Here is a 57671-nt window from a genome sequence, read left to right as displayed (position 1 = left end):
CACGGCCACCGGTCCCACCGTCATCACCGCCGTGGCCGCCCCGACGGGTGAGACCAACATCGGCTCCAAGTGCGCGAACATCGCGATCAACGACAACCCCTGAGTCGCTGACCCTTTCATGGTGTTCCCGCCCGCGGTAACGCCATGAGGCATCCCCCCGTTGGGAATCGCGGCCCTGGAAGTCTCCCTTCCAGGGCCGCTGCCGTGAAAGTGGCTTTCGGTGACGGTGATGAACCGCGCCGCACCCTAAGCCCGAATTGGAGGCTCTTTATGCACATGCGCAAAAGGACGGCGCTTCTTGCGGCGACCGTGGGCGCGCTGCTCATCGGCGGTGCGGGCGGAGCCGACGCCACCGGACCCGGTCCCAGCCGCTCGGCCGGCGCCAACGGCGGGACACAGAGCAATCACTGCACCACCAGCTCCGTCATCGGCACCATCACCGTGGCGGCCGGCCCGACCGAGATCAGCAATCAGACCGACTGTGTCAACACCGCCGAATCGGGTGTGTCGACTCAGGAGAACCGCTGCCGTACCCACTCCGTCATCGGTCCGATCACCGTCGCACTGGCCCCCGGATCCGAAATCAAGAACGGGACCAACTGCGTCAACGTCAGCGAGTCGGGTGGCGTGACGAGACAGACGAACGACTGCCAGACCACCTCCGTGACCGGCCCGATCACGATCGGCCCCGGCTCCGAGGTCACCAACGAGACCACGTGCGTCAATGCGGCCGGCGCCGACCCCCAGAACGGAAGTCGGGGGAAGAGCGCGAACGGCACGAAGAGCGGTAAGAGCGGTGGGCAGGGAAACCGTCAGCGGTCCTGAAACGCCGAAACCCGGAACTCGCCACCGAGCTCCGGAAACATCCGCTCATCATGAACGCGGCCTTGGGACGTTTCCCCGGGCCGCGTTCATTTTTTTCGTTCCCACGGATATCACATGACTCGACACACATAAATCCACCGACTTCCGCACCGACTGAATATACCTTTACTGTGGCGGATGGGTGATGCTTCCGATACTCCCGGATCCCGGATTGCGGAAAACTCGTTCAAGAGATGTCTGCGGATTATTCGCGGAGAACCCAATATGGAGGCACCAGAACAATGCAGATCGGCAAGAAGGCAGCTCTCATGGCCGCGGCGGCCGCGGGCACAATGGTGGTCGGCGGCGCCGCTAGCGCGAGTGCCCATGGCCTCTTCCCGCAGTCCAGCGGGGCTCAGCGAAACCTCTGTGACACGGCCACCGGCGCGACCACCAACACCGCCACCGCCGCGCCCACCGGCGAACTCAACATCGGCTCGGACTGCCTCAACTTCGCCAGCGGTTACAACGCCACGCCGATCCAGGCCAACGACTGCGACACGGCCACCGGCGCCACCGTTATCACCGCCGTGGCCGCCCCGACGGGCGAGACCAACATCGGGTCCAACTGTGCGAACGTCGCCCTCCAGCCGGAACCGGTCGTGGTCGTGCACAAGGAGGAGCCGAAGAAGCAGCACAAGTCCAAGGACCCGCACAAGGCCAAGAAGCACCACAAGGCCAAGTCGGAGCACAAGGCCAAGGACCCGCACAAGGCGAAGAAGCACCACAAGGCCAAGACCAAGGCCAAGAAGAAGGACTGCAAGCACTGACGGTCGAGCAGGCGGTCAGGCAGGCGGCGCCCCCGGAAGCACATCCTCCGGGGGCGCCGCGGCGTTCAGCCAGTTCGTTGCGGCGTCGTCATGCCTCTTTCAGAAGCGGTCGTCCAGAAGCGGTCGTCGCGCTTCGTTCAGCATCCCGCGAGGGCCGGCACGCACTGGTTCGGGTTGTTTCCGAAGACCGTGGTCGCGGTGAGGGACGCCGTACCGCCGTCGGTGAAGATGCCGCCGCCCTGACCGCCATTGGCCGTATTACCGGTGATGGTGTCGCCGATCAATTGTGTGGTGCCCGCGTGCTGGAAAAGACCGCCACCGTTCAGCGTGGCGGTATTCCCGGACACGGTGGTGGACTGCACGCGCAGCGCACTGCCCGTATTGGCGATACCGCCACCGAAATTTCCAGCGGTGTTCTCGAGGACCCGGCTGCCGTTGAGGGTAAAATCTCCGATCCCGGTGGTAATACCGCCGCCCTCGAAGTTGGTGGACGTGTTACGCGCGACCGTGACGGCGCTGAGCAACGTCGTTCCGTAGTTACCGACGCCGCCGCCCGAGCTGTTCGCGGTATTGTCGGAGATGTTGCCGCCCGAGACGCTGAGGGTGGCCGATGTGCTGATGTGAATGCCGCCGCCGTCTCCCGCGGAATTATGTGTCACATCCGTGGCCGAAAGCACCGCGGAGCCGCCCGAAGCGATCTCGATGCCACCGCCGGTGTTGCTCGCCGTGTTGCCCGTGACCGTGGACTGGATCAGGTTCAGCGAGCCCTGGTCGAGGATGCCACCGCCGTCGATGCCCGCCCCCGAGGTCGCCCGGCCGCCCGAGAAGGTCACGCCGTTGACCGTGAGGTTTCCGCCGGGCGCGATCTCCGCGATCCGGAAGTCCGCCGCGGAGGCGCTGCGTCTGATGGTCGCCAGAGTCCCGGTGATGGTCACATCACGGGTGATGAGCGGCAGTCCGTCAGCGCCGTTGGGTCCGGTGTACGCCGCGGAGCCCAGCGTGTACACACACCCCGTGGTCAGGGTGACGGACCCGCCGAACGGCGAGCTGTTGGCCTCGCTCACCGCGGTGATCAGCGCCGCCGTGTCCCCGCAGGGCACCGGGACCGCCTTCTCGCCCTCCCCTTCCCCTCCTCCCTTTCCTTCGGCGGACGCCGGAGCGGAGACCGCCCATGCCGATACCGCCAGCGCCATGACGGGGATCAAACCCCTGATCGTTGTCGCGAGTCGCACGAGGAGTCTCCTTACGCGTTACCGAGCAGCGGGCCAGACGCAGCAGGTTCAGGCTCTGCGCTCGAGTACCGTTCGGCATCCGCTCAAGCGCCGGTCGAGTGAGACTCGATCTTCTGTACGACGGGGTGAGAACCCCCCGGCCCCGGGCCTCGGAAGGGTGCGCGGCGGGAACCTCAGGAACGAGGAAACCGCAGGTCGCCGGTGGCGCCTGCGGTTTCCGAGGTGGGTCATCAGGGGCTCGAACCCTGAACCAATGGATTAAAAGTCCACTGCTCTGCCAATTGAGCTAATGACCCGCACCCCCGCAGCATAGCTCGGCGAGGGGCCAACACCCGAGCCAATACCCTCCGGGAGCGAAAGGCCGTGCAACAGCGTGGTGTTGCACGGCCTCCGGCACGGCCCGATCAGCCGTTGCGCTTCCAGCGCGGCTTGTCGGCGCGGCGGTCGAAGGACCGGTCGTGCGAGCTGCTGTGGGAGCGCTCGTACGAACGGCCGCCGGTGGCACCGCTCCGGTGGTCGTCACGGCGGCCCGGGCGGTCGTCGCGACGGTCGCGGTTGAACGGACGGTCCCCGCCACGGTGGTTGTGGTCGCGGCGCTCGAAGGAACGGCCACCGCGGTCGTTGTCCCTGCGGTCCCGGCCGAAGCCACGGTCGTCGCGGCGCTCGTACGGACGGCTGCCGCCACGGTCGTCCCGGCGGTTGAAGCCGCCACGGTCGTCCCGGCGGTTGAAGCCGCCACGGTCATCCCGGCGGTCGCGGCCGAACGAGCGGTCGTCGCGGCGGTCCCGGCCGAAGCCACGGTCGTTGTCCCGGCGGTCCCGGTCGCGGTCCCGGCCGAAGCGGTCGTCACGGCGGTCGTCCCGGCGGTCGTCCCGCCGGTCGCGGTTGAAGCCACGGTCCCGGTCACCGTCCCGGCGGTCGTACGAACGNCGCGGTTGAAGCCACGGTCCCGGTCACCGTCCCGGCGGTCGTACGAACGGCCGCCACGGTCGTCCCGGCGGTTGAAGCCGCCACGGTCGTCACGGCGGTCGTCCCGCCGGTCGCGGTTGAAACCGCGGTCCCGGTCGCCGTCCCGGCGGTCGAAGGAACGGCCACCACGGTCGTCACGGCCCCGGTCGTTGTCCCGGCGGTCGTACGAGGAGCGGCGCGGCGCCTCGCCGTCACCCGCGCCCTCGGCGGCCTCCGCGGCCCCCGCGCCCTTCACTGCGGGCACGGTCGCGGGCTCCGCCGTGCGCTGCGCGGGCAGCGTCACAGCGGCGGCCTCGGCCACCGTCTCCGCCCCGGCCCCGACCCCGGCCTCGGCACCGGCCGAGGTCACGGACTCCGCCGACGCCACGGTCTCGCCGCGCTCGCGCGCCACCCGCGCGGACAGCCGGTCGGCCTCCTCGCGGAGCTCGGCCGCGCGCCGCTGCACCCGCTCCAGCTCCCGGCTGAGGTCCTGCGCCTCGCGCTCGGCCTGCTTGGCCGCGTTCGAGGCCGCCTCGGCCTGCACCTCGGTGAGCGAACGCGCGCCCGTGATCCGGGCCACGTCCTCGTCGAAGGCTCCGCCGCCACCGACGATGTGGCGCGAGGCGTCGACGCCCGCGTCCTCCATCAGCCGGAAGATCTGGCGGCGCTGGTGCGGCAGGGCCAGCGAGACGACGGTGCCGCTCTGGCCCGCCCGGGCCGTACGGCCGGAGCGGTGCAGGTAGTCCTTGTGGTCACCGGCCGGGTCCACGTTCAGCACCAGGTCGATGCCGTCGACGTGGATACCGCGCGCGGCGACGTCCGTGGCGACGAGCACATTGACGTACCCGTCCTTGAAGTCGGCCAGGGTGCGGGTGCGCGCGCCCTGCGTCATGCCGCCGTGCAGCGCGTCGGCGCGTACGCCCGCGTCGCACAGCTGCTCGGCGACGCGGTCGGCGCCCAGCTGCGTCCGTACGAAGATGATGGTGCGGCCCTTGCGCGCCGCGATGGCGGCGGTGACCGGCGCCTTGTCCTTCGGCTTCACGACCAGCACATGGTGGGTCATGGTCGAGACGGCGCCCGCCGACGGGTCCACCTCGTGGGTGACCGGGTCGACCAGGTAGCGCTTGACCAGGGTGTCGATCTCGTTCTCGAGCGTGGCGGAGAACAGCAGCCGCTGCCCGCCCCGCGGCACCAGGTCGAGGATCTCGGTGACCTCGGGCAGGAAGCCCATGTCGGCCATCTGGTCGGCCTCGTCGAGGACCGCGATCTGCACCTTGTCCAGGGACGCGGCACCGCGCTCGATGATGTCGCGCAGCCGGCCCGGGGTGGCGACGAGGATGTCCACGCCCCGCTCCAGCGCGTAGATCTGATTGCCCATCGAGGTGCCGCCGCAGACGACCTTGAGCTTGAGGCCGAGAACGTCGCCGTAAGGCTGGAGCGCGTCGCTCACCTGCATCGCGAGCTCGCGGGTCGGGGTGAGGATCAGCCCACGGGGGCGCTTCTTCTCGGTGTGGCCGCCGGCCAGCGTGGTCAGCAGCGGAAGGCCGAACGAGAGCGTCTTGCCGGAGCCGGTACGGCCGCGGCCGAGGATGTCGCGTCCGGCGAGGGCGTCGGGGATCGTCGCGGCCTGGATCGGGAAGGGCGTGGTGACGCCGTTCTGCGCCAGCTTGCGGACGATCTGCTCGGGGAGGCCGAGGTCGGCGAATGTGATGTCGGGCACCTTAGGGCTGTCGGTGTCGGGGGCTTCCGTGGCGGCTTGCTCGGATGACGCTGCTGACGCCGTTGACGCCGTCTGACCGGTCTGGCCGGTCTGCTCTGCCTGCGCGTCCTGCGCGAACGGCTCGGCCGGGGAGGCCAGGGAGGCCGGGGCGGTCAGCTCGCTCGACTGGCTCGACTCGCTCGTCTCGTCGAGGGCGGGCATGACGGCGTGATCAGTGGAAACGGACATGCGAAATGCGAAACCTTCCGGAGTCTCGGCACGCGCCCAAACTCCGTGTGTTGTCGCAAACGACCGCCTCTATGCGGTCAGCCACGGGATGGCAAGGAACGCGCCTCGCGGCGCACTTCTACGAGGCGCCGGGCAAATGGGATCAAACGATCTACCACCATACGCACCCTCACCCCCCAAGAGCAAATTCGCTCTATCGGCGCTGGCCAGCGGCAGCCGGGGCACGGGCCGGTGGCTGTGTCGGGTCGGCCGGGTCTGATGACCACGGACCCTACTACGGGCCCCTATGAGCACCGGCCCCATCCCGCGAGCACAGGCCCTATCCGGCAAGCACGGGCCCTATCCCGCGGGCTGGTCCGACGGGGAGGCGGGCGCGGTCGGGGGCTCGGGGTCGGTCGGCTTCGGGTCCGGCGCGCTCGGCGGTGGGCTCGACGGCCGGGGCGCGGGCGGCGCGTCGGACGGGGTGGCGCCGCCCGGCTGCGGCGGGGCGGAGGGGGCCGGGCGGTGGTGCGGGGCGCCCTTCTTGCCGGGCGGGGCCGAGGGCTCGGCCTCGGGGTCGGTCGCGGAAGCCGAGGCCGACCGGTCCTCGCCGTCCTTCTTCTTCCCCTTCTCGCCCTTCGCCCCCTTCCCGTCCTTCTCGTCCCGGTCGGAGTCGGCGTACGCCCGCCCCCTGCCGTCCGACCGCACCACGGCGCCGCCCGTGTCCGCCGCCTCGCCCTTCTGGTGGGAGCCGCGGTGTTTGTCCGGCCGTTCGGGGTCGTCGGAGATGCTCATGCAGCCGCCCAGCGCCATGGCGACGGCCACGAGCGCCGCGACCGCCGCCCCGCGCACGGCGGCACGGGGCGCGTGCGGGGAGGTCCGGGGGGCACCGGCGGAACGGGCGGTGCGAGGAGCGGGGGATCCGGGCACGGGAGATCCGGGCATGCGCGGGACACCTCCAGACGGCAGGGATGTGACGCCCTGCCCAACTGGCCCCGCCCCGCCCAGGACACGCATGCGGTACGGACCCGGCCCGTCGCGTAGACCGCGCGTCCGGCGTCGGGCGTAGCCGGGGGTGGCCGGAGGCGGTGTGGGCAGCGGAATCTGCTGGAGTCCGCGATCAGGCCGTAGCCGGGGATCAGGCTCAGCCGTAGCCGGGTCGGGCTCAGCCGTAGCCGGGTCGGGCTCAGCCGTAGCCGGGGATCAGCCGTAGCCGAGCGCGTGCAGCCGCGCGTCGTCGATCCCGAAGTGGTGCGCGATCTCGTGGACCACGGTCACCTCGGTCTCCTGGACGACGTCCTCCCGCGTCTCGCTCATCCGCAGCGTGGGACCCCGGTAGACGGTGATCCGGTCCGGCAGGACGCCCGCGTACCACTCACCCCGGTCGGTGAGCGGCGTCCCCTCGTAGAGCCCGAGCAGCTCGGGATCGTCCGCCGGTGGCTCGTCCTCCACGAACACGGCGACGTTGTCCATGAGCCGCGTCAGCTCCGGCGGGATCCGGTCCAGCGCCTCGGCGACCAGTTCCTCGAACTCCTCGCGCGTCATCTCCAGCACGAGGCCATTGTCGGGCAGTCGGGCCCGGAAAGAAGCCGTCGGCGCCAAGCTATCCGCGCCGGACGCGTCCGGCCGCCGTGGCGCACCACAGCCGGCGCGGACCGCGGCCCGCCCCCGCGCCCGCAGGCATACGCCCCCGCGCGGCCGGGCATACGGGATCAATGGCCCGCGAACCGCTCCGGCTGCTCCGTGCCACCGCTCAGCGCGCGGGCACCCTGGCCGTCTCCCCTCTTCGCCGCTTCCGCCGCCCTTCGCAGACCGCGTCCGCCGCTGCTTCCCCCGATCGCACGGCGGTCGCCTCCACGCCGTTCGACCCCACGGCGCTCGATCCCACGCCGTTCGACCCCACGGCGCTCGATCCCGCCGCGCGCCCCCGCCCCCTCGTCCGCGCCGCCGGGCTGGCCGCCGTGACCGTCCTCGGCGCCTGGATCGGACTGCTGGTGGTCGGCAGCGTCCACATCTCCGTGGGCCCGATGGACACGCGGATGGCGCTGCGGCCGTCCTTCACCGGCGGCACCAAGATCAACGTGGCCCCCCTGGGCGCGCTCGAGCTGAACAGCCACCACGCCCCGCTCCGCCTGGACGTGGACGTGGACCGGCTCGACCCCATACGGTCCCAGGCCCTCGTCGACCACCCCGAGCGGCTCTCCGGGCTCCAGGACGAGGTCGCGAGCGATGTCACCCGCGGCACCCTCGGCCTCGCGGTCCGCTCCTGCGTCGCCGTGGTCTTCGGCGCCACCGCGCTGGGCCTGGCGGTCTACCGCCGCCCGCGCCGGGCGCTGGCCGCCGGAGGGCTCGCGCTCACGCTGCTGACCGCCTCCGGCGGCGCCGTCTACGCCACGTGGAACCCGAATTCCGTCCTGGAGCCGCGCTACTCCGGGCTGCTCTCCAGCGCCCCCTCGGTGGTGGGCAACGCGCGCAGCATCGTGACCGACTTCGACGTCTATCAGCGGGAGTTGGCCCGGCTGGTGACCAATGTCACCCAGCTCTACGAGGCGACCTCGACGCTCCCCGCGTACCAGCCCGACCCGACCACCATGCGAGTGCTGCACATCTCGGACGTCCATCTCAATCCGGCCGCGTGGCACATCGTTCAGTCGCTGGTGCGGCAGTACAAGGTCAACGTGATCATCGACACGGGCGACACGATGGACCACGGCACCTCCGCCGAGAACGGCTTCCTCGACCCCGTCTCCGACCTCGGCGCCCCCTATGTCTGGGTGCGCGGCAACCACGACTCGGCGTCGACCCAGCGCTACCTCGCCAAGCGCAGGGGGGCGCATGTCGTGGACAACGGCGAGGCGATCAGCGTCGCCGGGCTGCGGATCGCGGGCATCGGCGATCCGCAGTTCACCCCCGACCGCTCCGCGGCGGCCGCCGGCGACGCGGCCGAGCACAGCGCCGGACGGCGGCTGGCCGAGGCGATCCGGGACCGCAGGGCCGCCGGCGCCCCGGTCGACATCGCCCTCGCCCACAACCCGATCGCCGCCCGCGAGACCGACGGCACCGTGCCGCTCGCCCTCACCGGCCATGTCCATCACCGCCGTACGGAGGTGCTCCCCGGCGGCACCCGGCTGATGACCGAGGGGTCGACGGGCGGCAGCGGGCTGCGCGCGGTGGACGACGGCACACCGGACACGGTGCAGGCGTCGGTCCTCTACCTGGACCGGGACACGCGGCGGCTCCAGGCGTGGGACGAGATCGACCTGGGCGGTCTGGGCCTGGCGAAGGCCGAGGTCAGCCGTCATCTGCCGGCCGAGAACCGCCCGGGGGCGACACCGACGCCCACCACTCCGTAAACCGTTTTGGCGAACCTCACCGGCATCCCATATGCTTCTCGCGTCCCCGAAAGCGCCGCGAGGCGCCCAGGTGGGCCATCGGCCCTCATCGTCTAGTGGCCCAGGACGCCGCCCTTTCAAGGCGGTAGCACGGGTTCGAATCCCGTTGGGGGCACCACCTTCTTTGAGTCACCGCAGGTCGGAACGTACCTGCCGGTGACTTTTTTCATGCGCGCCGCACGGCGGCCCCGCGCCTCGCGCGCCTCCGGCGGCTCCCGCGCATCCCGCACCTCCCGGAATCTCTCCCTCCCCGACGCGGTTGTACGTACGCGTACGCAACGGCACCGGACCCGCCGCAGACCCCACGCGAGGGAGCGCAGATGACCGTCCAGGACGTCGACCAGGTGAGCTTCGCCGAGGAGTGGGAGCGCTGGCACCGCGCCCATGAGCAGGCGCTCGCCGACCCCCATGGATTTCTCGCGATCACCAGCCTGCGCTGGCTGAGCCCGGAGCCGACCCGCTTCGAGGACGCCCCCGGGGCCTGGTCCAGCGGCCCGGAGGGCGTGGTGGTCGAACTCGCCGAGGGCGAGGAGCTGACGATCGACGGCACGGCGGTGCACGGGCGGTACGTCTTCGGGACGATCGCCGAGCGGGCCAGCGTGTACGCGGGGTACGGCGACGCGGTGATCGAGGTCGCCAAGCGCGGCGGCCACGACATCGTCCGCCCCCGCCACCCCGGCAACCCCCTCCGCACCGACTTCACCCGCACCCCCGCCTACGCCCCCGACCCCCGCTGGGTCCGCACCGGCCGCTACCTCCCCTTCGACGAGCCGCGCGCGATCACCGTGGGCGCCGTGGCGGAGGGTCTTGAGCACGTCTACGACGCGCCCGGGCAGGTCGAGTTCGAGCTGGACGGCGAGACGTTCCGGCTCACCGCCTTCAACGGCAAGCGGCCCGGCAGCCTGATGGTGCTCCTCACCGACGCGACCTCGGGCGTGACCACGTACGCCGCCAACCGCTCCCTCCAGATCGACGCCCCCGACGAGGCCGGCCGCGTCACCCTCGACTTCAACCGCGCCACCAACCTCCCCTGCGCCTACACCGACCTCGCGACCTGCCCCCTGCCACCCACCGAGAACCGCCTGCCGGTCGCGATCGAGGCGGGCGAGAAGATCCCCCTGGAGCGCGGCGGCCGCCCCTGACCCGGGCCGAGACCGACGGAACCCGGGCGGACCCGGCCAGGGCCGGGCCCGCCCGGTGAGCGGTCAGAACACGGCCGGAGGTCTGATACGCTGATCCAGCGACATCGACGCGGCGGAGAAAAATCAAGGCCCCGATTCGAAGATCGCAAGGAGTGCGAATCCACCAGGGAAATCCCGTTGGGAGCGCACCCCACATGTGCGAGACTCGTGCTCGTACGCGCAAGGTCCTGTGGAGCAGTTTGGAGTGCTCGCCACCCTGTCAAGGTGGAGGCCGCGGGTTCAAATCCCGTCAGGACCGCTGCGGCTGGGTAGCTCAGTTGGTACGAGCGTCCGCCTGAAAAGCGGAAGGTCGCCGGTTCGACCCCGGCCCCAGCCACCGCAGCCCTCACCAGGGCAGAGCCCCCTCCCGGGTCATCCGGAGGGGGCTTCTTCGTTAACCGTGACGTCCACAGCACGCACCGTAAGAGCACAGGCCCAGGGAGTGACATGCTGGGCACCGCGTCAACGGAGGGGAGTGGGTTCATGCGGTGGACCGTCCATGGCGAACGGCAGATCTACAGCAACCCTTGGGTCAACCTGTGGCTGGTCGACGTACAGCAGCCCGACGGGCGCCGCTGGGAACACCACGTCGTACGCATGCGACACCTCGCCGTCGCCGCGGTGGTCGATGACCACAAACGCGTCCTGATGATGTGGCGCCACCGGTTCATCACGGACGCCTGGGGCTGGGAACTGCCCATGGGACTCATCGAGCCCGGCGAGACCCCGGAACAGGCCGCCGCCCGCGAGGTCGAAGAAGAGACCGGCTGGCGGGTCGAGGCGATGAAGCCCCTGGTGTACGCGCAGCCCGCGAACGGGATCACCGACTCCGAGCACCATGTCTTCCGCGCCGATGGGGCCACCTACACCGGGCCGCCGACAGAGCTGAACGAATCGGACCGGATCGAGTGGATCCCCCTATCAGAGATAAGGGGGATGATCGACCGCCGCGAGATCGTCAGCAGCGGCAGTCTGGTCGGCCTGCTGTATCTGCTGCTAGACGAGGCCACCAAGAGCGCCGGCTAGCCAAGTGACTCTCGCAGCCGCTGCTCGAACCTGATCACCGGTGCCTCACGGGCGTACGGGGCCAGACGGCGGTGGAATTCATGGAGATGCCCAGCGACTCGGGGAGAGTCGATCACGCTGCTGAGCTCGAGTGCGAGTCCGGCGCTGTGACATGCGTCGCCGAGCTTGCCCTGCTCGAGCTGGGTGCTGGCGAGCCAGAAGGCGTGCAGGGCCCGTCCGCGCTGCTGTCCGGACGTTTCCCGGCGCAGTCCCTCGGCGATGAGGGGTTCGGCCCGTGGGGCCTCGCCAAGCCGGGCCAGGGCGATTCCCGTGTCGACGATGAGCTTGGTCTCGTCGAAATAGCGCACCCAGGAGGGCGCCTCGTCCGTCCGGCCGCGTGCGCATTCGAAGGAGTCGCGGGAACGGTCGATGGCCTGATGGCAGGCGGAGGCGTCGCGAAGGGTGGCGTGGGCGAACGCTTCGCGCAGGTGCAGCATGGACATCACCAGGGGCTGGTCACCCACTGCCCGGGTGACGTCCTGAGCCTTGCAGGCGAGAGTGATGGCCTCTGCCGGATTGCCGTCATAGGTGGCATGCAGGCTCATACAGGACAGCACATTGGCCACGAAGAGACGATCTTCGTGCTCCCGCGAGAGGCTGAGGGCCTGGCCGAAGTAGATACGTGCCGTGCTGTACTGACAGGCGTCGAAATACGCCCAGCCCGCAAGGCGGGCCAGCTCTGCGGCGAGGGACCGCAGGTCCCGGCCCAGTGCATCCCCGGCATGCCGCATTACCTGCGTTACGTAGGTGAGGCTTCCGACGACCGCAGGCCGCAGTGGCGCACCACCGTGCTGGTCGTCCCGACGCCAGTAGTCCTCCACCGAGGAGCGCAGCGCGGCGAGCGTGGAGCGGGTGACCTGTGAGTCGGCCAGTGGCAGTAGGTCATCCAGGCTTTCCCCAGCAGCAGGAGCGGAAGCCGCTGCCCCCTGTGCAAGCCGTGGCCCGGATACCTGGCTCCGCTCGCTCTCCGGAGCCAATGCGGCGACTTCCCAGGGCCGATGCGCCAGGCCCAGCATCGCACCGGGGATGCGCAGCCCATCGGCGACTCTCTCGATCACATCGATATGGGCAAGACCACGACATCCAGCCATGATCTCGCCGACCCTGCTGGGCGTCATGCCGCAAAGGGCGGCGATGCGCGAGGGATAGATCCCTGCCTTGAGCTTGACCAGCTGGAAGATGCGGGTGAAGTCGCGTTTCTGGCATGCGTCCTGCCACTCAGGGCTGGCCAACAAGGCTGCTGGCAGCAGTCGATGAGGCTGCGACGCGGACACTCGTGCCCCTCTCCCTCGTCCTGCGGCAGCAGGCTGTCCGGGTGGTCAAGCGCCGATGATTTTACCCACGTTGGGTAATCACCATGACCTGTTTCAGTGACGACCGTTGCGATGAGCTAGCCCCCCTGGAACCACCCGCGACGAGGGGACGCAATGCTCCCGATGACCAACGACAACCAGCAGCACACCATCGCCCAACACTGGGCGATGCAATTCACCTCCACGCCCAGGTGTGTCCGCCTCGTCCGGAGCCTGGTCGACAAAACCCTGCTGAGCTGGGCCTACGGACGAGAGGACATTGACCGTACGGTCCTGGTCTGCAGCGAGTTGGCGACCAATGCCGTACGGCACGGCCACAGGCGCGGTCACCGCTTCGAAGTCCGCCTGAGCGACGAAGGCGCCACGTGCCTGGTTGAGGTCTCCGACGCCCTCAGCCGTCGGTTGCCCCGCCTCATGGAGACCAGCGATGAGGACGAGCACGGTCGAGGTCTCCAACTCGTCTCCGCGCTTGCCGAGGAGATGGGGCACCGCGCCCGCAATCCCATCGGCAAAACCGTCTGGGCCCGCATGGCTCTCGTCACGCCGAAGGAGGAAACCCGTGCATGAGCTGATCGCCGCTCCATTCCTCGGCCATCATCTCCTCGTACGTCCCGGCAGTACCGGAGCCGCCCGGCTCCCAGCCACCGCGTACCGGGAGTTGAAGACGGCCGTAGCCTCCACACCGCCCTCAAATGACCGCATCTTTCCCAAGCTCAGAGCGCGGGTTCGATTCCCGTCACCCGCTCCAGCACAAAGCCCCGGGCCCCCCGGCCCGGGGCTTGTTTGTTGCTTAGACCTCTCTAGGCGTCCCGTGCCTGACGGGCTCTGGGCTGCCTCCCAGTGTGTGTGCGTACGCGAGCATCCAGGGTGGCGGCGATCTCCTTCTCGCGGTCGAGGTTGGACTGCATGCCCGACCCAGACCGGGTAGGCCATCGCCCAACCCGCTCCACCGACGCGGTGAAAGTGCACCTATATGCGACGAAAAGCGTTCACATCCCCACCTCTAAATTAAATCGATAGACGTCAAATCTGTTATCGTCCGTCGAGGGTCGACCGACGCACCCCAAAGTGTCGATTAATCGCCTGAATGTCGTCACGATCCTTTTCTCGACCGAGGCGAACTTTCCACTCAATCACCCTGAAGAGGGGAGCGAACATTATTCCACTGAATACTTCACATTCACTGAAGAGCTGATCGACATCGTAGTCGAACCATCCGTTCAGTACCTCGATCTCACCTGAGGCAAGGACAATATGATCGACATAACCAAGCGGTGCTAACGAAGGTACTCCGAGGCGTAGAGCCTTCTCCCATGCGGCCCCCCGAGCCACAATATCCAAGTCACCGACACTCGACCTAATGCCATGAGCCAGCATGGGACCACTTCCAGCAACAAAAAAGTCGTTGACCGGAAGTTCCAGTGAGATCAGCTTTTTAAAGAGAGGCTGCTCGCTTAGATCCATGCCAACTCCTAGATGGGCGACAATCCAAGGGCAAGTCTGGTGGCGCACGATACCAGTAAAGCTGACGCCACACTCGCCAATGTCCCAACTAGGTAGTAGTCGGCAACCAGCTTCCCTCCTTGGCTGATCCCGGGAGCGCGGGTGAATGACTTTGCCGCAATTACCAGCGCAGCCGCCTCCGGCTTCCCCGACGCCAGAAATCCAAACAAAAGAATTCTCTCAATCCAACCGATGTGAGCAGCCGATGCGACAAACTCCCTAATATCTGACCCGAGCACCCCAGTAGCCACATTCGATTCGATTTCATCGACTAGCGGTTTGACGATTCTGGCTATGACGTCTCCGCACCCAACTACAGCGATTAAGCCACCAGACATCACGACAAATACGCGATCACTGTTCGACAGTTCCTCAAGACGATCAAAGGTAGCCCCTGCCCCGATGTAAGCGTAGGCAGCCACCACAACTAGCAGCATAGCAACCGCAGCATACCCGGCGGCCGTAAAAACTGGAATCGCTGCCGAGTTCAATCCCCCAGAAAACGACCCCCACGGCCTGCAGAAAAGCGCGACCGAGAGGCTGGATAAGAACGTAGCCCCGACAATCACCCACGCCTTACATCCGAGATCAAGCGGAAATATCGCCAAAGCGGAATAGATCAAGGCAAAAGAGATCGCATACCACGGCCTTTTATACCAGGACAACCCGGCGGGAACAATCAATGCAGCACTAACAGAAAAAGCTACCCTAGCGAATTCCACAGGCCCCTCGCACTGTCGAGTGGAAGATGTTATTCATGCAGCATGGAGTCACGACTCTGCCGCATTGCGGTCAATTACCCTAAGGGAGGAGACGGCAACCCTACGAAGTCGTATGGGGTGGTACGAACGCACGCCGACGCGCCAGGACGGGGAGATGGCGTCATCTGTGACGCCAACGGTCCGACCGACCGCCTCACAGCCCACCAGATCGCAGCGACCGCCCCGCTCGTAGTTCGTGACGAAGTGCGGCCCCGCACCAGATGCGCACCAGATAGTGCGGTAAACAGCGGTCAATGACAGGTGCTGCGGCGGGCAGCCCAGCCCGCCATCAGCACTCATTTCCGCTTGTCAGCGGCATGATCAGCGTCAACCGCCCCGTGATTCCCAAGCTCAGGGGCCTACACATGCTCCACGACAGGCCAGTTCCGGCAACACAGCATCCTGCCCAGACGCTCCCGCAACTGAAATCAGCCAACACTCTGAGTAAAGCTACTGCCAAGTATGTAGCGTCAGCGGTCACACAGTTCTCCAGAACGCAACCACAGCTTGCGTTTGCAGTGACGCAAGGTGTTTACCGTTCCCGCAGGGCATCCGAGAGTCATCCTGCAAGGTGAGCGGCGTGGCCGACATCAGCTAGCGTCCTGCCGTCACAACGAAGCCCACCTGACCGCGCATGCTGGCAGGCCGAGCGGCAGGTGGGCTACTGAACCCGGAGGCTCAGCTATGAGTTTGTCCCTTGCCGTGCAGTGCGTGTCAAACCCGAGGCAGCGTCTGTGGGTGGTTACGGTCCTCGTACTAGTTGTGCTCGCATGGCCAATGTGGGCCAAGGTTGTGGGTGCCTATGCAGATGCTGCGGGCTTCTTCACGTTGTTCCTCGCAGCCAGTGGTACAGCCACGAAGTACAGCAACGGCAGCAACTGGCAAGGACCGGTAGTCACCTTGTAGTGCCGAACCGAGCCTCTATGAGTGCTCGCGACCGATCCAGGTCGAGCTACGGATCAGAAGGCTCCTGACATCCACAGCTGACATCAACGACGCCGGACAGGGGCGTACACCATCGCTCTTGTCCGGCCACAGCGGCGGCAGGCCACACTGCCGTGGCGGCTTCGTGATCGAACTTGTAAGGCGGTGGTCAGCGAGTGCTGTACGGCAGCGAGGTGCAGCAACCAGCGAGACCGCGACCGACTGTCATCCGCTCCAGGGAACCAACCGACCAGCTCACCAAACCTCAACGACCGCAGGCGAAGAGGCCGCCTGACGCCAGCCGTGACGCCAACGGCCGCGTACGCCGACGCCAGCAGCGGACGTCAGCGGACCATCGGGCCAGGCGAAACGGGCCCCGGCGGCCACCGCACCCCGCCTGAAAAGCGGAAGGTCGCCGGTTCGACCCCGGCCCCAGCCACCGCAGCCCGCACCAGGGCAAAGCCCCCTCCCGGGTCCATCCGGAGGGGGCTTCTTCGTTGTCCGTGACGCCCCCGGCACACACCGAAGGAGCCCTTGGGGCAACCTCTGACTGGTCGACGTACGGCACCATCGGTTCATCACCGACGCCTGGGGCTGGGAACTGCCCGATAAGAGGTTCGGAAAATCGTCCCCGCGTCCTTGGCACGACCTGCGGGCCAGTCGCGAGGTCAGTCGGCCAGCAGGGTGTCGAGCCAGTCGAAGGTGCGCTGGTGGAACAGGAACATCGCGCCCTCGTGGCAGTGCTCGCCCGCGCCTTCGTCCTCGCGGAAGGAGATCAGCTCCTTCTGGCAGGTCAGCTCGTCGAACAGCTGCTGCGGCTGTCCCTTGAAGAACTGGTCGTTCTCGGCTTCGAGTACGAGTGTCGGGCAGGTGATGTGGTCGGCGATGCCCGCCATGGTGTACGCCTCGGTTGCCTTGACCAGCTCGTCGAAGTCGGGCACACCGAAGGTCCACCGGCCGTTGCGCACCACCCACCGCACCATGGTGTTCTGCGCCATCAGCGCCTCGATGCCGCCGGGCGTCGAAGCGGCGCGGCCGGCGGTCGCGGCGATGACCGCGTGGAAGTCGTAGACGCCGTCGTACAGCACGCATGCGGCGAGGCGGTGCTCGAAGGCGGCCGCCCTCGCGGCGAGGTAGCCGCCGAGGCTCATGCCGATCAGCACGAGCCGCCCAGTGTCCACCTCGGGCACGGTGAGCGCGAAGTCGACGACCGGAGCGACCACGGCCTCCCAGTCCGGCCGGAAGTGCAGGCCCTGGTCGCGGACGGTGCTGCCCTGGCCGGGGCCGTCGAACGCGATGACGTTGTAGCCGCGCCGCAGCGCGCCCGCGGCCAGCGCGAAGTAGTCCTCCTCGAGGGTGGAGTCGTACCCGCCGTGGAAGAGCACGGTCGGGCGCGGGGTGCCCGAATCGTCGACGAGGAAGAGGTAGCCAGGAAGCGTGGTGTCCTCGTACGGGATGCGCAGGGCGCGGGCCGGAGTGTCGAGCAGGGGGGCCGCGTCGGCGAACGTCTGCTGGGAGGCCTTGGCGAGCCGCGCCGACTCGGCGTCGGTGGCGGGGTTCTCGCGGCGGTAGAAGTCGGCGGTCCGGTAGTAGTTGGACGCGCGCAGCAGCGCCTCCCGGGCGCTGACGCGGTGACCGGCGGCCAGCGCGTCCCGGCCGATGCGCTCGATGCGCGCCGCCGTCGCGGCCCACTGGGCCGACCAGGCCTCCTCGTCCCCCTCTGGGATCTGCCGGCAGGTGACCAGGACCTCGCCGAGGTCGGCGCCCGCATAGGCGGCGTAGCCCGCGGCGCGCAGTGCCTCGAAGGAGAAGGACTCGTCGTCGTAGAGGAATTTCATCGTGGGGCTCCTTTCCGAGAATGGAACGGAACGGCACCGTTCCGCCATGCTCAAAGGTAGCACGCATGGAACGGAACCGTTCCGTTCGTTATGCTCGGGAGCATGACAGCACAGCAGAAGAAGGGCCGGCCGGCGACCGGCGGGGCGGCCCTGCGACAGCGGGTCACCGAGGCGATCACCGAGGCGGTCTTCGCCGAACTCGCCGAGGCCGGGTACGCGCGGATGTCGATGGAGTCGGTGGCCCGGCGTGCCGAAGTGGGCAAGGCCGCGCTCTACCGGCGCTGGCCCTCGAAGCAGGCGATGGTCACCGAATTGATCCGGAGCAAGGTCACCGACGCGCTCCCGCCCACGCCGGCCACGGGCGCCCTGCACACCGACCTGCGCGAGCTGTTCGCCACCTTCCGCGGCCAACTGGCCAATCCGCTACTGGCCCGGATCGCGGCCGGGCTGCTCGCCGAGGCCAGCCACAACGACGCTCTGGCGGAGGGGCTCCACACCGGAGTGACCGCACCGCGGCGGGCGGCGGCGCGCGCGATACTGCAGGGCGCGATCGACCGCGGCGAACTTCCCCCCGGGCTGGATCTGGACCTCGGCACCGACCTGCTGATCGCACCGCTCGCATTCCGCATACTGGTCACACGGGGCCGCAGCGACGATGAGTATCTGGAAACGCTGACCACCGCGATCGAGGCGGCGTTGCGCGCGGCCGCCCACTAACCTCGCCGGTTCGACCCCGACACTGACCCCGACCCTGACCCCCGCCACCGCAACCCTCACCAGGGCAGAGCCCCGTTGAGCGCGCCAGCGGGGGCATCGACAGCAAGGCGGGCAGCGCCTCGGGCGGGTCCTCGTCGGCGAGCCGCTGCACCAGCGACCACCTCCGGCGGGCGGGTCACCTTCGACATCACCTTCCTGGCGTCGGCCCGGTCAGCACCCCGGAGTGAGCCGGTCAGCGCCCCCACAGGGCACAGCCCCCTCCCGGTGCATCCGGAGGGGGCTTCTTCATCGCCTGCCACGCCCACGGGGGCGCTCTTGTCCCGCATCAACGATCAGACGGAGGCGCAGATGGCGAAGACGCTGATGCCCACGTTGTCGGCGGAGGTCTGGCGGCCCAGCCCGATCCAGCCCCTCTCGTCATCGGTGGGGAAGCTGCCGACGAGGATGGCGGTGTTGCCCCGGGCCTCGGCACCGCCGCCGATGACCTTCTTCCCCGGCGGGCAGTACACCGTGCGCCGCTGGAAGTTCGGGACGTTCTCATTGGGCAGGGTGACCACCTCGTAGCCGGGCACGCCCTCGTCGGCGCGGGGGGCTTCGTGGGAACCGGTCGCCTCGGAGTTGTGGGAGGCGGGCGTCACTGAGCTGTGGGAGGCTGTCGCCCCGGAGTTGTGGGAAGCGGGCGTCTCTGAGCTGGGGGAGGCTGTCGTCCCGGAGTTGTGGGAAGCGGGCGCCTCCGAGCTGGGGGACTCGGTCCCCTCGGAGTGTTGGGGCATGGTCGCCTCGGCGCTGTAGGAACCGGTCGTCTGGTCGTCGCCGTCCTGTGTCGCCGACGCGACGCCAGGCGTCAGCACCAGGGTCAATGCCGCGGCAGCGATGACGAGCCTTCCACCCATAGGTGTCTTCTCCTTCGTCACGGTCCCCGGGCGGGGCCGACACCGTGAAAGCGTGACCAGACGAAGCGGAGAGTAAGGCATGAAAGTATGCCTATCCCACGAACGTGGGACGTGTGAGAGGCGTACGGGTGCAGCCCTCCTGAGCGGCCGGAGGCCGTCAGTTCACGTCCTGTCCCGGTGAGCGGAACGCCGCCGTTCCCGCCATGAGAACCAGCTGCGAACAATCCCCCAACACACCCGAGCCGCAGGTCTTGATCCCATCCGAAGCGGCCATTGGAGAGCCGACATGGCAGACGTGAAGGGCACCCCGCGCGAAGTACGCAAGGCAGCGATCGCAAGTTTGTTCGGTAGCGCATTGGAGTGGTACGACTTCTTCCTCTACGGCACGGCCGCCGCGCTCGTCTTCAACTCCCTCTTCTTCCCGACCTTCGATCCGCTGGTGGGAACGATCGCCGCCTTCGGCACCAACGCGGTGGGGTTCCTCGCCCGGCCGCTGGGCGGCATCGTCTTCGGGCACTTCGGTGACCGGATCGGCCGTAAGTCGATGCTGGTGACCACTCTGGTGATCATGGGCGTCGCCACCTGCCTGATCGGCCTGCTGCCCACCTACGCCACCATCGGGGCCTGGGCGCCGGTGCTGCTGGTGGCGCTGCGGATCGTGCAGGGCATCGCCGTCGGCGGCGAGTGGGGCGGCGGGGTGCTGATCGTCAGCGAACACGCGCCGAGCCACCGCCGCGGCTTCTACTCGGCCTGGAGCCAGACCGGTGTGGGGCTCGGGTTCGTCCTCTCCGCCTCCGCCTACGCGCTCGCCCAGGCGGTGACCACCAAGGAGTCCTTCCTCGCCTGGGGATGGCGCGTTCCGTTCGTGGTCGGCATCCTGCTCACCGCCGTCGGGCTGCTGATCCGGCTCCGGATCATGGAGACGCCCGCGTTCCGGGAGAAGGAGTCGGAGCCGAAGAAGTCCACCCCGCCGCTCATCGACGTCATCCGCACCCACCCCAAGTCGATTCTGATCGCCTTCGGGGCCCGGGTCGCCGAAACCGGTGCGAGCTATCTCTTCCTCACCTTCAGCCTCTCCTACGCGGCCGAGGTCGGGGTGGGCAAGGGGGTGGTGCTGGCCGCGCTCGTGGTGGGGATGCTGTTCGAATCGTTCGCGATGCCGATGTTCGGGGCGCTCTCCGACCGCATAGGACGCCGCCCGGTGTACATCGGGGGCGCGGTCGCGGTGATCGTCTGGGCCTATCCGTTCTTCGCGATGTTCGACACGCGCGATCCGGTGCTGATCTTCGTGGCGATCTTCGTCGCGGTCGTGATCGGCCATGGGGCGATGATCGGCACCCAGCCGGCGTTCTTCACCGAACTCTTCGCCAGCCGGGTGGCCTACAGCGGGCTCGCCCTGGGGCATGAGCTCGCGTCGATGATCGTCGGCGGGTTCTCCCCCATCATCGCCACCGCGCTGCTCGCGTGGGCGGGGGCGTCCTGGCCGGTCGCGCTGTTCCTGATCGTCATGGGCGCGGTCACGGTCTTCGCCGTGGCGGCGGCTCCCGAGACCAACCCGGCCGTCCTCAAGAACCGCAAGGCTCCGGAGGGATCGGAGGCGCCGGAAGAGCCGGCGGAGCCGGAGGCGCCGGAAGAGCCGGAGGCGCCGGAAGAGCCGGAGGAACCGGAGGAGGAGGCCGAGGTGACGTTCCGGACCGTCTGACGGGCCCCCGGCCCCGTTCTCGTATCGCCGCCTGGGTGTGCCGCACCCAGGCGGCGCGCGTCCTGGTTGACCCCCGCTGACCTGCGCAGACTGGGTCGGGATTCGGATCGGGATGCAAGTCGAGACGCGGGTCGGATCCCGGTCGAGAGCGAGACGAGGAACGGAGCGCCCATGTCTGGACGTCTGCACGGCAAAGTCGCCCTGATCACCGGAGCGACGGGAGGGATCGGCGCGGCCACCGCCGAACTCTTCGCACAAGAGGGAGCACGGCTGCTCCTCGCCGATGTGGCCGCGGAGCCGCTGAAGGCTCTGGAGAAACGGCTCGAGGAGCGCGGCGGCACCGACGTGACCTCGGCCGTTCTCGACGTCGCCTCGGCGGAGGCGTGGGGCGATGTGATCGCCACCGTACGGGAGCGCTTCGGCCGCCTGGACGTGCTGGTCAACATCGCCGGGATCCTGGACTGGCCGGGCATCGAGGGCACCGATGAGGCGTCCTGGGACCGCGTCATCGAGGTGAACCAGAAGGGCACCTGGCTGGGGATGAAGGCGGCCATGCCGCTGCTGCGCGCGAGCGGCAGGGGGTCGGTGATCAACACATCCTCGGTGCTGGGGCTGGTGGGCAGCGGTGCGGCGGCCGCGTACCAGGCGTCGAAGGGCGCCGTCCGGCTGCTGTCGAAGACCGCGGCGGTCGAGTACGCCCGCGACAACGTCCGGGTCAACTCGGTGCACCCGGGGGTGATCGCCACTCCGATGATCCAGGACCTCCTGGACGAGCAGGGCGATCAGCAGCCGGACATCGTGCGGACGCCGATGGCCCGCGCGGGCAGGGCGGACGAGATCGCGCCGGCGATGCTCTTCCTCGCGAGCGACGAGTCGTCGTTCGTCACCGGCTCGGAGCTCGTGGTCGACGGCGGGCTCACCGCGCACTGACGGCCGCCGCGTCCCGTCCGACGGAATGGTCCGCTCCCGCCGTACGCTGGGCGGATGACGCGGCTGATCGTGGCGGGCGGAGGGGGCGGGGACGCCGTTGCCGCCGCGGTGCTCGACCGGGCTCTGTACGGGCCCGGGACGGCCGACGACCGGGCGGTGGTCCTGACGTACGCCTGGGACCGGCTGCTCGTCGACCCCGCCCCCGGGCCCCGGGCAGCGGCCGACTTCACCGGTCTGCGGGCGCTGACGCCGAGCGTGTACGCCGTGCCCGAGGACGCGAGGCCCGTGGCGCCCGCCGGGTCCACACTGCCCCGTCTGGCCGCCGAGCTGCCGCACACCTTCGCCCTGCTCGACCCCCACCACGGCGTGGAGGGCATGGTCCGGCAGCTGGAGGAGCTGATCGAGCACCTGGCCCCGGCGTCGATCGACCTGCTGGACGTGGGCGGCGACATCCTCGCGCACGGCGATGAGCCGACGCTGCGGAGCCCGCTCGGGGACGCGCTGTCGCTCGCCGCGTGCGCCCAGGTGAACGCGGAGATCCGGCTGCTGGTCGCCGGGCCCGGGCTGGACGGGGAGATTCCGGTGGAGCTGCTGCACGAACGGCTGGAGCGGGTGGTCCATACGCTGACCGCCGACGACGTCGCGCCCATCGGCCCCGTCATGGAGTGGCATCCGTCGGAGGCCACCGGCATGCTCACGGCGGCGGCGCGGGGGGTGCGCGGGCTGTGCGAGGTACGGGACGCGGGGCTCACCGTTCCCCTGACGGACGACGGGGCCGTGGTCCACGAGGCGGATCTCGACACCGCGTTCCGCCGGAACCGGCTGGCCGGGGCCATCGCCGACACCACCGGCCTCGCCGAGGCCGAGCGGCACTGCCGGGAGGTCTGCGGCTACTCGGAGATCGACTACGAGCGGGAGAAGGCCGCGCGGTTCGGGGCGGCGCCCGAGGGTCCGTTCCGGCCCAGGGCCGTACTCGCCGGGGTCGCCCGCTTCGCGGAGGAGGCCCGCGCCCGCGGGGTCAGCCACACCACCTTCCGCCGTCTCACCGAGGTCCTCGGGCTGAGCGGTGTCCAACGCGCGGATCTGCGGGCGCTGCTGATCGGGACTCAGCCCGAGCGGTACGACGCCCCGCTGTGGCGGCTGTGATCCCCCGGATGGGGTATAGTTGATCTCGCAACGCCGCCCCGGAGGGCGGGAGTTGATGCGTCGGTCGTCTAAGGAAAGATACTCGTCTCCAAACGAGGGATGTAGGTGCAAGGCCTGCTCGGCGCTCCATAGAAACGCGAAGAGGTCCCTCCCCTGGTCGCAGGGGAGGGACCTCTTCGCGTGCCCGCGTGCGGGGGTGTCCGGTGGGTCGTCTTTCCCCTCCCCGCCCCTTCCCGAAACTGGGGCTTCGCCCCAGACCCCGGGCCGGGGTTCTGCCCTGGACCCTGGGGTCCAGGGCAGAACCCCGCCACGCGGCGGAGCCACATATCGATGCTGGGAGAAGGGGCGAAGCGCCGGCCCGGGGCCTGAGGCAGAGCCCCCGGCCCGGGGCCTGGGACAAAGGCCCCGCTCCGGAGCCTGGGGCAGAGACCCGGCCCGCGGTCTAGGGCAGAACTCCCGCCCGGGACCCAGGACAGAACCCCCACCCCGGAGCCCGAGGCAAAGCCCCGCCCGGGGTCTAGGCAAAACCCCCGCCTGGGACCCAGGACAGAACCCCCACCCCCGAACCCGAGACAAACCCCCACCCAGAGCCCAGGGCAAAACCCCCACCCGGAGCCCAGGGCAAAACCCCCGCCCGGAGCCCAGGACAGAAACCCCACCCCCGAGCCCGAGGCAAAACCCCCACCCGGGCCCCAGGACAGAACCCCCACCCCCAAAGCCCGAGACAAACCCCCACCCAGAGCCCCGGGACCAAACCCCCACCCCGAGCCCAGGACAGAACCCCCCACCCCCGAACCCGAGGCAAAACCCCCACCCGGAGCCCAGGACAGACCCCCCACCCCCGAGCCCGAGGCAAACCCCCACCCCGGGGCCCGGGGCTTTGCCCCGGTTTCGGGGAGGGGCGGGGAGGGGAGGGGCCCGCCGCAGGCGGCACGGTCCGCCGGACACCCCCAAAACCTCAGCACCGCGTCGGCGTCGCCCTCGGCGGCCGTCCGCCCGGGTGGCGGTGGCGCCAGGTCCAGAAGACCACGGCGGACACCAGACACCACGCCACCAGCACCAAGAACGGAAAGGCGTGCTGGTGGGCGCGGAAGTAGATCGCGGTGTGCTGGGCGTTGACCGAGGCGCCCGGCGGGAGCCAGCGGCCGATCGCGCCGAGGAGGGAGGGGAGCAGGGGCCAGGAGACGGCGCCGCCGGATGAGGGGTTGCCGAGGAGCACCAACAGCCCCCAGGTGGGGATGAGTGCCCAGCGCCCGAAGAGGACGTTGAACATGGAGAACACCAGCCCCGAGGTGAACATCGTCAGCGCCAGGATCGCCCAGGACTCCGGGAAGGGGAGCCGGAGCGCGCCCAGCCCCTGGTCGACGATCACCGCGATCGTGAACCCGCCGAGCAGGGCGTACGCGATCATGAAGGTGATCCGCTCGGCCGGGTTGAGCGCGGCGGCGTTCACGCTGAGCTGGATGGCGCCGAGGAAGCCGATGATCGTGGCGGCCAGCGAGATGTAGAAGACCGCGAGGCCGCGCGGATCGCCGGGCTGCAGCGGTTTCACGTCCTTGACCGTGACCGGCACCCCGGACACCCGGCCGACCTTGCCCGCGGCCTGGCCGAGCACCTGGGCGACGGTCGCCCCGGCCGCGCTCGCCACATCCATCCGCACGCCGCGGCCGCGCACCTGGAGGACCGCGAAGACCCGCTGCTCCTCCAGGGACCAGCGGGCCTTGGCGTAGGTCGGGTAGGGATGCAGCCGGAGGGAGGCGTTCAGGGCCTGCTCCATCCCGGCGAGGAACCGGTTCAGCGGGGCGGCGCCGTGAGCGGGGACCACGACGGCGGTGGGGACGTTCCGGGGGGTGGGGTTCGCGAAGGCGTAGGTGTACGAGCCCGCGAAGAGCCCGGCCCCCGCAGAGATGATCAGCACGATGACGGTCGCGGGGAAGAAGGGGGACCGCTTGAAGGCCCTCCACCCCCATCGCGGTGATCGGCGTTCGGGCTCGGGGTCGGGGCGCTGCGCCAGCTCATCGGCCATGAGATCACGCTAAAGCGACGAGCCCATACATATCGCACATATCGCGCAACGCGGCGCGGACGGAAATGGTTCGCCAGCCGTTTTCCGGAGGTGAGATCCTGGGGTCCGTATGTCCACCATGCCTGCCCCCGCCCTGCCCGCCCTGCTGGAGCGGCTGCCCGAGCTGATGCTGCGCGACCAGCAGCGGCTGGGACGCCGGCTCGACGGTGTGCGCCGGATCCGTAAACCCGAGGCCCGTGCGGCCGTGCTCGGCGAGATCGCCGAGGAGATGACGCGTGCCGAGCTGCGGGTCGCGGACCGCCGCGCCGCGGTGCCGGCCATCACCTATCCGGAAGAGCTGCCGGTCAGCCAGAAGAAGGACGCGATCCTCGAGGCCGTCCGTGATCACCAGGTGGTGATCGTCGCGGGTGAGACCGGCTCCGGGAAGACCACCCAGATTCCCAAGATCTGTCTGGAGCTGGGACGCGGCGTCAAGGGCCTCATCGGCCATACGCAGCCGCGCCGGATCGCGGCCCGCACCGTGGCCGAGCGCATCGCCGAGGAGATGCGGTCGCCGCTCGGCGAGTCCGTCGGCTGGAAGGTCCGCTTCACCGACCAGGTGAGCCAGGACACCCACATCAAGCTGATGACCGACGGCATTCTGCTCGCCGAGATCCAGACCGACCGCGAGCTGCGCCAGTACGACACGATCATCATCGACGAGGCCCATGAGCGCAGCCTCAACATCGACTTCCTGCTCGGCTATCTGGCCCAGCTGCTGCCCCGCCGCCCCGACCTCAAGGTCGTGATCACCTCCGCCACCATCGACCCCGAGCGCTTCTCCCGCCATTTCGGCGACGCGCCGATCGTCGAGGTCAGCGGGCGTACGTATCCGGTCGAGGTGCGTTACCGCCCGCTGCTCGAGGAGGGCGGCGAGGACAGCGACCGGGACCAGATCACCGCGATCTGCGACGCGGTCGACGAGCTCCAGGCCGAGGGCCCGGGCGACATCCTGGTCTTCCTCTCCGGTGAGCGGGAGATCCGCGACACCGCCGACGCGCTGAACAAGAAGAAGCTCCCGCTCACCGAGGTGCTCCCGCTGTACGCGCGGCTGTCGCACGCCGAGCAGCACCGGGTCTTCCAGAGACACACCGGCCGCCGGATCGTGCTGGCGACGAACGTGGCCGAGACCTCGCTGACCGTCCCCGGCATCCGCTATGTGATCGACCCGGGCACCGCCCGGATCTCCCGCTACAGCCATCGCACCAAGGTCCAGCGGCTGCCCATCGAGCCGATCTCCCAGGCCAGCGCCAATCAGCGCAAGGGCCGCTGCGGCCGGACCAGCGACGGCATCTGCATCCGGCTGTACTCCGAGGACGACTTCGTCACCCGCCCGGAGTTCACCGACGCCGAGATCCTGCGGACCAACCTGGCCTCCGTCATCCTCCAGATGACCGCCGCCGGCCTCGGCGACATCGAGAAGTTCCCCTTCATCGACCCGCCGGACCGCCGCAACATCAAGGACGGCATCCAGCTCCTGGAGGAGCTGCACGCCCTGGACAGCAAGCAGAAGGACCCGCGCAAGCGGCTCACCCAGGTCGGCCGGAAGCTGGCCCAGCTGCCGGTGGACCCGCGGCTGGCCCGGATGGTGCTGGAGGCGGATCGCAACGGGTGCGTCCGCGAGGTCATGGTGATCGCGGCGGCGCTGTCCATCCAGGACCCGCGCGAGCGCCCCTCGGACAAGCAGCAGCAGGCGGATCAGAGCCACGCCCGCTTCAAGGACGAGTCCAGCGACTTCCTGGCCTTCCTCAATCTGTGGAAGTACGTCCGCGAGCGGCAGAAGGAGCTCTCCTCCTCCGCCTTCCGCCGGATGTGCCGCAATGAATACCTCAACTACCTGCGCATACGCGAATGGCAGGACATCTACAGCCAGCTGCGCACGGTCGCCAAGACCATGGACATCCACATGTCCGAGCAGGACGCGTCCCCCGACCGCGTCCACACCTCACTGCTGGCGGGGCTGCTCTCCCATGTGGGCCTGAAGGACGCCGACAAGAACGAGTACGTGGGCGCGCGCAGCGCCAAGTTCGCGGTCTTCCCCGGCTCGGCGCTGTTCAAGAAGCCGCCGCGCTGGGTGATGTCGGCGGAGCTGGTGGAGACGTCCCGGCTGTGGGCGCGGGTCAATGCCCGGATCGAGCCCGAGTGGATCGAACCGCTCGCCCAGCACCTGGTCAAGCGCACCTACAGCGAACCGCACTGGGAGCAGAAGCAGGCCGCGGTGATGGCCTATGAGCGGGTCACGCTCTACGGGGTGCCGATCGTCGCCCAGCGGAAGGTCAACTACGGCCGGATCGACCCCGAGACCAGCCGCGACCTGTTCATCCGCAACGCCCTGGTGGAGGGCGACTGGCGCACCCACCACCAGTTCTTCCACGACAACCGCAAGCTGCTGGGCGAGGTCGAGGAGCTGGAGCACCGGGCCCGGCGCCGCGACATCCTCGTGGACGACGAGACGCTTTTCGACTTCTACGACCAGCGGATCCCCGAGCATGTCGTCTCCGGAGCACACTTCGACTCCTGGTGGAAGCACAAGCGGCGCGAGGAGCCGGAGCTTCTCAACTTCGAGAAGTCGATGCTCATCAACGAGCGGGCGCGGGACGTCACCAAGGACGCCTACCCGGACTCCTGGCGCCAGGGGAAGCTCAAGTTCAAGGTGACCTATCAGTTCGAGCCGGGGGCGGACGCGGACGGTGTGACCGTCCACATTCCGCTCCAGGTGCTCAACCAGGTCACCGCGGACGGCTTCGACTGGCAGATCCCGGGGCTGCGCGAGGATCTGGTCACCGAGCTGATCCGCTCGCTGCCCAAACCGGTCCGTCGCCACTACGTCCCGGCGCCCAACTACGCCAAGCGCTTCCTGGAAAGCGCTGTCCCCCTCCAGGAGCCGCTGACGGCGGCGCTGGGGCGGGAGCTCCAGCGGATGGTGGGTGTACGGGTCGAGCCGGAGGACTGGGACCTGACGAAGGTCCCCGACCACCTGAAGATCACCTTCCGGGTGGTGGACGAGCGGCGCCGCAAGCTGGCCGAGGACAAGGACCTGGAGGCGCTGCGGCAGCGGCTGCGGCCCAAGACGCGGGCCGCGATCTCCAAGGCGTTCGAGTCCTCCAAGGAGGCCGTGGGGATCGAGCAGCGCGGCGGGCTGACCCGGTGGACGGTCGGCACGCTGCCGCGCACCTTCGAGACGCGCCGCGGCGGCCAGCCGGTCAAGGCGTATCCGGCGCTCGTCGACGAGGGCGCTTCGGTGGCCGTACGGCTCTTCGACACCGAGGCCGAGCAGCGGGAGGCGATGTGGCGGGGGACGCGCCGGCTGATCCTGCTCCAGTTGCCGTCCAACCCGGCCAAGTTCGTCCAGGACAAGCTCTCCAACCAGGCCAAGCTGGCGCTCTCCAGCAGCCCGCACGGCAGTGTGCGGGCGCTGTTCGACGACTGCGTGGCCGCGGCGGCCGACCGGCTGATCGCGGCCCGTGGCGGCCCGGCCTGGGACGAGGAATCGTTCCGCAAGCTCTTCGACGCCGTCCGCGGCGACATCATGGACGCCACGCTGGACACCGTGCGCAAGGTCCAGGAGGTGCTGGCGGCCTGGCAGTCGTGCGAGCGGCGGCTGAAGGCCACCGGCAGCCCGGTGCTGCTGCCGTCGCTGACGGACATCAGGGAGCAGCTCTCGGAGCTCATCACGCCGGGCTTCGTGACCGCCCACGGCGTGCGGCGGCTTCCGGACCTCATGCGCTATCTGGTGGCCGTGGACCGGCGGCTCCAGCAGCTTCCGGGCAACGCCGACCGGGACCGCGCCCGGATGGCGAAGGTGCGGGAGATGCGGGACGAGTACGCGTGGCTGCTGGAGCAGTTCCCGCCCGGGCGCCCGGTGCCCCAGGAGGCGCTGGAGATCCGCTGGATGATCGAGGAGCTGCGGGTCAGCTACTTCGCGCACGCCCTCGGCACGGCCTACCCGGTGTCCGACAAGCGCATCGTGAAGGCCATTGACGCGGTGGCGCCGTAGGGGTGTCCCGGGGGCTCCGGCGGCCCGCCGGAGCCCCGCCGGAGCCCTGCCGGGCGCGAGTTCGACCGCACCCCCTGACCTGCTGTAGAGTCTGCATCGCAGCGCACACAGCGCGGCGCACCGCGGCGAAGTCGCAAGCGTCACTGTTGGTCCTGTGGAGCAGTTTGGAGTGCTCGCCACCCTGTCAAGGTGGAGGCCGCGGGTTCAAATCCCGTCAGGACCGCTTACCCGGAAGGCCCGGATCCTTATCTGGATCCGGGTCTTTCGCGTCTTGACGGCGCACCACCCACAGAGGTACCCAAACTAAAAGGTGTGCGCCGGGGGTGCGCGGGAGGTGCGGCGTATGACGACGTCCGCGAAGCATGAGACCAGGGCGCTGCTGCGCGCCCATCTGGCGGCCGCCGCGGGCAACCGCCACTTCACCCGGCACTGCCCGATCTGCCATCGCCTGCTGCGGCTGGCGATGGAGCCCTCGGCGGCCGACGAGGCGGGCGAGAAGGCGGCCGAGGGGGCGGCCGAGGGGGCGGCCGACGGGGCCGAACACCAGGAGCGCGAGGAGACGGCGGCGGCCTCGCCACCGCCAACTCGGTAAGCCCTTACCGCAGTTGCCCTTTAGCGCAATCACTGGGCACAGGGCAAGGGTTGGGATGTGTGACGGGAGTCACCGAATGAGTTTCCGGAGTGAGGGAACTTACACCCCGCTCACCATGGGTCAATTTAATATGTGCAATTGCACCCTCTGTCCGTGACCCTCGCGAGCCCCCCGAAAGCTCTCCGCGAGCTTCCCCGAGCCCCTTGCGGACCACCCCGCACAACGCGAACGATTGCGCTTCCAGAGACACTTGAAGACCCTTGGAGGCACCCTCCGGAAGGCCGTCCCAGGGCATAAAAAGATCGCGCCGGACCCGGCGGAGTCCAGCGCGATCAACGACGCACCCATGTCGAGCGGTGGAGGGCCTGTTGGGGCAGGCACCCGTCGTGGTGGAGCTATACAGGCGAAAGCCGGGCTGGGGGGCCCGGAAATGCCCGGTTATGCGGTTGTTCAGCCCTCGCTGCGCTGCTGCGGGATGCCCGCAAGAAGAGCACGGACCTCCGCTTCGCGGTAGCGCCGATGCCCTCCGAGCGTGCGGATCGACGTGAGCTTGCCTGCCTTCGCCCAGCGAGTGACCGTCTTCGGGTCCACGCGGAACATCGTGGCAACCTCAGCCGGGGTCAGCAGCGGCTCGGCATCAGGGGTGCGAGCGGTCATGAGCGGCCTCCTCGGGAGAACCGAACCATCACGGTTCTTTCCTCTAAATTCTGCACCTTGACCCACGTTGCCCGAAATGGCGGACGCGGGCCGAGTCGGTTATAGGACGAACGGCTTGTCCTCGGCACTACAACTACACCATCTGTCCAGCCCCGTCGGCCAAACCGATGGAATTGCCCTCTCAGGTGACCAACCTCGACGGAAGCCGATGGACCATGCCATAACGGACTGTCACGCGGCCGTGACGATCAGTCACAACAGGATCAGGGGTCACCAGATCCGCCAAGGAGTGCAATACCGATGAATCCGCCCATAGTTGGGCGGAAGGAGCCCCTCCCGGACTCCTTGTCCTATTTTGACACGAGGATGGGTGATTACCGCAAGGCCCGAAGTCAGTGCTTTAGGTCACGATTGAGGCAATGGCCCGGATCGGGACCTACGTCCCCTCTGTTCCGGTGGACCGCCGGTGGACCGCCGGTGGACCGCCGGTGGACCGCCGGTGGACCGCTCAACCGGTCGCCCGGCGCCCGTCCGGCCGGCCGGGCGGTCAGCTCGCGTTCTGCCGCCCGCGGACCACGCTCCAGCGGTCGGTCAGCCGCTCGTACGCGACGCCCGCCCGCTCCCCGTCCCCGTCGCGCAGCGCCGCCAGGCCCTCCGCCACATCCGCGGCCGAGTGGTCGTCCTCCAGCTGCCCGGCCGGCAGCGTGTGCACCAGACCGCCGTAGTCCAGCTCGACCAGCGAACGGGGGTGGAACTCCTCGAGCCACCGGCCGACGTCCACCAGCCCGTCGATCAGCGGCCCCTCGCCGAGAGCCTCCTTGAGCACTTTAAGGCCACGCGCAACCCGGCGTCTGGCCTGGACCATTGGAGTGCGGTAGCGGAGGATGAGACCGTCGTCACCCTTGGTGAACTCGCGCTCCTCGTCCCCGAAGAGCACGAACCAGCGCACCGGCACATGCCAGGTGGCCGAGCGGATCCACGGCCGGGCGTCCGGGTTGCGCTCCAGCCACCGCTCGAAGTCGGCCACCGCCTGCCGGCGCACCACCGGGGGCAGGGCCGCGTCCAGAAGGGGCCCGGGAAGGCGCTCCGGCAGCTCCTCCAGGGCCAGCCAGCCCCTCAGCCGGGTGCGCCACGGGCAGACGCAGGTGACGCCGTCCACGAGCGCCACGAAGGCGTCCGCGCTCTCGTGCACCGGAACCGCCACCGGCGGGACCGGCAGGAGGTCCGCGAGTGAGCGGCGCAGCTCGTCCTGCGCGCCCGGCAGGTCGTCGCGCTTGGCATACCGCGCCCAGTGCGATCTCTCCGGCTCCGGAAACGCTGCCAGTGGCTCATAGACCCGGAGATACGCCGCGTACGGGACAATCACCGAAGACGCCAAGGTCACACGCGCTCCCTCAAGGCTGAGACCACCGCCAGGGGCTCCCTTACCCCCGCCTGACGGCATCGTCCCATGCCTGGCGTACGGACTCGTCGGGGACATGGCCGATCCCCCGGGCCCCCAGGGCTTACCCTCTTGCCCACGGCCCTCCCCACCAGCCAGGAGGGCGTCTACCCCGACCTATGGGAGTCACCACCGTGACCGACGTACGTCACACCGTCAGCGCCGACGGTCCGACGGAGAGTCGCGTGCCGAACCCTCTCTCACCGCTTTCGACACTGTTCCGCTCCGATCTCGGCGGGCATGAGCAGGTGCTGCTCTGCCAGGACCGGGAGAGCGGCCTGAAAGCCGTCATCGCCCTCCACTCCACCGCCCTGGGCCCGGCCCTCGGCGGCACCCGATTCCACGCCTACGCCTCCGAAGAGCACCCCGAAGAAGCGGCGCTCCTCGACGCGCTCAACCTCGCCCGCGGCATGTCCTACAAGAACGCGCTCGCCGGGCTCGACCACGGCGGCGGCAAGGCCGTGATCCTCGGCGATCCCGAGGAGATCAAGACCGAGAAGCTGCTGCTCGCCTACGGCCGCTTCGTGGCCTCCCTCGGCGGTCGCTACGTCACCGCCTGCGACGTGGGCACCTATGTGGCCGACATGGACGTCATCGCCCGGGAGTGCCCCTGGACCACCGGCCGCTCCCCCGAGCACGGCGGCGCCGGTGACTCCTCGGTGCTGACCGCCTTCGGCGTCTTCCAGGGGATGCGGGCGAGCGCCCAGGCGTCCTGGGGCGCGCCCACGCTGCGCGGCCGCCGGGTCGGCATCGCGGGGGTCGGCAAGGTCGGCCACCACCTGGTGGAGCACCTGCTGGAGGACGGCGCCGAGGTCGTGGTCACGGATGTGCGCGCCGAGTCGGTGGACCGCGTGCTGGCCCGCCACCCCCGCGTCCAGGCGGTCCGGGACACCGAGGCGCTGATCCGCGCCGACCTGGACGTCTACGCCCCGTGCGCGCTCGGTGGCGCCCTGGACGACGCCACGGTGCCCGTCCTGACCGCGAAGGTGGTGTGCGGCGCGGCCAACAACCAGCTGGCCCACCCGGGCGTCGAGAAGGACCTGGACGGCCGCGGCATCCTCTACGCGCCGGACTACGTGGTGAACGCCGGTGGTGTCATCCAGGTGGCCGACGAGCTGCACGGTTTCGACTTCGACCGGGCCAAGGCCAAGGCGGCGAAGATCTTCGACACGACGTTGGCCATATTCGATCGGGCACGGACCGACGGCATCCCACCCGCCGCGGCCGCCGACCGGCTGGCCGAGCACCGGATGGCGGAGGGCCATGGCGGCTGAGCCATGGCCGGGCAGATGCCACGGGCATGGGCCGCGGGGCGCCCGAGGGCCCTGGGAAGCGCCTGAGAGCGTCTGAGGAGCGATGTGAGGCCGCGGACGGGCCGTGCGGGATCGATTGCCGGAGGCCGCCGTACGGGGGACATGGGAGCCCCCTGGGTGCCATCGGGGAGAGATCCCTCACGGCCTGTCGGCGGGTCGGCGCACAAGACACGTTAAAATCGCAGCTGACCAGCGAGGAACGGGCTCCTCGCGGGTTCTGCCTCGTGGCACGTCGTGTGGGCGACGTACCGTATGGCCACAGAAGCAGGTACCGTTGAAGCCCTACGGACCGGTCTCTCTTCTGAGAGTCCGCTCCGACTTATGAACGTGAACGCGTGTCAAGACTCTGGGGCCGTCGAGCCCCGTCGTTGAGGGGGTCGAGCCATGGGGCGCGGCCGGGCCAAGGCCAAGCAGACGAAGGTCGCCCGCCAGCTGAAGTACAACAGCGGTGGGACGGATCTCTCACGCCTGGCCGAGGAGCTGGGCGCATCGACATCGAGCCAGCCGCCGAATGGCGAGCGGTTCGAGGACGATGAGCTGGACGACGACCCGTACGCACAGTACGCGGATCTGTACAACGACGATGAGGACGAGGACGACGAACAGTCCGATCCGTCCCCGCAGCGTCGCCGCGCCTGAACCACTCGTTCCAGGCGCTCGGCTTATCGCCGCACACCTCCACCGGTCCGGGGCAGCCGCCTCGGGCCGGCTTCTGTGCTGTCCGCGCGCCTGGCGCGGCCGTCTCAGCCCGCATGGTCACCGGTCAGCGTCACCGCTTCCGCGTCCCCGGCCGTGCGCTCGGTGATCTCACCGCTGACCCAGGCCTCGACGCCGCGGTCGGCGAGCGTGGTGAGCGCCACATCCACGGAGCCGGCCGGGACCACCGCCATCATGCCGACACCCATGTTGAGGGTCTTCTCCAGCTCCAGGCGCTCGACCGAGCCGGCCTCGCCGACCAGCTGGAAGATCGCGCCAGGAGTCCAGGTCGAGCGGTCCACGACCGCGCGCAGCCCCTCGGGGATGACCCGCGCGAGGTTGTTGGCGAGTCCGCCGCCGGTGATGTGCGAGAAAGCGTGCACCTCGGTGGTGCGGGTGAGGGCCAGGCAATCCAGCGAGTAGATCCGGGTGGGCTCCAGCAGTTCCTCCCCCAGCGTCCGGCCGAGCTCCGGCACCTCGCGGTCCAGCGCCCAGCCGGCCCGGTCGAAGAGCACATGGCGGACGAGTGAGTACCCGTTCGAGTGAAGTCCGGACGATGCCATGGCGATCACCGCATCACCCGTTCGGATACGTTCCGCGCCCAGCACCCGATCGGCCTCGACCACGCCCGTACCGGCCCCGGCGACATCGAAGTCATCCGCGCCCAGCAGCCCCGGGTGCTCGGCGGTCTCGCCGCCCACCAGGGCGCAGCCGGCCAGGGTGCAGCCCTCGGCGATGCCCTTGACGATGGCGGCGACGCGCTCCGGATAGACCTTGCCGACGCAGATGTAGTCGGTCATGAACAGCGGCTCGGCGCCGCAGACCACCAGGTCGTCCACGACCATGCCGACCAGGTCGCGGCCGATGGTGTCGTACACGCCCATCCGCCGGGCGATGTCCACCTTGGTGCCGACCCCGTCGGTGGCGGAGGCGAGCAGCGGACGCTGGTAGCGGGCCAGGGCGGAGGCGTCGAAGAGCCCGGCGAAACCGCCGAGGCCGCCCACGACCTCGGGCCGGCTCGCCTTCTTGACCCACTCCTTCATCAGCTCGACGGCGCGGTCGCCCGCCTCGATGTCGACGCCCGCGGCGGCGTAGGTGGACCCGGACTCGGACATGACGTTGAGATCTTTCGTATCGGGGATGACGGGAGGGCGGCGCTCAGGGACGGCGCAGGGCGTCGGCGCCGCCGACACCGGCGGTCAGCGTCGTCACACCGTCGGCGTCACCGCTGCTCTGCCCCTGCGTCTCGGACTCCAGGAGGTGCTTGCCCAGCAGCTCCGGATCCGGCAGGTCCATCGGGTACTCACCGTCGAAGCAGGCCCGGCACAGATTCGGCTTGGCGATCGTGGTCGCCTCGATCATGCCGTCGGTGGAGATGTACGCCAGCGAGTCGGCGCCCAGCGACTTGCCGATCTCCTCGACCGAGAGACCGTTGGCGATCAGCTCGGCGCGGGTGGCGAAATCTATGCCGAAGAAGCACGGCCACTTGATCGGCGGGGACGAGATCCGGATGTGGACCTCGGCGGCCCCGGCCTCGCGGAGCATCCGCACCAGGGCGCGCTGGGTGTTGCCGCGGACGATCGAGTCGTCGACGACCACCAGGCGCTTGCCCCGGATGACCTCCTTGAGGGGGTTCAGCTTGAGCCGGATGCCGAGCTGCCGGATGGTCTGCGAGGGCTGGATGAAGGTCCGGCCCACGTAGCTGTTCTTGACCAGCCCGGAGCCGTACGGAATCCCACTGGCCTCGGCGTAGCCGACGGCGGCCGGGGTGCCGGACTCGGGCGTCGCTATGACCAGGTCGGCGTCGGCCGGGGACTCCTTGGCCAGCCGGCGGCCCATCTCGACCCGGGAGAGGTACACGTTCCGCCCGGCGATGTCGGTGTCGGGGCGGGCCAGGTACACGTACTCGAAGACACAGCCCTTGGGCCGGGCCTCGGCGAAGGTGGTGGAGCGCAGCCCGTTCTCGTCGATGGCGACCATCTCGCCGGGCTCGATCTCACGGATGAAGGACGCGCCCACGATGTCCAGGGCGGCGGTCTCGGAGGCCACCACCCAGCCGCGCTCGAGGCGGCCGAGGACCAGCGGGCGGATGCCCTGGGGGTCGCGCGCCGCGTACAGCGTGTGCTCGTCCATGAAGACGAGGCTGAAAGCGCCCTTGACCTCGGGCAGCACGATGGGGGCCGCCTGCTCGACGGTCAGCGGCTTGCCGTCCTCGTCCACCTGGCCCGCGAGCAGGGCGGTGACCAGGTCGGTGTCATTGGTGGCCGCCACCTGGGTGGCCCGGCCACCGTCGCGGGGCAGGGCCGCGACCAGCTCCGCCAGCTCGGCGGTGTTGACCAGGTTCCCGTTGTGGCCCAGCGCGATCGAGCCGTGGGCGGTGGCCCGGAAGGTCGGCTGCGCGTTCTCCCACACCGAGGCCCCGGTGGTGGAGTAGCGGGCGTGACCGACCGCGATATGGCCCGTCAGGGAGCCGAGGGAGGTCTCGTCGAAGACCTGGGAGACCAGGCCCATGTCCTTGAAGACGAGGATCTGGGAGCCGTTGCTCACCGCGATGCCCGCGGACTCCTGTCCACGGTGCTGCAGTGCGTACAGCCCGAAATAGGTGAGTTTGGCGACCTCTTCTCCCGGTGCCCAGACTCCGAAGACGCCGCAGGCGTCCTGGGGGCCCTTCTCACCGGGGAGCAGGTCGTGGCTGAGTCGTCCGTCACCACGTGGCACGTCATCGAGTCTAGGCCAGTTCGGCGGTGCCTCCGAACGAGGGACCCGTCAGGAGGGCGTAAGTCACATCCTCCGCGCCGCCCGCGGACCCCCGGGACCCGTGCCCGACCTGCGTACGGCCGGGGGCGGAGCGGCCCGTCCGAGGCAAGGATCACACCTCGGGCGGTCAGCCGAGCACGGGGAGGTGGGCGGAGAGGTCGGCGCGGTCGCCGCTCGCGGTCAGCGGCCCGGACTCCAGGGCCTCGGCCCAGGTCAGACGGCCCGTGGCGAGGCGGATCCAGGTCGGCGGATCGGTCTCGACGACGTTCGGCGGGGTGCCGCGGGTGTGCCGGGGGCCCTCGACGCACTGGATCACGGCGAACGGCGGGATCCGGACCTCGACCGAGCCGCCGGGCGCCTTCGCCGCGAGGGCGTCGGCGAGCACGCGGGTGGCGGTGGCCAGCGCCTGGCGGTCGTGGGAGACGGGGACGCCGGTGGCGGCCGCCAGGTCGTCGGCGTGCACCACGAGCTCCACACACCGGGTGACCAGGTAGTCGTCCAGCCGCATCGCCCCGACGCGGGCGGCCAGCAGCCGGTCGGCGGGCGCGACGGCGGCCACCTCGGCGAACCGGGCCTCGGCGCGCTCCAGCAGCTCACCCGGTTCCGCGCCCGCCGCGAGAGCGCGGGTCTCCTCGTCGATCGGCCCGGAGTGCCCGGCCACCGCGGACGCCCAGCCGGTGACGGTGACCTCGCGCGCGGGCGGCGCGGGCCGCTCCAGGAGCCGTACGACGGACGTCGCGGCCATCGCCAGATGCGCGATCAGCTCCCGGACCGTCCAGTCGCCGAGCCGGGTGAGGGCGTCCAGGGCGGTCTCGTCCAGCCCCTCGGCCGCCTTCCGCACCTGCCTCAGCTGCGCGATCACGGCGGTCCTGGTCTTGGCGGGGTCATAGCTGCGGGCACGGGCACGAGGCGGCATGGCGCCGAGCCTATCGACAGCCCGGCGGGGCGGACGGAGGATGGAGAAAAAGGGGATAGAGAGGAATCAATCAGAACGAAAGGCGTGAATGACCATGGGCGAGCACCCCGATGCCGCCGTGGTGCGCCGCGCATGCACCGCGTTCCAGCAGGGCGACCTGGACACCCTCTCCACGCTGCTGACGGCGGACGTCATGCAGCACGTGCCCGGTGACAACATGATCTCCGGACACCACAAGGGCCGGGACGCCTGCATGGAGCTGTACCGCACCGAGTTCGAGGAGACCGGTGGCACGCTGCGGGTCGACCTGGAGTCGGTGATGCCCGACGGGCGCGGGCATGTGATCTCCGGGCACCACGTCCGCGCCGAGCGCGGCAACCGCACCCTGGACATGAAGACCGGGCTGTTCTTCACCATCGTCGGCGGGAAGATCACCGACATCGACCAGTGCGTCGAGGACATCGACGCCACCAACGCCTTCTGGGGCCGTTAAGCCCCGGCGCGACAAGGCCCGAACGGACCGTACGGCCCGCCCCCTCACCTCAGGGGGCGGGCCGTACGGCATGGGTCCTCAGGCCAGCAGCCCCGGGATCGTCGCCTCGTACGACTCCCTCAGCTCGGCCAGCGGGATGGAGAACTGCCCCTGGACGTCGATCGCGTCGCCGTCGACCACGCCGATACGGGCCGCCGGAAGCCCCCGGGCCCCGCACATGTCGTTGAAGCGGACCTCCTCGCTGCGCGGTACGGCGACGATCGCCCGGCCCGCGGACTCGGAGAACAGCAGGACGAACGGGTCCAGACCGTCGGGGACGACGATCCGGGCGCCCTTGTCCCCGCGCAGACACGACTCGGCGAGCGCCTGGATCAGACCGCCGTCGGACAGGTCGTGGGCCGCGTCCACCATGCCGTCGCGCGAGGCCGAGATCAGGATCTCGGCGAGCAGCCGCTCCCGCTCCAGGTCCACCTTGGGCGGCAGCCCGCCCAGGTGGTCGTGGATCACCTGGGACCAGGCCGAGCCGCCCAGCTCCGCCGCGGTGTCGCCCAGCAGATAGAGCAGCTGGCCCTCCTCCGCGAAGGCGATCGGGGTGCGGCGGGCCACGTCGTCGATCACGCCCAGGACGGCGACGACCGGCGTCGGGTGGATGGCCACCTCCCCGGTCTGGTTGTACAGCGACACATTGCCGCCGGTGACCGGGGTGCCCAGGGTCAGACAGCCATCGGCGAGGCCGCGGGTGGCCTCCGCGAACTGCCACATGACCGCGGGGTCCTCAGGCGAGCCGAAGTTCAGGCAGTTGGAGATGGCCAGCGGCTTGGCGCCGGACGCGGCCACATTGCGGTACGACTCGGCGAGCGCGAGCTGCGCCCCCGCGTACGGGTCCAGCTTGGCGTAGCGGCCGTTGCCATCCGTGGCGACGGCCACACCCAGGCCCGTCTCCTCGTCCACCCGGACCATGCCGGAGTCCTCGGGCTGGGCGAGGACCGTGTTGCCCTGCACGAAGCGGTCGTACTGATCGGTGATCCAGGACTTGGACGACTGGTTCGGGGAGCCGATCACCTTGAGGACCTGCTCGCGCAGCTCCTCGGCCGTGGCCGGGCGCGGCAGCTTGCCCGCGTCGTCGGCCTGGAGCGCGTCCTGCCACTCGGGGCGGGCGTAGGGGCGCTCGTAGACCGGGCCCTCGTGGGCGACGGTGCGCGGCGGGACGTCCACGATCTGCTCGCCGTGCCAGTAGATCTCCAGCCGCTCGCCGTCGGTGACCTCACCGATGACGGTGGCGATGACGTCCCACTTCTCGCAGATCTCCAGGAAGCGGTCGACCTTCTCGGGCTTCACGATCGCGCACATGCGCTCCTGCGACTCGCTCATCAGGATCTCCTCGGGGGAGAGCGAGGAGTCGCGCAGCGGCACGGTGTCGAGCTCGACCCGCATGCCGCCGGAGCCGGCGCTGGCGAGCTCGCTGGTGGCGCAGGACAGGCCCGCGCCGCCGAGGTCCTGGATGCCCTCGACCAGGTCCTCCTTGAAGACCTCCAGGGTGCACTCGATGAGCAGCTTCTCCTGGAAGGGGTCGCCGACCTGGACGGCGGGGCGCTTGGTGGGCTTACTGTCATCGAACGTCTCGGAGGCGAGCACGGAGACGCCGCCGATGCCGTCGCCGCCGGTCCGGGCGCCGTAGAGGATCACCTTGTTGCCGCTGCCGGACGCCTTGGCGAGGTGGATGTCCTCATGCTTCATCACACCCACGCACAACGCGTTGACCAGCGGGTTGCCCTGGTAGCAGGGGTCGAAGACGACCTCGCCGCCGATGTTGGGCAGGCCCAGGCAGTTGCCGTAGCCGCCGATGCCCGCGACCACACCGGGCAGCACCCGCTTGGTGTCGGGGTGGTCGGCGGCGCCGAAGCGCAGCGGGTCCATCACGGCCACCGGGCGGGCGCCCATGGCGAGGATGTCGCGGACGATGCCGCCGACGCCGGTGGCCGCGCCCTGGTAGGGCTCGATGTACGAGGGGTGGTTGTGCGACTCGACCTTGAAGGTGACCGCGTAGCCCTGGCCGACGTCGACCACACCCGCGTTCTCGCCGATGCCGACGAGCAGGGCGTCGCTCTCGGGGGCCTTCTCGCCGAACTGCCGCAGATGGACCTTGCTCGACTTGTACGAGCAGTGCTCGGACCACATGACGGAGTACATCGCGAGCTCGGCGCCGGTGGGGCGGCGGCCCAGGATGGCGCGGATGCGCTCGTACTCGTCCTGCTTGAGACCGAGCTCGGCCCAGGGCTGCTCGGCCTCCGGGGTCTGCGCCGCGTGCTTGGTGGTGTCCAGGGTCATGCGCTGACCAGCCTCTTGAGGATCGAGGTGAAGAACCCGAGACCGTCGGTGCGACCGGTGCCGATCAGCGGTTCGACGGCGTGCTCGGGGTGGGGCATGAGGCCGACGACATTGCCCGCCGCATTGCAGATACCGGCGATGTCGCGGAGCGAGCCGTTGGGGTTGAGCTCCTGATAGCGGAAGACGACGCGTCCCTCGGCCTCGAGTTCATCGAGGACGCGCTCATCGGCGACATAGCGGCCGTCGATGTTCTTCAGCGGGATGTTGATCTCCTGGCCCTGCTCATAGGAGCGGGTCCAGGCGGTCTCCGCGTTTTCCACTCGCAACTTCTGATCACGGCAGATGAAGTGCAGATGGTTGTTGCGCAGCATCGCACCGGGGAGGAGATGGGTCTCGGTGAGTACCTGGAAGCCATTGCAGATGCCAAGCACCGGCATACCGGCCTTCGCCTGGTCGATCACCGAGTCCATTACCGGGGAGAAGCGGGAGATCGCCCCGGCCCGCAGATAGTCGCCATAGGAGAAGCCGCCCGGCAGGATCACCGCGTCGACCTGCTTGAGGTCCTTGTCGCGGTGCCACAGCGGGACGGCTTCCAGCCCGGCGGTGCGGACGGCGCGCTGGGTGTCGCGGTCGTCGAGCGTGCCGGGGAAGGTGATGACTCCGACGCGTGCGGTCACGACTCCGCCTTCACGGCAGTGGCGTCGGCGCCCTCGCCGACCTCGACCTTCACGGAAAAGTCCTCGATCACGGTGTTCGCCAGGAAGGTCTCGGCGATCTGGTGGATACGGGCGAGGGCGGCGTCATCGACCGGGCCCTCCACCTCGAGTTCAAAGCGCTTGCCCTGACGGACGTCGGCGATCCCCTCGAAACCGAGGCGGGGCAGTGCTCGCTGCACCGCCTGGCCCTGGGGGTCGAGGATCTCCGGCTTGAGCATGACGTCGACTACGACGCGTGCCACTGGCACTCCCGGTGGTGTGGTGCTGGTGCGTAAGGCGGTGCCCAAGCCTACCCCGGCCAAAAATCTACGCGAGTAGATACGCAAGGGTTCGGTCACGTTTAAGCATCGTCGGTGGCAACCGGCGGGGAAAGGTCGGGGAAAAACGCATGGTCCCGATCGCGGCGTGACACGCGGATGGAATTACTGGGGTTCACAATGCAATGCCAGTCACTGTACAAATGAAAAAGCATTGTTGGACACAACTGGACAGCTGACATCTTTGCACGTCAACGCATCGATGCAGCCCGAAAGGACCGATATCCGTGGCGCAGCGCGTAGTAGTCACGCTCTCCGACGACCTCGAAGGAGGCGAAGCGGAAGAGACGGTCACGTTCGGACTCGACGGCAAGTTGTACGAGATCGACCTCAACTCTGCCAATGCGTCGAAACTGCGCGACGCCCTCGCGCCGTACGTGGAGGCCGGCCGCAAGCGGGCCCGCTCGGGCAAGACGTACCGCCGCACCGCCGTCGCCCCGGACCCGGCCGCGGTGCGCGCCTGGGCCCGGTCGAACGGCATGGAGGTGCCCCCGCGCGGCCGGATCCCCAAGAAGGTCTACGAAGCCTTCGACGAGTCGGCCTGAGGCACCCGTTCAGCCGAGTTGCACACCACCCCCGGTGATCCGCTAAAGTCTGGAGCACGCCGAGGGGCGAGGCCGAAAGGCCGAAACCCCGAGGAAGACACCATGCGGGTGTAGCTCAGTAGTAGAGCGCCCCCTTTCCAAGGGGGAGGCGCAGTGTGCGATCCCTGTCACCCGCTCTCATCGCCTATCGGCCTCTTGTCGAAGAGGATCAGGTAGTGTGATGCACGCGCCGATCGGTGAAAGCCGGTCGGAGGCATGCGGACGTGGCTCAGTTGGTAGAGCATCACCTTGCCAAGGTGAGGGTCGCGAGTTCGAATCTCGTCGTCCGCTCCAGATCCTGAGGCGCCGGTCGAATCGACCGGCGCCTCAGGCGTTTTCGGGCACATGCCGCTGCGGCAGGCTCATGCGTGCCGCTGGAGCCGGTGGCGGACGGCGCCTGCAGTCGCGGAGGGCGTCTGAGCGTGGCCCCGACGGGCCTCACCGCCGCCCGGAGCGAGCCCGGAGCGGGCCCGGAGCGAGCTCGGAGCGGCCCTGGAGCGGGCTCGGCACCCGGGGTGGTAGTTCACCGGTCGAGGGTTTGGTTATAGTAGAGGCGCGTCGAACCGGAGAAGTCCGGCGCAGGCGGACGTAGCTCAGTTGGTAGAGCGCAACCTTGCCAAGGTTGAGGTCGCGAGTTCGAGCCTCGTCGTCCGCTCGGTGGACACAAGGGCCCCGGCCGATCGGCCGGGGCCCTTGGTCGTTCTCCGCCCTGTTTCCGGTTTTCCGGGCTACTTCCAGCTGGTGCCGGTCAGCAGCTCGTAAGCCTCCGCGTACTTCCGTTGCGTCCGCTCGACGACCTCCGCCGGGAGCGGGGGCGGCGGCTGCTCGCCGGTGCGGTCCCAGCCGGAGGCCGGGGAGGTCAGCCAGTCGCGGACGTACTGCTTGTCGAAGGACGGCTGCGCGCGGCCCGGCTCCCACTGGTCGGCGGGCCAGAAGCGGGAGGAGTCCGGGGTCAGCACCTCGTCGGCGAGCACCGGCTCGACGCTCTCCACGCCCAGCGTCGCCTCCGCGTAGCCGAACTCGAACTTGGTGTCGGCGAGGATGATCCCCCGGGCGCGGGCGATCTCCCGGGCCCGGTTGTAGATGGCGAGGGTGGCCTGGCGCAGCTGGGCGGCGGGTTCGGCGCCGATGCGGTGGGCCACCTCCTCGTACGCCACGTTCTCGTCGTGCTCGCCGACCTCGGCCTTGGTGGCCGGGGTGAAGATCGGGGAGGGCAGCTCGGAGCCGTCGGTCAGCCCCTCGGGGAGGGCGATTCCGCACACCGTACGGGTCTCGCGGTACTCGGCCAGGCCGGAGCCGGTCAGATAGCCCCGTGCCACGCATTCGACCGGGACCATCCGCAGCGAGCGGCACACCAGGGTCCGGCCCTCCCACTCGGCGGGGGCGCCGGCGGGCAGCTCGGTGGACAGGACGTGGTTGGGGACGAGGTCGGCGAGCAGATCGAACCACCAGAGGGAGAGCTGGGTGAGGATCTTGCCCTTCTCGGGGATCTCGGTCGGCAGGACCCAGTCGTAGGCGGAGATCCGGTCGCTGGCGACCATGACGAGCTCACCGCGCTCGTTCCGGTAGAGGTCGCGCACCTTGCCGGTGTGCAGGTGCTGAAGGCCCGGAACCTCGACCGGCTCGGGCTTCTCAACGAATCCGGACACGCTTCCTCCTGGTGTTTTTGTCCAAGCCCTTTCGATTCTGCCGCACTGAACGGCGGCGACCTGCGGCGGGGCGCGGAGCCGCAGGGGTGCGGCGCTCCGGGTTCCGCTTACGGCCGGTTCGAACACGTCGTACGAGGAACTCGTGGGGCAGGACACGGATGGGGGCGCGGGGCAGGACACGGATGGGGGCGCGGCGGGGAGGTGCGGGATGGCCGACGCGGCGATCGTGGGCAGCGGGCCCAATGGGCTCGCGGCCGCCGTCACCCTGGCCCGCGCCGGGCTGCGGGTGGCGGTGTACGAGGCCGCCGACGACATCGGCGGCGGACTGCGCACCCAGCCGCTCTTCGACCCGGAGATCCCCCACGACATCTGCTCGGCGGTCCACCCCATGGCGCCCGCCTCCCGCTTCTTCCGCGAGTTCGGCCTGGCCTCGCGCGGGGTGGAGCTGCTGACGCCCGAGGTCTCCTACGCCCATCCGCTGGACGGCGGCCGCGCCGCGCTCGCCCACCGCGATCTGGAGACCACCTGCGCCGGGCTCGGCCCGGACGGGGAGCGCTGGCGGCGGCTGATGGCGCCGCTGGTGCGGCACAGCGAGGGTGTGGTCGACTTCATCCTCTCCGGGCAGCGCGCCCTCCCCCGCGATCCGGTGGCACCGCTGCTGCTGGCCACGCGGATCCTCGTGCACGGCACCGGGCTCGGTGCCGCCCGCTTCACCGGTGCGGCGGCGCCCGCCCTGCTCACCGGGGTCGCCGCCCATGCCGTGGGCGAGCTGCCCAGCCTGGCCGGCGGCGCGGTGGCGGCCCTCCTCGGGCATCTGGCCCACGGGCCCGGCTGGCCGCTGCCGCGCGGCGGCAGCGCCCGGATCGCCGAGGCCATGGTGGACGACATCACCGCGCACGGCGGCACCTTCCACACCGGGTGCGCGATCGGCGACCTCGGTGACCTCGGCGAGCTGGGCGGGTATCGCGCGGTGCTGCTCGACACCGGTGTCCCGGGACTGCTGGACATCGCCGGGCGGGCGCTGCCCGACCGCTACGCCCGGGCGCTGCGGCGGTTCCGCTACGGCCCGGCCGCCGCCAAGGCCGACTTCCTGGTGAGCGAGCCGATCCCGTGGGCCGACCCCGCCGTGGGCCGCGCCGGGACCGTACACCTGGGCGGCACCCATGCCGAGCTGGTCCGGGAGGAGAACCGGACGGCGCGCGGGGTCCGCAGCCGGGCGCCCTTCGTCCTGCTCGTCGACCCGGCCGTCACCGACCCCGGGCGCGCCCGGGGTGGCAGGCGCCCGGTGTGGGCCTACGCGCACATGCCGAACGGCGACGACACCGACCCGGTGGAGCTGATCCGCTCCCGGATCGAGACGTACGCCCCCGGCTTCGGCGACACGGTGCTCGCGGCGCGCGGGATGTCGGGGCGGGACCTGGAGCGTTACGACCCCAACGACGTGGGCGGGGACATCGGCTCGGGCGCGATGACGATCCGGCAGAGCCTCGCCCGGCCGGTGCCCCGCCTCGACCCGTACCGCACCCCGCTGCCCGGGCTCTTCCTCTGCTCGTCGGCGACCCCGCCGGGGCCGGGGGTGCATGGGATGTGCGGCTACTTGGCGGCGCTGTCGGCGCTGCGGCATGTCTTCGGGATCCGGAAGGCCCCGCCCCTGGCCCCGGTGGCGTAGGAGTGCCCGGCGGTACGGGTACGCCTGCGGCGGGCTGTTCCCCTCCCCGCCCCTTCCCACGCAGCGTCGATGTGCGGCTCCGCCGCGTGGTGGGCCTCCGCCCCAGACCCCGGGGACCAGAGGTGGAGAGCCCCTGGTAGCGGTGCGGGCCCCCGGCACCAGCCACGGGTGCCAAACGGCGCCCGACGGACCGCGACATCTGCGGCGGACTGCTCCCTACCCCGCCCATTCCCACGCAGCGTCGATGTGCGGCTCCGCCGCGCGGCTGTGTCGATATGCGGCTCCGCCGCGCGGCTGTGTCGATATGCGGCTCCGCCGCGTGGGGCGGCTCCGCCGCGTGGGGCGGCTCCGCCGCGTGGTGGGGCTCCGCCCCAGGCCCCGGGGGCCAGGAGCGAAGAGCCCCCTGCCTGAGCAGGTCGGAGGAAGTCCGCTCTGGTTCGGCAGCGCCCCGAAGGGGCGCGGGGCTGTGTCGAGGTGCGGCTCCGCCGCGCGGCTGTGTCGATATGCGGCTCCGCCGCGTGGGACCAGCCACGACGGCGCCGCGGCCGGCCGACGACGCATCGCGGCACTTCCAGCGGAGCGCTGCGCAGGGCGGGGAGGGGAAAGCCGCCCTCCACCGGCCGCAGGCCAAGCGACGCCCACGGCGGTCTGAGCATCGAGATGCGGTTCCGCCGCGTGATGGGCCTCCGTCCCAGGTCCCGGGGCGGGGGTACAGGGGCGGAGCCCATGGTTCGGGAAGGGGCGGGTAGGGGAAAGACCCACCCGCCGGGCATCACCTCATCCCCGCTTGCAGATCCGGTCCAGCAGATTCGCCGTGGCCTTCTGGACCCGCTCATCCGTATGCCCCGGACGGTCCAGCGCGGGCGACCACGCGAACGTCCCCGACGCGAAGACCAGAGCGCCGCTCGGGGCCCGGTAGATCGACGTCTCCTGGTGGCGGACGACCCCCTCCGTGTCCTCGTACGGGGAGTGGGCCAGGAGGATGCGGCGGAGGTGGTCGGGGAGGGCGGTGCGGGGGAAGTAGCGGTCGGCCTCGCCCGCGACCAGGCCCGGCAGCTCGTCGCCCTCCTCCGCGCCCGTGGCCTCCCACAGCCAGTGGCCGGCGTTCCGCACGATCAGCGGGCTCGGCTCGGGCACCCGGCCCGCGTACTGGATGCCGATGAGCTGCTGCTCGGGCGCGGTCTCCCGCCAGAGCGCCGAGCGGCCGGGGCCGCGGCGCTTGCGGCAGGTCAGCAGCCGGTGCGGGCCGGAGGGCGAGGCGGCGAGCTCGACCTGCCAGTACATGGTGTTCGCGGAGAGGAAGACCAGCGAGGTGCCGCTGTCGCGGGCCGCCTCCACGGTGCGGCGCATCGGCGCCGACCAGTACTCGTCATGGCCGGGGAAGACCAGCCCCCGGTAGCGGGTGGGGTCGACGCCGCCCGCGTGCAGGTCGCGCATCTCGGCGTAGGCCAGGTCGTAGCCGTAGCGCTCGGCCCAGCGGATGAAGTCGTACGCGTGCCCCACGTGGAGGGGCAGCCCCGCGCCCGCGTACGGCCGGTCGAAGGAGACCGTGGTGGCCGCCTCCGACTCGCCCAGCAGCTTTCCCCGCTCGTCCCACGCGTGGTAGAGGCTGGCGCCGGTCCGGCCGTCCTCCGGGTAGAGGTTGTACGCCTGCCAGGTGAGGTCCGGGAGGACGAGGAGGAGGTCGGCGGGGCGGCTGTCGCGGACGGTGAACGGGATGTGGCTGCGGTAGCCGTCCAGGGTGGTCAGCACCGCGACATACGCGCCGAGCTTCCAGTACGAGGGGATCTGCATCCGCCAGGACAGCCACCAGTGGTGGCAGGAGACGGTGCGGTCGGCGGTGAGCGGGGGCGGCTGGACGATCCCGGACAGCCGGGGGCTGGTGGTGATCTTCAGCGCGCCGGTGCCGTCGTAGTAGCCGATGCGGTAGATGTCCACGCTGAACTGCTGGGGCGGGTCCACCGTGATCCGGAAGTCGATGGCCTCGCCGGGGGCCGCCGCGGAGGTGGAGGGGAAGCCCTTGATCTGCCGGTGGACATCGTCGGCGGTGCGGGGGCCGGGGATCCTGGCGGGGCCCCCCGCGCCGATCCGCTCGGCCACCCGGTCGTCGGCCCCGGAGAGATGGACGTGGTCGACGTACCACGGGACCACCCGGCCGGTGTCGTCGAAGTAGTTCTCACTGTCGCGCAGCCAGGGCAGCGGGCCCTGGCCGAAAGGATCCGTCACCGCGTGAGCGAGCGCTCCCGACTCCCAGCGCCGAATCTGGTCCGTCCCCACAACTGCTCCCCTCCCTGCGTACCCGGCGGCGCCTCGCCTCGCTGTCCTCGCACACCGCACCGCCGCGGGTCCGGCCTTGTGGGCCGGGCTGCGGGGCCGGTCCTGCGGTTCTGGCCGGTTGGGCCGGAACTCCTGGGCCGGGCGACAGCGACCGGTCCCAGCACATCACATTCCGCACCTACTCCGTCACCGATAGTCGCTAAATTGCCGGAACAGACACCGAACGCGCGACAAGGGTGGACATAGGAGCGGTATTCGGCGGACTCTGCGCCGCTACACCAGCCGGACGGGCTTCTCCGGGCGGACCCCCACCTCGCCGAGCCAGGCGCGCAGCGGCCCGTCGTCGCCGTCCTCCACCAGGCTCAGCACCGGATGGGCCAGATCGGCCCGCCGCCGCCCGCCGACGAGCAGCGCGGGCCCGTCGAGCCAGTCGAGGCCGGGGGCCGCGCCCGCGGTGTCCACGGCGGCGCAGCAGACCATGGCGGTGACGTGGTCGGCGAGCAGCTCGCGGCCGGTGCGGGGCGGCTGGAGCGGGAACGCCGGGGCGAAGCCGTCGATCCACGGGTCGCCGCCGGGGCCGCCCGCGGCCCCCTCCGCCCCCGCCGCGGGGCCCCGGCCGTGCGCCCGGGTGGCGGCGGCCTCCTCCCGGGCCACCTCGACGCTGAGCCGGGCGGCGAGACGGGGGGCGTCGCCGTCGGTGCCGTCGGCGGGGTCGGACGGGGCCGCGGTGAGCCGGTCCATGACCCGGGCCAGGGTGGCCGGGGTGGGCGCGCTCGCGCGGGCCGGTGCGGGGGCGGCGCCGATGGGCTCGTGGGCGTCGTCCCGCTCGTCCAGGAGCCGGTTCAGCCGGGCGGCCTCCTGCCGCCACTTGCGGTCCACGACCTCCTCCGGATACGCGCCCCAGTCGACCGGGGACCAGTCGGGGCCCGGCTCCGGCGGGCCGCCGTGGAAGAGCCGGGCGGCCAGCAGCGAGGTGGCCTCGTCTATCACGCCGGGCTCCTCCAGCAGGTCGCAGGCCGGGCGCTCGCTCAGCCGGGAGGTGAACCCCTCGGCGAGCCGGTCCCGGCTGGAGAGCTCGGTGAGCGCCGAGACCACGCCCGCGTCCAGCCGGGAGGGCCAGCGGCCCATCCGCCAGGCGGGCAGCGCGACCCGGGTCAGCAGCCGGTCCCAGCCCGCGTAGGCGAGCCCCACCTGCTCCTGGGCGACGATCCGGAGCCCGTAGTCGACCGACTGGGCCCGCTCGGAGGCGGCCGCGGCGACCGCGCGCTCCATCTCGGCCGCGTGGTCCCGGCAGCCGCGCAGCAGCAGCCGGGCCACCCAGCCGACGAAGGCGAAGGCGGGCCGGCGCACCACCGCCACCAGGGCGGGCGCGGGCCCGGACGACGGCTCGCCGCCGCGGGCCGCGACGGCCACGGCGGCGTCAAGACCGCGCACGAAGCGGCGGGCGGAGGCTATGTCGGGGTGGACGGACGGGCCGGTGCCCGCGACCACCGGGGCGAGCAGCGCGCGCAGCTCGGCGACCCGCATCCACCACAGGAACGGCGAGCCGATCACCAGCACCGGCGCCCGCGGGGCCCGCCGCTCGGGGCGGTCCATGCCCCGGTCCGCTCCGGCCGCGGGACCGGGCCCTCCGGCGCCGCGCACCGGGCGGGGTTCCTCGACCGCGAGGGCGCCGCGGTCCCGGCCCTCCCGGCGGTGGGCGTGCGCCGGATGCGTACGGTCCTCCAGCCAGCTGTCGCAGTCGGGGGTGAGCGCTATGGCCGATGGAGCCGGGACCTCCAGGCGCTCGGCCAGATCGCGGACCAACTGGTAGAGGTCGGGCGCGGTCTCCTCGGCGATGGGCACGGTCGGGGTGAGCGCGGGCCTGGCCCGGACGACCACGGCGGCCACGGCCGCCGCCAGCAGCAGGACCACCAGGGCGCCCCCGGTCACCACCCAGCGCAGGGCCGTCCAGCCCTCGTCCTGGGAGCCGCCGATGCTGCCGGTGGCGCTTCCGGCCAGCAGCACGACGGCGGCGGCGGCCGGGAGGAGTGCGACCGCGAGCGCGGTGCTCCGGATGCGCAGTACCGCGAGGGCGCGGGCACGCGCCTCCAGGGCACCTGCTTCGGGACCTGCCACGGTTCTCATCACCCCCTCCTGTCCGGCCGGTGTGTGAACAGCGGACGACGGCGGCGTTGTTTTCTCCCCACCCACTGTCGCACCGGCCGCCCACTCCGCAATGCCGGTGGGCCAGTTGCCGCACCTCGCCTGAGCGGCACACTAGTTGGGGGCCGGGCGCGCGTCAGCAGGATGCGGAACCGCTCACCCAATGGAATGGCCTTGGGTAAAACCGGGAACTTCGCGATGGCGACGCCGGGCCCCGCGTGAACAGGCGGAAGCGGCCTTCCTGACCGTTCACCGGTCCGCTGCGGCCCCCGGTTGAGACACTTCTTACAGCCGTCTCCGGTTCTGGTGGCGAACCCGTCTCTTACGAATCCGCCTCTTAGGACCCCGCCTCGGCGGCCGCCTTCGCCGCGATGTCGGAACGGTGGTGGGAGCCCTCCAGGCCGATCCGGCCCACCGCGCGGTACGCCCGCTCGCGCGCCTTCGCCAGGTCGGAGCCGGTCGCGGTGACGGAGAGCACCCGGCCGCCCGCGCTCACCACCGCACCGGACGCGTCGTCCCGCTTGGTGCCCGCGTGCAGGACGTACGCCTTGGGGCCGTCCTTCTCTGCCACCGCCTCCAGCCCGGTGATCGGGTCGCCGGTGCGGGGGGTGCCCGGGTAGTTGTGCGAGGCGATGACCACGGTCACGGCGGCGCCGTCGCTCCAGCGCAGCGGCGGCTCGGCCTCCAGGCGGCCGGTGGCGGCGGCGAGCAGCACCGCGGCCAGCGGGGTCTTCAGCCGGGCCAGGACCACCTGGGTCTCCGGGTCGCCGAAGCGCGCGTTGAACTCGATCACGCGCACGCCCCGCGAGGTGATCGCCAGGCCCGCGTACAGCAGCCCGGAGAAGGGCGTGCCGCGGCGGCGCAGCTCGTCGACGGTGGGCTGGCAGATCGTGGCCACGACCTCGTCCACCAGGGCGGGGTCCGCCCAGGGCAGCGGGGAGTACGCGCCCATGCCGCCGGTGTTGGGGCCCTCGTCGCCGTCGTGGGCGCGCTTGAAGTCCTGGGCGGGCTGGAGCGGGACCACGGTCTCGCCGTCGGTGATCGCGAAGAGGGAGACCTCCGGGCCGTCCAGGAACTCCTCGATCACCACCCGGCCGCAGGCCAGCGCGTGGGCGCGGGCGGCCTCGACGTCCTCGGTCACCACGACGCCCTTGCCCGCGGCGAGGCCGTCGTCCTTGACGACGTACGGGGGGCCGAAGGCGTCCAGCGCCTCGTCGACCTCGGCGGGGCTGGTGCACACGTAGGCGCGGGCGGTGGGCACGCCCGCCGCCGCCATCACGTCCTTGGCGAACGCCTTGGAGCCCTCCAGCCGCGCGGCCTCCGCGGACGGCCCGAAGGCCGGGATCCCACGCTCGCGCACGGCGTCGGCCACCCCCGCCACCAGGGGGGCCTCCGGCCCCACGACCACCAGGCCGGCCCCCAGGGAGGCGGCGAGGTCGGCGACGGCGGCGCCGTCGAGCGCGTCGACCGCGTGCAGCTCGGCCACCTCGGCGATGCCTGCGTTGCCGGGGGCACAGTGCAGTGCGGTGACGTCGGGGTCGAGGGAGAGAGCGCGGCACAGGGCATGTTCGCGGGCGCCGCCGCCGATGACGAGGACCTTCACGGTAGGCAGCCTATTGCCTGGGGCGGCGGGCGCTGTGCGGTGGGGGCCGCGGCGCGGTCCGAGGGCGCTCCCATGGCGGTTCCAGGGCGGCCCATGGGCGGCTCGGCGCGGTTCGGCCGGGAGCCCCAGACGAACCCGAGGCGAGCCCCGGGCGGGCCCCTCCGCCGTGAGCGGGGGCACTCTTTTGGGTGAGGAGTGGGCGGTCCTATACCCGATGGGGCTGCCCTTACGGGCTGAAATCCGGTGATCGGGTCCGCGTGGCCAGCCGTTCGGCGGTAGGAATGGTGGTCGCGCGCCAGCCGCGCGCAGGAGAAACGCCGCCGCAGAGGGAGTCGCACGGTGAGTCAGCCGGAGATGCAGCCCGAGGGGCTCCCTCGGCAGGAGGGCGCGAGGAAACAGGGTGACCTGCTCGGCCGGCCCTTCCCGCACGGCGACTGGGGGGAGCCCGCGGAGCGGCTCGACGAGCTGTACCAGTGGGTCGAGGAGGGCGCGCTGGAGGTCGCCGGGTGGTACCTCGCCGACCGGGTGTGGAAGCGGCGGGCCGCCCGGGTGCTGCGGGTGGGGGCCGCGGTGGCGGGGGTCGTCGGGGCCGTACTGCCGCTGCTGGACCTGAACGGGACGCTGGACGGGGGCGCCGGGTGGGGCGCGCTGGCGCTGCTGCTGGCGGTCGCGTGCGTCGGCGGCGACCGGTTCTTCGGGCTGACGTCCGGCTGGATGCGGGACATGGCCACGGCGCAGGCGGTGCAGCGGCGGCTGGAGGCGCTGCAGTTCGACTGGGCTTCGGAGAGCGTGCGAGAGGTGCTGGGCCCGACCGAGGGCACCGCGAGCGAGGCCGTGGAGCGGTGTCTGTCGGTGCTGCGGCGGTTCTGCGAGGACGTGTCGGAGCTGGTGCGGGCCGAGACGGCGGGCTGGATGGTGGACTTCGGGTCCGGTTCGGCGCCGCTGGTCACGCAGTCGCTGATGGCCCAGGGCTCCCGTCCCGACAGCGGGAGCCCCGCGAGTCGCCTTCCGCTGCCGCCGGCCCCCGCCCGGCCCAATATGCCGCGGCAGCGTCCTCCCGAGCCGCCCCGCTGACGACGGCCGCGGGGCCGTCGGAAACCCCGCTGACGACGGCCGCGGGGCCCATGGGAGACGACCGTCGGCTCGGCGGCCGCATCGGCGGTCAGCTGAAGACGATCATCGAGCCCTGGCCGAGGCTGCGCGTCGCCGCCGCGTGCAGGCCCAGCCACACATGGCGCTCCCGCGCGAAGGGGCTGTCCTCGTACGGGACCGACGCCGCCGGCTCCTCCAGGCTCGTGGGGCGGGCCGGGGGCGCGGGGGCGGCCGGGGGGTTGGACGGGTCGATGCCGAGCGCCGGGGCGACCGACTCCAGCTCGCGCAGCAGTCCATGGCTGGAGCCCAACGGGCCGCCGCCCTCGAGGAGTTCGTCGTTGGACAGCGGGCTCTGGAAGTCGACGGGGACGTACGCGCCCGCGTGGTCGTAGTGCCACACCAGATGCGACTGCTGGGCCGTGGGCTCGAACATCTCCAGCAACTGCTCGTAGTCCCCGCCGAGTTCGTCCACCGGCGTCACCGCGAGTCCGCACAGCTGGAGCAGATAGGCGCGGCGGAGGAAGTGCAGCGCGTCGTAGTCGAAACCGGCCACCGGGGCGACATCCCCGGAAAGGCCCGGCATATAGCTGAAGACGGGCACGGGCGGCAGACCGGCATCACCGAGCGCCTTGTCGTACGCGGCGATCTCTTCGGCGAAGGGGTTGTCGGGGCTGTGGCACAGCACATCGACGAGGGGGACCAGCCAGAGGTCACATGCCACGCGATCTCACTCTCGTATCCGTACGGTCGATGGTCGGCCCAGCGTAATGCCCCACGTACGCGGCGCGAAGAGTGCGGGGCGTCAGCCGTGGCGGGCCGGGGCCCATGGATCGGGTGGAGTTCGCGAAGAGTTCAGAAGGGGATCAGGGGGAGTTGACTTCCGGCGCGGCCCCCGTCCGGTTCCGCGAGCGCGTCTCCTCCTCCGCCGCCAACCGCTCGATCAGCGCACGGAAATGCGCGTTGTACGCCGCTATGAGCCGCTCCGAATCATGGGGATCCCCACGGGTGACCGCCGCCGTGAGCTCGCAGTGCCCCGTCCACAGCAGACCCCGCAGATCGGGTACGCGGCGCAGGTACGGCACCGTGAACACCCAGGTCTGCACCCGCAGCCGCTGGAGGAAGTCCGACACGTACGGATTGCCGACCAGCCCGCAGATCTCCCGCCAGAAGCGCAGGTCGTAGCCGATGAGGATGTCCAGGTCGCCGGATCGGGCGGCCCGTTCGGCCTCCTCGGCCCGCCGCCGCACCGAGGCCAGCGCCTGCGGGGTCATGGAGTTCAGCGTCTGCTCGACGTAGTGCCGGAAGACGCCCTCCACCACCATCGTGCGGGCGTCCACCATGTGCCGGAAGTCGTCGATGGTGAACTCGTGGACCTTGAAGCCCCGGTGCTCCTCGACATCGAGCAGCCCCTGGGAGCACAGGTCCAGCAGCGCCTCCCGGACGGGGGTCGCGGAGACGCCGTACTGCTGGGCGATCTCCTTGACGGTGAACTGGCGCCCCGCAGGGAGCCTGCCCGCGAGCACCTCGTCACAGAGCGCGTCGGCGATCTGCTGCCGCAGGGTGTTCCGCTTGACCGGGCTGGTGCCGGGCACGGGCATCGAGGACCGTCTCCTTCCACGGCCGTCGGTGTAAGAAAGCGGACGGCCCTCGCATCACGATATGCGAGGGCCGTTGCGCGGAACACGCAGAGTGCGGCGGTGGTCTACACCGGGCAGCCGTCGGGCAGTCGTCGGGCCGCGGTCGGGCGGCGGCCACGGGGCAAACGGGCGGCGCCGGGAAGGCCGGTGCCGGCGGCCGCTACGAGGTGTGCGCGTCGGCCGCGTTCAGCGCCTCGTCCAGGATCGCGAGCCCCTCCTTGGCCTCGGCCTCGGTGACGGTGCACGGCGGCACGACATGGGTGCGGTTCATGTTCACGAAGGGCCACAGACCGCCGCGCTTGCAGGCCGCCGCGAAGTCGGCCATCGGCTGGTTGTCCGCTCCGCTCGCGTTGTACGGCACGAGCGGTTCGCGGGTCTCCTGGTCCTTGACGAGGTCCAGCGCCCAGAAGACGCCGAGGCCGCGCACCTCGCCGACCGAGGGGTGGCGCTCGGCGATCTCCCGCAGCCCGGGGCCGAGCACGTTCTCCCCGATCGCGGCGGCGTTCTCCACGATCCCCTCCTCCGCCATCGCGTTGATCGTCGCGACGGCCGAGGCGCAGGCCAGCGGGTGGCCGGAGTAGGTGAGCCCGCCCGGGTAGGGGCGCTGGTCGAAGGTCGCGGCGATCTCGGCGGAGATCGCGACGCCGCCGAGCGGCACATAGCCGGAGTTGACGCCCTTGGCGAAGGTCAGCAGGTCCGGGGTGACGCCGAAGTGGTCGGCCGCGAACCAGTGGCCGGTGCGGCCGAAGCCCGCCATGACCTCGTCCAGGATGAACACGATGCCGTAGCGGTCGCAGATCTCCCGGACCCCGGCCAGATAGCCGGGCGGCGGGACCATGATCCCGGCGGTGCCGGGGATGGTCTCCAGAATGATCGCGGCGATGGTCTGCGGGCCCTCGAAGGCGATGGTGTCCTCGAGGTGGCGCAGCGCGCGCTCGCACTCCTGCCGCTCGCTGTCGGCGTGGAAGGGCGAGCGGTAGAGGAACGGCGCCCAGAAGTGCACCACACCCGCCGAGGCGGTGTCGGAGGGCCAGCGGCGGGGGTCGCCGGTGAGGTTGATCGCGGCGGCGGTGGCGCCGTGGTACGAGCGGTAGGCGGAGAGCACCTTGGGGCGGCCGGTGTGCAGCCGGGCCATGCGGACCGCGTTCTCCACCGCCTCGGCGCCGCCGTTGGTGAAGAAGATCTTGTCGAGGTCGCCGGGGGTGCGCTCGGCCACCAGCCGCGCCGCCTCGGACCGCACGTCCACGGCGAAGCCGGGCGCGATGGTGCACAGCTTCGCGGCCTGCTCCTGGATCGCGGCCACGACCTTGGGGTGCTGGTGGCCGATGTTGGTGTTCACCAGCTGGCAGGAGAAGTCGAGGTAGCGGTTGCCGTCGTAGTCCCAGAAGTACGAGCCTTCGGCGCCCGCGACGGCGAGGGGGTCGATCAGGCCCTGCGCGGACCAGGAGTGGAAGACATGCGCACGGTCGGCGGCCTTGACGGCGGCGCCGGCCGCGTGGTCGGGGCTGGGCTGAACGGACACGTTCGTACCTCGCATCGCTCGCGGGTCGGGGCGGCACCAGCGTACGGACCCCGGCCCCGCGCCCGGCACCGACAGCCTGTCCGGGTTTCGGGTCGTACGCCGACATCCTGCCGGGCGGTGGTGGTCCGGTGGCCGTCGCCGGTGAGCGGGTCGGCGGGTGTCCGGATTTCGCTCCCGGCGGTCCCCTCCGGATCTCGCGGGATCCCGTTCTCCGGCTCGGGAGTGACACAGGACGGATACGGAACCGATAACGGATCGTCCGCGTCGTCCACTTCGCTCTCAGCCGCCCTTATTCTCTCCGGGGGGCTGATCAGGGGGATTCACGGGGAAGGGACGATCGACGCATGGAAGACCTGGGGGCCGAGGACCCTCGCTGGATCGGTGACTACCGGCTGCTCCGGCGCCTTGGCGCGGGTGGCATGGGCCGGGTGTTCCTGGCTCATTCGTCACGCGGCCGCACGGTGGCGGTGAAGCTCGTCCAGACCGAGCTCGCCCAACAGGCCGAATTCCGGCGGCGGTTCAAACAGGAAGTGCGCGCCGCGCAGCGGGTCGGGGGCACCTGGACCGCGCCGGTCCTGGACGCCGACACCGAGGCCGCCACCCCATGGGTCGCCACCGGCTACATCGCCGGTCCCTCCCTGCACGCGATCGTCGCCGAGTCGGGGCTGCTGCCCGAGCGGACCGTCCGCATCCTGGCCAACGGCCTGACGCAGGCGCTCCGCGACATCCACGACGCCGGTCTCGTCCACCGCGACCTCAAACCGTCCAACGTCCTGATCACCATCGACGGTCCGCGCGTCATCGACTTCGGTATCGCGCGGGCGCTGGAGACCGTCACCGACGGCATCCTCACGCGCAGCGGCGCCGTCGTCGGGTCGCCCGGCTTCATGTCGCCCGAGCAGGTGCGCGGCGAGCGGGTCACCCCGGCCAGCGACGTCTTCTGCCTCGGCTCGGTGCTCGCCTACGCGGCGACCGGCCGTCAGCCCTTCGGCACGGCCGACAGCGGGGTGCACGCGGTGATGTACCGCATCGCCCAGGAGGAGCCGGACCTGGACGGGCTGCCCGAGGGGCTGCGGGACCTCGTCACCGACTGCCTGAAGAAGGCCCCGGACGACCGGCCCTCGCTGGATGCGCTGCTGGAACGTACGGCCGGGGCGGACGACGACGGCGAACCGTGGCTGCCGGGCACGCTCGTCGCCCAGCTCGGGCGGCACGCGGTGCGGTTGCTGGAGGTGGAGACGCCCGCCGGGCCGGGGGTGCCCGCGCGGCCCGCCGTACCGCCGGTGGCCGGGGCAACGGGCCCCTCCGTACCGCCGGTGGCCGGGGCAACGGGCCCCGCCGTCCCGCCGCCGCCCTCCGCGCCGCCGTCGGCCACGTCGTACCCCCTGGCCCCGGCGGAACCCCCCACACCCCCGCCACCGACCACCCCGCCCCGCCCCTCGGCGGCCCCGCTCCCCCCGGCTCCGTCCACTCCGCCCTCGGCGGGTGCGGCGCAGGGCGGCCCGGCCCAGCCCGGCGGGCACCCGGCCGCACCGCAGGCGCAGGCGGGCGAGGACCAGGGCAACCCTGACCCAGCCGCCGGGCCACAGGCAGACACGCCATCGGCCGCCCCACACCGGCCCGCCGACCCGCCGGGCGCCCCGCAGGCGACAGCGGGCCACAGCGCACCCGGAAGCGCCACCCCGCCGCAGGCCGGGGCGGCGGGAGGCCCCGCCGCCGCGCCCAACGCACCGGGCGGTGCCACCCCCGGCGGACCGTCCGCCGCGCCTCAGGCAGGTGCGCCGCAGGCGCCCGGCAGCGCCGCACCCGGCCACGGCGCCCCACACTCCGCCCCACCCGCAACACCCGGCGGGCCCTCCGCCGCGCCCCAAGCAGCCGCAGGGCAGGCCGGGCCGGGCCATGGCTCCCCGCACGCGGGCGCACCGGGCCACAGCGCACCCGGAAATGCCACCCCGCCGCAAGCAGGGACAGCCGGACCCGCCGCCGCGCCCAACGCACCCCGCCACGGCACCCCGCACGCCGCCGCGCCCGGAACACCCGGCGGACCCTCCGCCGGGCCGCACGCGGGCACGCCGCACGCGGGCGCGCCCGGCCACGGC

Annotated in this window: 44 protein-coding genes, 10 tRNA genes and 1 pseudogene (1 of these 55 running past the window's edge); 29 read left to right on the top strand and 26 right to left on the bottom strand. The window is 70.6% G+C overall.

Annotated features, from left to right (window positions below; translation table 11 throughout):
• From IEJ02_RS50035 to IEJ02_RS35220, 3 genes are all read left to right on the top strand, one after another.
• Nucleotides 1-103 carry the 3' portion of a hypothetical protein gene (locus tag IEJ02_RS50035; RefSeq protein ID WP_263408012.1) on the top strand. It extends 23 nt beyond the left edge of the window, so only the last 103 of its 126 coding nucleotides appear in the window; its start codon lies beyond the left edge, outside the window; it ends in the stop codon at nt 101-103.
• Between the two features lie 167 nt (nt 104-270).
• Nucleotides 271-825, top strand: a complete 555-nt coding sequence (locus IEJ02_RS35225; protein ID WP_191068561.1) for a hypothetical protein — start codon at nt 271-273, stop codon at nt 823-825.
• A gap of 281 nt (nt 826-1106) precedes the next feature.
• Nucleotides 1107-1634: a hypothetical protein gene (locus IEJ02_RS35220; RefSeq protein ID WP_191068560.1), complete on the top strand. Its 528-nt coding sequence runs from the start codon at nt 1107-1109 to the stop codon at nt 1632-1634.
• Between the two features lie 137 nt (nt 1635-1771).
• Here the strand turns inward: IEJ02_RS35220 and IEJ02_RS35215 are convergent, their stop codons facing one another.
• From IEJ02_RS35215 to IEJ02_RS35195, 5 genes and pseudogenes are all read right to left on the bottom strand, one after another.
• Nucleotides 1772-2641 carry a right-handed parallel beta-helix repeat-containing protein gene (locus IEJ02_RS35215; protein WP_317986004.1) on the bottom strand — a complete coding sequence of 290 codons (870 nt, stop codon included), beginning with the start codon at nt 2639-2641 and terminating at the stop codon, nt 1772-1774.
• 448 nt (nt 2642-3089) lie between these two features.
• A tRNA-Lys gene (locus tag IEJ02_RS35210) sits at nt 3090-3162 on the bottom strand.
• A pseudogene (locus IEJ02_RS35205) lies at nt 3156-5534 on the bottom strand (DEAD/DEAH box helicase); the annotation flags it as partial. The gene IEJ02_RS35210 and the pseudogene IEJ02_RS35205, both read right to left, overlap by 7 nt.
• A gap of 567 nt (nt 5535-6101) precedes the next feature.
• Nucleotides 6102-6686, bottom strand: a complete 585-nt coding sequence (locus IEJ02_RS35200) for a hypothetical protein (RefSeq protein WP_191068558.1) — start codon at nt 6684-6686, stop codon at nt 6102-6104.
• A gap of 258 nt (nt 6687-6944) precedes the next feature.
• Nucleotides 6945-7295 carry a metallopeptidase family protein gene (locus IEJ02_RS35195; protein ID WP_180990685.1) on the bottom strand — a complete coding sequence of 117 codons (351 nt, stop codon included), beginning with the start codon at nt 7293-7295 and terminating at the stop codon, nt 6945-6947.
• A 161-nt stretch (nt 7296-7456) separates the two neighbouring features.
• Between IEJ02_RS35195 and IEJ02_RS35190 the strand changes: the two genes are divergently transcribed.
• From IEJ02_RS35190 to IEJ02_RS35165, 6 genes are all read left to right on the top strand, one after another.
• Nucleotides 7457-9094 carry a metallophosphoesterase family protein gene (locus IEJ02_RS35190; protein ID WP_191068557.1) on the top strand — a complete coding sequence of 546 codons (1638 nt, stop codon included), beginning with the start codon at nt 7457-7459 and terminating at the stop codon, nt 9092-9094.
• An 81-nt stretch (nt 9095-9175) separates the two neighbouring features.
• A tRNA-Glu gene (locus tag IEJ02_RS35185) sits at nt 9176-9251 on the top strand.
• A gap of 202 nt (nt 9252-9453) precedes the next feature.
• Nucleotides 9454-10275: a DUF1684 domain-containing protein gene (locus IEJ02_RS35180; protein ID WP_191068556.1), complete on the top strand. Its 822-nt coding sequence runs from the start codon at nt 9454-9456 to the stop codon at nt 10273-10275.
• A gap of 223 nt (nt 10276-10498) precedes the next feature.
• Nucleotides 10499-10573 (top strand) — tRNA-Asp (locus tag IEJ02_RS35175).
• Between the two features lie 4 nt (nt 10574-10577).
• Nucleotides 10578-10651, top strand: a tRNA-Phe gene (locus tag IEJ02_RS35170).
• A gap of 146 nt (nt 10652-10797) precedes the next feature.
• The gene (locus IEJ02_RS35165; RefSeq protein WP_191068555.1) at nt 10798-11340 is read left to right on the top strand and encodes an NUDIX hydrolase; all 543 of its coding nucleotides are present in this window, start codon (nt 10798-10800) and stop codon (nt 11338-11340) included.
• On the opposite strand, the gene IEJ02_RS35160 is transcribed toward IEJ02_RS35165, so the two are convergent.
• On the bottom strand, nt 11337-12653 hold the full coding sequence (locus IEJ02_RS35160; protein WP_191068554.1) for an NsdA family TPR-like regulatory protein: 1317 nt from the start codon (nt 12651-12653) through the stop codon (nt 11337-11339). The genes IEJ02_RS35165 and IEJ02_RS35160 overlap by 4 nt on opposite strands.
• Nucleotides 12654-12815: 162 nt before the next feature.
• Here IEJ02_RS35160 and IEJ02_RS35155 point away from each other — a divergent pair, with 162 nt between their 5' ends.
• On the top strand, nt 12816-13259 hold the full coding sequence (locus IEJ02_RS35155; RefSeq protein ID WP_223864996.1) for an ATP-binding protein: 444 nt from the start codon (nt 12816-12818) through the stop codon (nt 13257-13259).
• A gap of 465 nt (nt 13260-13724) precedes the next feature.
• On the opposite strand, the gene IEJ02_RS35150 is transcribed toward IEJ02_RS35155, so the two are convergent.
• Nucleotides 13725-14156 (bottom strand): hypothetical protein, encoded by a 432-nt coding sequence (locus IEJ02_RS35150; protein WP_191068552.1) that lies wholly within the window; start codon nt 14154-14156, stop codon nt 13725-13727.
• A gap of 8 nt (nt 14157-14164) precedes the next feature.
• A complete protein-coding gene (locus IEJ02_RS35145; RefSeq protein WP_191068551.1) occupies nt 14165-14917 on the bottom strand; it encodes a hypothetical protein in 753 nt (250 codons plus the stop codon).
• A 1341-nt stretch (nt 14918-16258) separates the two neighbouring features.
• Between IEJ02_RS35145 and IEJ02_RS35140 the strand changes: the two genes are divergently transcribed.
• Nucleotides 16259-16319, top strand: a tRNA-Phe gene (locus IEJ02_RS35140).
• 229 nt (nt 16320-16548) lie between these two features.
• On the opposite strand, the gene IEJ02_RS35135 is transcribed toward IEJ02_RS35140, so the two are convergent.
• Entirely contained in the window at nt 16549-17718 is a 1170-nt protein-coding gene (locus tag IEJ02_RS35135) for an alpha/beta hydrolase family protein (RefSeq protein ID WP_191068550.1), read from the bottom strand.
• A 102-nt stretch (nt 17719-17820) separates the two neighbouring features.
• Between IEJ02_RS35135 and IEJ02_RS35130 the strand changes: the two genes are divergently transcribed.
• On the top strand, nt 17821-18435 hold the full coding sequence (locus tag IEJ02_RS35130; RefSeq protein WP_191068549.1) for a TetR/AcrR family transcriptional regulator: 615 nt from the start codon (nt 17821-17823) through the stop codon (nt 18433-18435).
• A gap of 332 nt (nt 18436-18767) precedes the next feature.
• On the opposite strand, the gene IEJ02_RS49240 is transcribed toward IEJ02_RS35130, so the two are convergent.
• Complete coding sequence (locus tag IEJ02_RS49240) at nt 18768-19328, bottom strand: hypothetical protein (RefSeq protein ID WP_223864995.1); 561 nt, start codon at nt 19326-19328, stop codon at nt 18768-18770.
• Nucleotides 19329-19614: 286 nt separating this feature from the next.
• On the opposite strand from IEJ02_RS49240, the gene IEJ02_RS35120 reads away from it, so the two are divergent.
• From IEJ02_RS35120 to IEJ02_RS35105, 4 genes are all read left to right on the top strand, one after another.
• Nucleotides 19615-21030, top strand: a complete 1416-nt coding sequence (locus IEJ02_RS35120; RefSeq protein WP_223864994.1) for an MFS transporter — start codon at nt 19615-19617, stop codon at nt 21028-21030.
• A gap of 171 nt (nt 21031-21201) precedes the next feature.
• Entirely contained in the window at nt 21202-21960 is a 759-nt protein-coding gene (locus IEJ02_RS35115) for an SDR family NAD(P)-dependent oxidoreductase (protein WP_191068548.1), read from the top strand.
• A gap of 54 nt (nt 21961-22014) precedes the next feature.
• Nucleotides 22015-23106, top strand: a complete 1092-nt coding sequence (locus IEJ02_RS35110; protein WP_191068547.1) for a DUF1152 domain-containing protein — start codon at nt 22015-22017, stop codon at nt 23104-23106.
• 57 nt (nt 23107-23163) lie between these two features.
• A tRNA-OTHER gene (locus tag IEJ02_RS35105) sits at nt 23164-23235 on the top strand.
• A gap of 829 nt (nt 23236-24064) precedes the next feature.
• Here the strand turns inward: IEJ02_RS35105 and IEJ02_RS35100 are convergent.
• Nucleotides 24065-25132, bottom strand: a complete 1068-nt coding sequence (locus IEJ02_RS35100; RefSeq protein ID WP_191068546.1) for an ABC-2 transporter permease — start codon at nt 25130-25132, stop codon at nt 24065-24067.
• A 109-nt stretch (nt 25133-25241) separates the two neighbouring features.
• Between IEJ02_RS35100 and hrpA the strand changes: the two genes are divergently transcribed.
• The 3 genes from hrpA (at nt 25242) to IEJ02_RS35085 (ending at nt 29760) form a co-directional block, all read left to right on the top strand.
• A complete protein-coding gene (gene hrpA / locus IEJ02_RS35095) occupies nt 25242-29168 on the top strand; it encodes an ATP-dependent RNA helicase HrpA (RefSeq protein ID WP_191068545.1) in 3927 nt (1308 codons plus the stop codon).
• A 148-nt stretch (nt 29169-29316) separates the two neighbouring features.
• Nucleotides 29317-29391 (top strand) — tRNA-Asp (locus tag IEJ02_RS35090).
• Between the two features lie 120 nt (nt 29392-29511).
• Nucleotides 29512-29760, top strand: coding sequence for a DUF6274 family protein (locus IEJ02_RS35085; RefSeq protein WP_191068544.1), 249 nt, complete (start codon nt 29512-29514; stop codon nt 29758-29760).
• Nucleotides 29761-30210: 450 nt separating this feature from the next.
• Here the strand turns inward: IEJ02_RS35085 and bldC are convergent, their stop codons facing one another.
• Complete coding sequence (bldC, locus tag IEJ02_RS35080) at nt 30211-30417, bottom strand: developmental transcriptional regulator BldC (RefSeq protein ID WP_020869672.1); 207 nt, start codon at nt 30415-30417, stop codon at nt 30211-30213.
• Between the two features lie 547 nt (nt 30418-30964).
• The gene (locus IEJ02_RS35075) at nt 30965-31801 is read right to left on the bottom strand and encodes a DUF8083 family protein (protein ID WP_191068543.1); all 837 of its coding nucleotides are present in this window, start codon (nt 31799-31801) and stop codon (nt 30965-30967) included.
• Between the two features lie 176 nt (nt 31802-31977).
• Between IEJ02_RS35075 and IEJ02_RS35070 the strand changes: the two genes are divergently transcribed.
• Together IEJ02_RS35070 and IEJ02_RS35065 are read left to right on the top strand one after the other, a co-directional pair.
• A complete protein-coding gene (locus IEJ02_RS35070) occupies nt 31978-33132 on the top strand; it encodes a Leu/Phe/Val dehydrogenase (RefSeq protein ID WP_223864993.1) in 1155 nt (384 codons plus the stop codon).
• Between the two features lie 423 nt (nt 33133-33555).
• Nucleotides 33556-33810, top strand: a complete 255-nt coding sequence (locus tag IEJ02_RS35065; RefSeq protein ID WP_137978866.1) for a DUF3073 domain-containing protein — start codon at nt 33556-33558, stop codon at nt 33808-33810.
• A gap of 104 nt (nt 33811-33914) precedes the next feature.
• Here the strand turns inward: IEJ02_RS35065 and purM are convergent, their stop codons facing one another.
• From purM to IEJ02_RS35050, 3 genes are all read right to left on the bottom strand, one after another.
• Nucleotides 33915-34982 carry a phosphoribosylformylglycinamidine cyclo-ligase gene (gene purM / locus IEJ02_RS35060; RefSeq protein WP_191068541.1) on the bottom strand — a complete coding sequence of 356 codons (1068 nt, stop codon included), beginning with the start codon at nt 34980-34982 and terminating at the stop codon, nt 33915-33917.
• Nucleotides 34983-35025: 43 nt separating this feature from the next.
• Nucleotides 35026-36585, bottom strand: a complete 1560-nt coding sequence (purF, locus tag IEJ02_RS35055) for an amidophosphoribosyltransferase (protein WP_191068540.1) — start codon at nt 36583-36585, stop codon at nt 35026-35028.
• A 166-nt stretch (nt 36586-36751) separates the two neighbouring features.
• Nucleotides 36752-37540, bottom strand: a complete 789-nt coding sequence (locus tag IEJ02_RS35050) for a sterol carrier family protein (protein WP_191068539.1) — start codon at nt 37538-37540, stop codon at nt 36752-36754.
• A gap of 94 nt (nt 37541-37634) precedes the next feature.
• Between IEJ02_RS35050 and IEJ02_RS35045 the strand changes: the two genes are divergently transcribed.
• The gene (locus IEJ02_RS35045; protein ID WP_191068538.1) at nt 37635-38033 is read left to right on the top strand and encodes a nuclear transport factor 2 family protein; all 399 of its coding nucleotides are present in this window, start codon (nt 37635-37637) and stop codon (nt 38031-38033) included.
• A 78-nt stretch (nt 38034-38111) separates the two neighbouring features.
• Here IEJ02_RS35045 and purL read toward each other — a convergent pair whose 3' ends face one another.
• Genes purL through purS form a run of 3 tightly spaced genes read right to left on the bottom strand, consistent with a single transcriptional unit; the run spans nt 38112 to nt 41325 of the window.
• Nucleotides 38112-40361, bottom strand: a complete 2250-nt coding sequence (gene purL / locus IEJ02_RS35040) for a phosphoribosylformylglycinamidine synthase subunit PurL (protein WP_191068537.1) — start codon at nt 40359-40361, stop codon at nt 38112-38114.
• On the bottom strand, nt 40358-41038 hold the full coding sequence (gene purQ / locus IEJ02_RS35035) for a phosphoribosylformylglycinamidine synthase subunit PurQ (RefSeq protein WP_191068536.1): 681 nt from the start codon (nt 41036-41038) through the stop codon (nt 40358-40360). The genes purL and purQ overlap by 4 nt, the downstream gene beginning before the upstream one ends.
• The gene (purS, locus tag IEJ02_RS35030) at nt 41035-41325 is read right to left on the bottom strand and encodes a phosphoribosylformylglycinamidine synthase subunit PurS (RefSeq protein ID WP_370467175.1); all 291 of its coding nucleotides are present in this window, start codon (nt 41323-41325) and stop codon (nt 41035-41037) included. Before purS ends, purQ begins: the two co-directional genes overlap by 4 nt.
• A gap of 296 nt (nt 41326-41621) precedes the next feature.
• Between purS and IEJ02_RS35025 the strand changes: the two genes are divergently transcribed.
• The 4 genes from IEJ02_RS35025 (at nt 41622) to IEJ02_RS35010 (ending at nt 42633) form a co-directional block, all read left to right on the top strand.
• On the top strand, nt 41622-41939 hold the full coding sequence (locus tag IEJ02_RS35025) for a histone-like nucleoid-structuring protein Lsr2 (RefSeq protein ID WP_037953281.1): 318 nt from the start codon (nt 41622-41624) through the stop codon (nt 41937-41939).
• A gap of 104 nt (nt 41940-42043) precedes the next feature.
• Nucleotides 42044-42115, top strand: a tRNA-Gly gene (locus tag IEJ02_RS35020).
• Between the two features lie 81 nt (nt 42116-42196).
• A tRNA-Gly gene (locus IEJ02_RS35015) sits at nt 42197-42272 on the top strand.
• Between the two features lie 288 nt (nt 42273-42560).
• Nucleotides 42561-42633, top strand: a tRNA-Gly gene (locus IEJ02_RS35010).
• Nucleotides 42634-42706: 73 nt separating this feature from the next.
• Here IEJ02_RS35010 and IEJ02_RS35005 read toward each other — a convergent pair.
• A complete protein-coding gene (locus tag IEJ02_RS35005; RefSeq protein WP_191068535.1) occupies nt 42707-43627 on the bottom strand; it encodes a phosphoribosylaminoimidazolesuccinocarboxamide synthase in 921 nt (306 codons plus the stop codon).
• Between the two features lie 208 nt (nt 43628-43835).
• Here IEJ02_RS35005 and IEJ02_RS35000 point away from each other — a divergent pair, with 208 nt between their 5' ends.
• Complete coding sequence (locus IEJ02_RS35000; protein WP_191068534.1) at nt 43836-45296, top strand: phytoene desaturase family protein; 1461 nt, start codon at nt 43836-43838, stop codon at nt 45294-45296.
• A gap of 777 nt (nt 45297-46073) precedes the next feature.
• Here the strand turns inward: IEJ02_RS35000 and IEJ02_RS34995 are convergent.
• From IEJ02_RS34995 to purD, 3 genes are all read right to left on the bottom strand, one after another.
• Nucleotides 46074-47573, bottom strand: a complete 1500-nt coding sequence (locus IEJ02_RS34995) for a N,N-dimethylformamidase beta subunit family domain-containing protein (RefSeq protein ID WP_191068533.1) — start codon at nt 47571-47573, stop codon at nt 46074-46076.
• 273 nt (nt 47574-47846) lie between these two features.
• Complete coding sequence (locus IEJ02_RS34990) at nt 47847-49700, bottom strand: hypothetical protein (protein ID WP_191068532.1); 1854 nt, start codon at nt 49698-49700, stop codon at nt 47847-47849.
• A gap of 355 nt (nt 49701-50055) precedes the next feature.
• Nucleotides 50056-51321, bottom strand: coding sequence for a phosphoribosylamine--glycine ligase (gene purD, locus IEJ02_RS34985; protein WP_191068531.1), 1266 nt, complete (start codon nt 51319-51321; stop codon nt 50056-50058).
• Nucleotides 51322-51660: 339 nt separating this feature from the next.
• Between purD and IEJ02_RS34980 the strand changes: the two genes are divergently transcribed.
• The gene (locus IEJ02_RS34980) at nt 51661-52395 is read left to right on the top strand and encodes an SLATT domain-containing protein (protein WP_191068530.1); all 735 of its coding nucleotides are present in this window, start codon (nt 51661-51663) and stop codon (nt 52393-52395) included.
• Nucleotides 52396-52483: 88 nt separating this feature from the next.
• Here the strand turns inward: IEJ02_RS34980 and IEJ02_RS34975 are convergent, their stop codons facing one another.
• The 3 genes from IEJ02_RS34975 to IEJ02_RS34965 all read right to left on the bottom strand — a co-directional run bounded on the left by IEJ02_RS34975 (nt 52484) and on the right by IEJ02_RS34965 (nt 55587).
• On the bottom strand, nt 52484-53134 hold the full coding sequence (locus IEJ02_RS34975) for a putative DNA-mimic protein (RefSeq protein WP_137978856.1): 651 nt from the start codon (nt 53132-53134) through the stop codon (nt 52484-52486).
• 142 nt (nt 53135-53276) lie between these two features.
• Nucleotides 53277-54011 (bottom strand): GntR family transcriptional regulator, encoded by a 735-nt coding sequence (locus IEJ02_RS34970; protein ID WP_191068529.1) that lies wholly within the window; start codon nt 54009-54011, stop codon nt 53277-53279.
• A gap of 199 nt (nt 54012-54210) precedes the next feature.
• Entirely contained in the window at nt 54211-55587 is a 1377-nt protein-coding gene (locus tag IEJ02_RS34965; RefSeq protein ID WP_191068528.1) for an aspartate aminotransferase family protein, read from the bottom strand.
• Nucleotides 55588-55916: 329 nt separating this feature from the next.
• Between IEJ02_RS34965 and IEJ02_RS34960 the strand changes: the two genes are divergently transcribed.
• Nucleotides 55917-57671: serine/threonine-protein kinase (locus IEJ02_RS34960; protein ID WP_191068527.1), on the top strand; the 1755-nt coding region annotated here is incomplete at its 3' end.

Source organism: Streptomyces sp. 5-10, from assembly GCF_014712245.1.
GTDB classification, from domain to species: domain Bacteria; phylum Actinomycetota; class Actinomycetes; order Streptomycetales; family Streptomycetaceae; genus Streptomyces; species Streptomyces violaceusniger.
This window is presented reverse-complemented; position numbering and strand designations above follow the sequence as displayed.

What these genes read in the sequence shown, in the direction of transcription:
- IEJ02_RS35000 (WP_191068534.1), top strand. Translation starts at nt 43,836, where the DNA reads ATGGCCGACGCGGCGATCGTGGGCAGCGGGCCCAATGGGCTCGCGGCC.
- purM (WP_191068541.1), bottom strand. Translation starts at nt 34,982, where the DNA reads ATGTCCGAGTCCGGGTCCACCTACGCCGCCGCGGGCGTCGACATCGAG.
- IEJ02_RS35110 (WP_191068547.1), top strand. Translation starts at nt 22,015, where the DNA reads ATGACGCGGCTGATCGTGGCGGGCGGAGGGGGCGGGGACGCCGTTGCC.
- bldC (WP_020869672.1), bottom strand. Translation starts at nt 30,417, where the DNA reads ATGACCGCTCGCACCCCTGATGCCGAGCCGCTGCTGACCCCGGCTGAG.
- IEJ02_RS35065 (WP_137978866.1), top strand. Translation starts at nt 33,556, where the DNA reads ATGGGGCGCGGCCGGGCCAAGGCCAAGCAGACGAAGGTCGCCCGCCAG.
- IEJ02_RS35070 (WP_223864993.1), top strand. Translation starts at nt 31,978, where the DNA reads ATGGGAGTCACCACCGTGACCGACGTACGTCACACCGTCAGCGCCGAC.
- hrpA (WP_191068545.1), top strand. Translation starts at nt 25,242, where the DNA reads ATGTCCACCATGCCTGCCCCCGCCCTGCCCGCCCTGCTGGAGCGGCTG.
- IEJ02_RS35085 (WP_191068544.1), top strand. Translation starts at nt 29,512, where the DNA reads ATGACGACGTCCGCGAAGCATGAGACCAGGGCGCTGCTGCGCGCCCAT.
- IEJ02_RS34970 (WP_191068529.1), bottom strand. Translation starts at nt 54,011, where the DNA reads ATGCCCGTGCCCGGCACCAGCCCGGTCAAGCGGAACACCCTGCGGCAG.
- IEJ02_RS35120 (WP_223864994.1), top strand. Translation starts at nt 19,615, where the DNA reads ATGGCAGACGTGAAGGGCACCCCGCGCGAAGTACGCAAGGCAGCGATC.
- IEJ02_RS35045 (WP_191068538.1), top strand. Translation starts at nt 37,635, where the DNA reads ATGGGCGAGCACCCCGATGCCGCCGTGGTGCGCCGCGCATGCACCGCG.
- IEJ02_RS49240 (WP_223864995.1), bottom strand. Translation starts at nt 19,328, where the DNA reads ATGGGTGGAAGGCTCGTCATCGCTGCCGCGGCATTGACCCTGGTGCTG.
- IEJ02_RS35200 (WP_191068558.1), bottom strand. Translation starts at nt 6,686, where the DNA reads ATGCCCGGATCTCCCGTGCCCGGATCCCCCGCTCCTCGCACCGCCCGT.
- IEJ02_RS35115 (WP_191068548.1), top strand. Translation starts at nt 21,202, where the DNA reads ATGTCTGGACGTCTGCACGGCAAAGTCGCCCTGATCACCGGAGCGACG.
- IEJ02_RS35190 (WP_191068557.1), top strand. Translation starts at nt 7,457, where the DNA reads ATGGCCCGCGAACCGCTCCGGCTGCTCCGTGCCACCGCTCAGCGCGCG.
- IEJ02_RS34990 (WP_191068532.1), bottom strand. Translation starts at nt 49,700, where the DNA reads ATGAGAACCGTGGCAGGTCCCGAAGCAGGTGCCCTGGAGGCGCGTGCC.
- IEJ02_RS35165 (WP_191068555.1), top strand. Translation starts at nt 10,798, where the DNA reads ATGCGGTGGACCGTCCATGGCGAACGGCAGATCTACAGCAACCCTTGG.
- IEJ02_RS35150 (WP_191068552.1), bottom strand. Translation starts at nt 14,156, where the DNA reads ATGGATCTAAGCGAGCAGCCTCTCTTTAAAAAGCTGATCTCACTGGAA.
- IEJ02_RS35220 (WP_191068560.1), top strand. Translation starts at nt 1,107, where the DNA reads ATGCAGATCGGCAAGAAGGCAGCTCTCATGGCCGCGGCGGCCGCGGGC.
- purL (WP_191068537.1), bottom strand. Translation starts at nt 40,361, where the DNA reads ATGACCCTGGACACCACCAAGCACGCGGCGCAGACCCCGGAGGCCGAG.
- IEJ02_RS35180 (WP_191068556.1), top strand. Translation starts at nt 9,454, where the DNA reads ATGACCGTCCAGGACGTCGACCAGGTGAGCTTCGCCGAGGAGTGGGAG.
- IEJ02_RS35130 (WP_191068549.1), top strand. Translation starts at nt 17,821, where the DNA reads ATGACAGCACAGCAGAAGAAGGGCCGGCCGGCGACCGGCGGGGCGGCC.
- IEJ02_RS34965 (WP_191068528.1), bottom strand. Translation starts at nt 55,587, where the DNA reads ATGCGAGGTACGAACGTGTCCGTTCAGCCCAGCCCCGACCACGCGGCC.
- IEJ02_RS35155 (WP_223864996.1), top strand. Translation starts at nt 12,816, where the DNA reads ATGACCAACGACAACCAGCAGCACACCATCGCCCAACACTGGGCGATG.
- IEJ02_RS35225 (WP_191068561.1), top strand. Translation starts at nt 271, where the DNA reads ATGCACATGCGCAAAAGGACGGCGCTTCTTGCGGCGACCGTGGGCGCG.
- IEJ02_RS35050 (WP_191068539.1), bottom strand. Translation starts at nt 37,540, where the DNA reads ATGCCGCCTCGTGCCCGTGCCCGCAGCTATGACCCCGCCAAGACCAGG.
- IEJ02_RS35100 (WP_191068546.1), bottom strand. Translation starts at nt 25,132, where the DNA reads ATGGCCGATGAGCTGGCGCAGCGCCCCGACCCCGAGCCCGAACGCCGA.
- IEJ02_RS35135 (WP_191068550.1), bottom strand. Translation starts at nt 17,718, where the DNA reads ATGAAATTCCTCTACGACGACGAGTCCTTCTCCTTCGAGGCACTGCGC.